Source organism: Stenotrophomonas sp. PS02289, assembly GCF_029960115.1.
Taxonomy (GTDB): Bacteria; Pseudomonadota; Gammaproteobacteria; order Xanthomonadales; family Xanthomonadaceae; genus Stenotrophomonas.
This window is the reverse complement of record NZ_JASCOZ010000010.1, coordinates 1-52,557: the sequence shown is the minus strand read 5'-3', so window position 1 is coordinate 52,557 and position 52,557 is coordinate 1. Positions and strand designations below refer to the sequence as shown.

The following is a 52,557-nucleotide window of genomic DNA, read 5'->3' as shown; positions in this document are numbered from 1 at the left end:
CGCAAAAAGGCCACCCAATGGGTGGCCTTTTTGCGTGTCTGGCGGAGAGGGGGGCTGCCATAGATCCGTCCAAGGAAATCCAAGGGAATCGATAAGTTCATATACTTGTCGTTTAATTTCAATGACTTGCATGAAACATATCCAGCACCGTCCAGCAACACCCATCACCACCCAACGCGAAATGGCATACTAGATGGCATACCAGATGGCATACCAGGCACGCATGGCACTGCTAACCGACATCAAAGCTCGAAGCATCACTCCCGGAAGCGCAGCACTGCCACACGGCGGAGTTACTGGCCTGAGTCTGCTTCCTTCACGCACAAAGAAGGGCCAAGGCAAGTGGGTCTTGCGCTACGTAAGCCCTGTCACTGGCAAGCGGCGCAACGCCGGCCTAGGCAGCTACCCGCACGTGGGCGTCGCTCTTGCCGGCAAGCTGGCTCGCGAGATGCGCGAAGAGATTGCATTGGGGCAAGACCCCCTGGAGATCAAGGAGACACCTGTAGCCGCGCCGGTGATGCCATCCTTCCAAGAGGCAGCAAAACAGGTACACGCCGAACTGAAGCCAGGCTGGAAGAACGCCAAGCACGCGCAGCAGTGGATCAACACACTTACCGAATACGTTTTCCCCAAGATCGGCTCCCTACCGATGGATCAACTTCAGCCTCGTCATATGGCCGATGTCTTGCGCCCGATCTGGCTGGAAAAAGCGGAGACCGCTTCCAGGGTAAAGCAGCGTTTGCATGCCGTGATGGCCTGGGGCTGGGCACACGGGTTCAACCAAGCCAACCCCGTGGATGTAGTCACACATCTGTTGCCGGTACAACCCAGCAAGACGGTCAGACAAGAGCATCAACCGGCCATGCCGTGGACCGACATCCCCGCATTTGTCAAAACCAGACTGGTGGATACAAACGAGCTAGATGTCACCAAACGTGCGCTGCTGTTTTTGATCTTGACCGCCGCGCGCTCTGGCGAAGTCAGGGGAATGACTTGGGATGAGGTCAATTTGCGCAACAAAGTCTGGATCATTCCTGCCGATCGCATGAAAGCCAGCCAGACCCATCGAGTCCCACTCTCTGAGCAAGCCATCACTTTGCTGCAGGTACAGGCAGGCAAGCACGATCATCTGGTCTTCCCATCGATCCAATCCCGAACAGTCCTCTCGGACATGACCCTAACTGCACTATTGCGCCGCTTGAAGGCCCACAGCGATAGCGATAAGCGGATAGCCACCGCGCACGGCTTCCGGTCAAGCTTTCGCGACTGGTGCAGCGAGGAAGGCTATGCCCGGGATCTTGCTGAACGCGCGCTGGCCCACACTGTCAAAAACAAGGTCGAAGCTGCCTATCACCGTACGGATCTGCTGGAGCAGCGACGCCCCATGATGCAGGCGTGGGCTGATTTCGTCCTTCCAGCGACAGCATGAGATAGGCAATGCTCTTCGCACTCCACATCGAAGTTGCTCACAAACTCGTTGGCATGGCCCCCGCAGCGTTCTTCGAATACGCGACGGGGCTGAGCCACATGAACTATCGACGAGGCCGCGGCTATACAGCTCTCATGGCCAAGCGTGAGCAAGTCGAAGCGCATTCGGATTCACTACTCCTGCGCATGCTCCAGAAACGAGGCATCCCAGACGCCGAATTTCGAGGATTCAAAGAGGATATCCCCCAAGGACATTCGGCGATCATGCTCTATGGGCTAGGTTTGCTCAACGAGCACACGTCCCCAGCAACCAGAGAACTGGTCGCCATGTTCGATGCGTCAGACAAACGACTTTGTAAGCTTTCAGACACTGACGTATACGGCTTTCTCGACGAGATCGGGCCACGGTCCCAACTGGGGCCAGCCTACTGCACCCCCCTGACGGTGGCAGACATTAGAGATCCCTCGCTGGAGCTGAAGCTGGAACTGACCGAACCGGAGCGCACCGCCATCAATCTTGCCCTAAACCGCCGTGCCCACATGGCGCTGTCATTCTTGGCAGCCCTGGACCACGAAATCGGGCATTGGATTGGACGGACCGAGGTGCCAGATGCCTGGGCGGGTCTCCCCAGATTTGCCGTGCTGCTGGCACCGCCTGGGCCAACTAATCGGCGCCGCCATTCCCCAGCTGATCCTGCTGCGCGTCTGGTAGATTTCATCGGCGCCGTTGGCTACTTCTTGCGTGAAGGCAGCTGGCCTGAGCGCCCACTCTCTATCGAAGAGATGGGCGCCCAGGTAGATCTATCAGGAATACGGCTTGGCGAGAGCGATCGGTTTTTACGTAGCTTGAGAAGTGGCAAAGCCCCGCTGACTCGAAAGTCATTCAGGACACTGGTCCACACCCAACTCTGGACCCCCAAAGCGAAGGCATCTGATCTCGATGACCAAGCGGACCTGCTTGAAACCTACCTGGTGGCCGCACTCTTGTTGAGCCTGCTCCTGCCAGACCACCCAACCGCCGCGGGCCACATGGACCGCACGGGCTGGCCGGAGGCCTATCTGGGATGGTGGGAGCGGCATAGACACCGCTACCCACCCACGCTCCAGACGACAGCCTCCCTGTACCCATCTTGGCTGATTGATCCGTAGTCAGCGCTTTGGAGGAGCGTTGTTACGGCCGCCACCAGACGGCATACCTTGCTTAGTCGACGGCCATCCGCCGGGCCCTTTTTTAGCGCCGCCGGCAGTCGAGCCGCCCTTAGAGCCACCGGCCTTCCCTGCCGATCCACCGTTACCTTTTGCCATGTTCGTTTCCTTGTTAGCCCCACACGGGGCAAGGAAATATTGAATGGTGGCGCGCCGCGATTAAGCCCTGAAATTTCACAGGTGGAAATTGCGCTGGTGAGGCTGGCCAGCTTCACCAGGCTCAGAGCTCGGCATGGGTGAAGCTGTGCTCAGTGGTCGCCAATTACTCGGACAGAGGCGCGAGTCGTGCATCAGGCATGTACTAGCTCCAAAGCATCTTCACCCATCTTCATGATGTAGTGTGGCTCTTGGCCGATGGCATCGAACATCGCGCGGAACTTACCCAACAGATAGGGCACGTCGTATTCGGTCCAGTCAATTGGCGGACCATTGATCGCGTCTCGGTGGGAACCTCGATCGACGAAACGATCCAGCGCTGCGTACTTGCTGGATGTATCTGCGTCGGCCAATTGCTGGACTGCCACGGGGAAGTCAGAAGACCCGGTGGTGAAGGTGAAGAATTGCTCCAGAATGTTACGCATGGCGTTGGGCACGATCTGGGTCGGGATATTCCCGTCCTTGGCATCCCTGAGGATCTGCCACCACACGTCGTAATCGTTTAATAGCTTGGTGGGATCCAGCGCTTCGACCTCCGAATACGCGTTCTTGACCACGCGCAGCAACCCGCAGTGATTGTGCGCCTTGGGCAGACTCGTCTTGTGCTGACGGATCAGCTCATGGAAGAAGTACAGGTTGTGGGTCAGGACGATCACCTGCTTCACGAGCTGGGGGCGACCATCTGGCTTGGCCAGCTCACGGTGGATCATCGTGGCGATGTCATACACGTAGTTCTGGGAGAGGCTGGAGATCGGATCGTCGATGACGGCAATCGTGCGGCGGGGGTCAACATTCTCGTGTTCGTCGTGCGACCCCTTGAGCGACTCCATGAAGTAGAGGAACGCGATCAGCGTTTTCTCACCTTCGCTCAATGACTTCGTCTCGCTAGTGGCTATCCCTGGGCGAACCAGGCAGTACACGCGATCCTCCTCTGTCTTGCGATCGATGCTAAATGCCGTGATCCCCAAGCTGCGGAGTCGATCGTTGATCGCATCGATTGAGGCATCGACGCCCTTTTGAAGCCGGCGCAGCTCACGCAATTCGATGTTGAGGCCTTCTCGCTCCTGCCCCTTCGCTTGCAGCCCTGCCTTTGCCTGCGTTTCGGCTTCCTGCAGCGGTCCGAGCAACGCATCATGATGCGCGTAGGCGTCCATACGATCGGCATGCATGACCTGGAAAAACATAGCCTTGATCCGCTCACGCTCGCCCCTACGATCCCGGATGCGCGCATTGAAGTCAGAGATCAACGCGTTGAGCTTGGCCAGTGCTTCGACCAATGCGTCCACATTGACGGGGGTGATAGACACCGCCTCCCCCGGCTGCGCTTCTTTCCGACGCAACGCCGTCAGTGCGTCGTGGAATGCCCCCCGAGCTTGGGTCCAGGCAAGCTCCACCCCTGCTTCTTTTGCGTCGGGGTCGCTCAAAATGGTCTGGGTTCGCTGCTCCAAGGCGTCGAGCTGGGCTGCGTAGCTCTGAACCAGCAGCGCGATCCTGTCGACCTTCGCCTTGCGCTCGCCTTCCAGGAGCCTCGCCAACTCTTCGCGGAAATCGTGGGGCAATCCCTGCTGGCAGAACGGACATTGATCCTTATGCGTGTACGCTTGTCCACGTGCGACCCAGTCCGCGTTGCCCAGTTCGGCTACGAATGGGGCTAGGCGACTCGAGGTCGACACCTCCACGACCTCACCCCATATGGGGTCATTCTCGATCCGACTCAGCGCACTGGTATCCAGGGACACCAATGCACGCTCATTTTCGGTGCCAGAGACATCGGCCCAGCGCCTTTCAAGGCGTTCGATCGTGTCCAGCTGCCCGTTCTCGGGTAACGCATGTGTGCGCAGGTCGGTGAAGAATTTTTCCTTGTTCCGACCATAGCCCTCAAGCAAGGAAGCCAGTGCCGTCTTCTTGCCCCAGTCGTGGGCCTTCCAGATCTCGTCCTTGGCCCGCACCAGCTCCTTGGCAAGGTTTCTTTCGGCTGCCTTGACACTTGTGGTGGCGTCGGCGATCAGAACGTCCAACTCGCCATTTCGGATCTCGATATCCTGGATGCGTTGCTGGCGGACAGTGTCGACTTCGCCGACAGTGAAGATGCCCTGGATGGGCTGGCCGATCAGGCGTTCAACGTAGTGGTGGTTGTAGACCAAGTATCGGTAGCGCGTATTGTCGGTTGTCTCGATCCTGCAGTGCGCAAAGGCGGGATCGTTGCGTGCCAGCCCATCGACCACTTCACCGATAGAAGACTTCCCTGCTCCGTTGAGACCGTAGACGTAAGTCGCAGGTTTGTTCGGGATCTGGACCGAATGCGCGTTGGTGGGATGAAAGCTCTTGTGACGATGGATTGTGATTGTTCGGATCATGCTCACTGCCCCCCCCCTATGTACTCTCTTTGTACCAGAGCGTCAGGTCCGCTGAGAAAGCAGAGCGGGCCATGGCCGTGCTAGACCAGATCAACGCGAAGTTCGGCAGAGGCACCGTGGGAGTAGGCAACGTGGGCTGGCGGGTTGGTGGAGCAAGGCCGGGGGAGCGGCTCCATGGTGCAAGCAACGCCCAATGGCGACCAACATTGCATTATTTGTCGCCGAGCTATACAACAAAGTGGAGCGACCTTTTGCAGGTACGCTGACAAAGATCGGTGAAATAGCAAACATCAAACACTATACACAACCAAAAGGATGGCGGTTGAAAATGGAAGAAAATAAAATCGAATCAGGGAAGTACAAGCCGCGCTTCGATTTCGATAAAGATCACAACAAAGACGCTCCCGAGACTGGAACCATCAATGAGCTTTTGCAAGAGCTCAATTACGAGATGGCGCGCACAGAGAATGGCAAAGAAGCCGAACACTCCAATGCCTCAGGAAATAAAATAACCCGCAAGGAATTGAATGGAGTCATTGACTTCATCAACTCCACATTGGGACAAAAGATTCCTGGCGGGAACTGCACACTTCCAATATCCACCCTAAAAACAATTAAGCTCCTTTACATCAAGAACGACTCCAGCGACACCCAGCTAATCAAAAGAATCTCGAAGCCAGGAACCATTAAAGCCACCTTCGAGCACTGGACAGAACGTAACACTCCAAGAAACGAAAAGACCATAAAAGCAGCGTCCTATCTCATATCCACACTTGAGCGTGAGATTGACGAAGAAAGACGCAGCCAGATCCACATCAACAGACTCACACCATCGAAACTCCTTGAATACTACGCCAGACACATCAAGGAGCTTATAGAACCAATCTACATGGCTTTCGAGGGCAATGATGAAGCCATAGCAAGCGCCTTTATGTTTGGCGCACATCAAATAGAAAACTATCAGCCCTCACCTATCTTGCTCAGCAAAGATCCTGCCCCTGTTCACGAAAGACTGTACATCTATTTGCTAACACTCCCATTCCTGCACTTCGTTGGAGAGTACCAGCAGGTTGTCGAATCAGAAAACGACGAGTTGAGCAAATACAAGATAGAGCCACTCTTCGCTCACTCCATCTCCTCACCGACGGAGTGCGATGCCCTATTGCGACCTGTCACATCACTCGCAGCTATTCACTCCTTCCTGCAAACCAATGCAAATGAGCTGGCACGCTTGGTTCACCAAGCCACTGGTTATGAGTTGAGATCCAGCGAGATCACAAACATAGCCGACGAAACGCAGAAGGTTCTGCATGCCTATGTCTTCCACGAATGGCACAGAACAGATCATGACGTCGTCAACATTTCAATGGCCGACTGCGTTGCAGCCCTTTTAGCCATTACGATACAAAAAAAGATCAAAACGAAGTACACGCCCAACTGGAAAGGACAGAGCTCAAGCGAGAAAACGGTATCTCGCCTACTGAGTCACCTGGACACCTCAAGAGACATCGAAGAGCTATATGAAGAGGACTACATCCCGCAAGGCGCGATGCTCACCCTCTATCATCGATATTGCATCGCCTACGCATTACTTTTCGGCCGCAGCAACCGAATGGAAGCGTTTATGAGATTCCAGATCGCATACCTGAAGCACATGACCATAGCTCACTCTCATTTCGATCTTGAAGCAGGCAACGAATACGAGACAAATATCGCCATGTTTTGCGAATACCTTATTCAATACATCGAAGATCAAGCCACTTCGCACGCAATGTAATTTTTAACTTACATCACCCTTATACATATGTAGAAACTCACTTACATCCTTCGAAGCAACAACACGAAGAATGAAAGGAATCCAAGGGAATAGAAATCAAATAGAACTGACGATAGATTACAGGCAGGGTGTGGTACGCGCACTTACCCTTTCTATCTAATCAAAACACTCTTCGATCATGAGTATCTACCTGTGGCCGACAAGAACCACTCTTGTCGGCTTTTTATTCTCCTTAGAGAAAGGGTGATACAGCAATGGCAAGCTTCCATTACAGCATCAAAAGCGGCAAGAAAGGTAGTGCACGCAGGCACGCCAACTATATCGATCGTAAAGGATCTCATAGTGACAAGGAGGACCTTATCCAAACAGGACATGGGAACATGCCCGAATGGGCAGGAGATGATCCGAAACGGTTCTGGAGCGTTGCTGACACGCATGAGCGTGCCAACGGAGCAGTGTACCGAGAACATGAAATCACTCTTCCGAGTGAGCTCAGTACTGAACAGCAGGTCGAACTTGCCGACCGGCTTACAAAGAATCTCGCAGGGATCAAACCCTACCAATACGCGCTTCATGCTCCTGAAGGAAAACTCGGTGGCGATCCGAACCCGCACATCCATCTGATGTGCTCGGACAGACTGCCTGATGGCATCCCACGTACACCTGAACAGACCTTCGCCCGCTACAACGCCAAGAATCCTTCCGCAGGCGGTTGCCGCAAGGATAGTGGCGGAAAGAGCCCAATGGAGTTGAAGCAGCAGGTGACGGCACAGCGAAAGCTTGTAGCGGACACCCAGAATCAGTTCCTTGCTGAGAACGGATACTCCGCCCGTGTAGACCACCGCAGCTTGCGCGACCAGGGCATTGCCAGGTCACCGGAGCGCCACCTCGGCCAACGCTTCGTCAAGGAGATGGCAGATGCAGAGAAGTCACAGTATGCTCAATGCCGTAAAGAAGCGCAGGTAGCTTCAGTCACTTAAAATCGGACAGAGGCCAGTACCTCACCCAGCGATTCTGCGACAAAGTCGCAGAATCGCAATGACACCTGCTGACCAAGTTAGAAAAGCCCCGGCCTATCGCCGGGGCTCACTTGGTATAAAGACCGCTTACAGCGCCCTCCGGTCAAAGTAGTGATTCATCAAGCGCAGATACGTCCTCTTGTCCCGGTACCCACTGCAGATCTGAATTGCTCCCTGGCCTTCAAGAACCGAGATGGCTGCATTCAGCCTTGCTCGGTTACGTACAGGTCCACAGCGCAAAACCTGGTTCTTGGGAACGCACGTATCCGAATAAATCCCTCTCCACCACTTTGCATGCAGATACCGATCCAGAGCTTGAGCATCGGCCTGATCCTGCGATACCACGAACGCAGGTGAGAACAGATGCTTGTACTCATCAACATGCCACCGAACGATCTCGAAGGCACGATTGATCGTATCGAGGGTGATGTCACCTCCCTCTCCACTGAAGTACTGCATCGATGCAGCGAGTCGTGCCACGATCTCCATGATCTTTGCCGCGAAGTCATTGATATCGCTCAAGTACTCCCCGTCGCGCAGCAAAGACTCAGTTTCTGATGCCAACTCTACCCAGCGTGCCCTGGCATCGATGGAGAAGGACACCACTTCACGAACAACGGGGCCCGAGGCTGAAAGCTCCTTGTACTTCAACAACAGCTCCGCGACCCGCTCATGGAATGCCGGCAAATGCTCCCACACCGGTTCCACGTCCTCGATTCGCCGATAGCCCATCATGGAGCGAGGCCACGCGACCAAATAGCGTGCCCAGTGCCCACTCCCCTTTGCGACAGAGCCTCGCCTATTGAGGAACTGCTTGAGCGGTTCGTACTGGGTCATGATGCTCACAGACACGCGCGGATTCATCGCAATCAGATGCTCGTTCTCCGCTCGATCCAACGGCATCATTCCTGGTGAATCCCAGAGACGATTGAGCAAGCCCACATTCGCCATTGCCTCGCTCTTGAACAGCATGTGACCTTCATCAGTCGTGATGGCGATGGACTCACCATCACCCTGAACGGCCTCCATAATGGCCTTGGCCGTGATGTCCTGCCGCAGGAAGCAGCGCAAGCGAGGCTGCAGAGGTTTCTTTTCTGCGTACTCCTTCAGCTGTGACTCGAGTGCTTCCGCAGACTTACCTGCTGCAACTGCTTTACTGATCGCGCTCCTCAACCCCTTCATCTTGGCCGTCCAGAGTCCGTACTCGATCTCATAAGCCTCAGTCTGCTGCTTGAACGCAGTCATCGCCTTCGTATCTGCATTGCGGAAAGGCGCCTGCAGCAGCTCGAACACCGTCGACTTGCGCTCACCAGACTCAGCAACAAGCATCAAATTCTGTGTTACAGGCCGGGTCTGCCCGGTTGGCAACTTGACATCAATCAGCCCCTGGCAAGCCATCGAGATGGCATTGATGAGACCCATGCCAACCATGGCATCAGGAACCTGCACGTTGCGGAAGAGCTCAAGACCAGCCTCACGCGCAATGTGATGGAAGCTTTCCAGGGGATATTTGGGGGCATAACGCTGCCAATGGGTAGTCATCATGCATCCTCCTCTGCCGCGCCAAACGCGGTCTGCTCTTCAGCCTCGACCAACAGATGGCCACAGCTCTGGCACCGAGCAGCATCGCCCTCCGCATGGCGACGAGCACGCTCCTCATTGAGCAGCTTTCGGAACTGAATCAGGTTCAGCTCATGCTTGTACGCAGCATTGAACTGATCTACCAGGATCTTCTTGCGCATCTTCTTTGCGATGTGCTGTTCCAGGATCGGATAGGCCTGCCTGAAGTCCTGCTCCAGCCTGCCCTTCCCCTTGGTCGACTGTTCACTCAAAGCGTGCGTGAGCGCGTCAAGCGGCGAAGAGTGGATTGCAAAATTAGCCATCATCACTTCTCCTCCTTCGCACGACGGAACTTCACTGCACGGCCTTCAGCCCATGCCATGGCTTCATGCGTCCAGTAGAACTTCGGAGACAGTTCACTGTCATAGAGCGGAATGCCCTTCGGGAAGTCCGGATCGGACTTCATCAGCTCGTATGCCTTGCTCCTGCTGACGCGGAGCAGCGTGATCAGCTCCTTCAAGCGGAGCGTCGGGCTATCCGGCCACCCTGCTTTCCAGCCAGTGTTGTTCTCCTCAGCCAAAGGCATGCTTTTGTCTACGCCCTGGCGCAGACTGGACGTCATGTGCTTCATTTGTTGATTCCTTCGTTGTGTTGGACGTTTCAGGAAGGAATCCGGCCGGTTTCCTATCGAAGGGGATTGGCCTCCGACGTGATCAGTGTCGATATGCTGCTGTTGCTGGTACAGGGAAAAAAAATCCAGGTTTTTTCCATGCACGCTCACAACCGAGAAAGTCAAATAAAAATCAATCGCTTACATGCCAGGGAGCTTTCGCTCCCTGGCATATCTCGTCATCTGCGCACACAAATTGGTCCGTTCCATCATCTGTCCGCGCAGGACCTGAACTGCCTCTTGCCCGTACCTGATACAAGTCCGAACAGGTACTGCTCACCTACGACGCTAACCGTGACGCTTGCGCTTCCAGTCTGTCCTTGAGACTTCCGTTCGCTGGAGCCTGTGCAACCTCGCCATGCCCTGTCGGATAGAACTCCTCGACCACAGCTGGCACGTCTTCGTCCAGGTCCTCGAAGGCCCCGTTAGCGAAGCCCTGTCTCGCTGCCTCATCCAGTGCAGCTTGGTCGATCCCCGCCGCAGCTCTTGCGGCGTGTCGGTCCACCGCCTCTGCGACAGTCTGCTCCAGTGTCAGACCACTCCGAACCACCAGATCGACGTAGTAGATCGCTGATCGGTAACTCATCGTGGTGGACTTACCTCGTAGCTTCAGCTCCAAGGGCAGGCAGGACAGCCGACCACCTGACACCGCACTGAGGTAGTGCAGTCGCGCTGCGAGTGTCCGGATGGTGTTGTAGGAGGTGGTACGCAGGACAAAGCTGCCCATCGCATCACCTTCCCCGTCCCCAATGACCACATTCAAGCGGGCATAGGCTTTGCAGCCCCCACTGGCAAACTGGCACGCATCCGGACCAGGACAAGGCAACGTCTCCATGCCTTCAGGGCCAGCTCGCCGGCAGGTGTCTCCATTGCCTACACACAGCGGTCTTCCGTTCTCGCGATTGAACAGCGAGTAGTCAGCCCGGAGGTTCAGGGTTGGATCGTCGAAGAGCAGGCGCACCGGGATGGATCGCAGCTTGTTACCCTCCGATGCCTTACGCAGCTCTTCATCCAGCGGGTGCAGCACCCAGCCCTCACGGTTCTGTACCTGGCTAGTGAGGGTGAACTGATCGTCCTTTTCTGGCAGCCGCTTGCCATTGCGCTCTACTACCCGGCCGATTGAAATACGCCCAATCACGGGCGGCGTTATGGCCAGTCCCTTCAGCATGATGTGACCTCTTTGATCGTGGTGTTGATTCGGAATCGCCGCGACCCCGGACGGACTACCGTGTAGGCCGCGGCGATCTCCGGGTGCTCGGCTGCGAGCCGCTTGGTATCCAGTGACGTGCCATCCTTGCTACGGCGGTAGATCACCTCTCCCAACGAGCCAAACCTGGCAACGGATGCATCGCCCATGGCTTGCTGCAGCGTTTGTTTCAGCAGCTCTGCCTGCTGTTCTTGCTCTGCTACTGCCTCGTTGAGAGACACCAGGTTAGAGAACGTCTCGACCAGCACCTCGTCCTGGCTGAAGTCGACAACCGTGTCTTTGCCCGGATACAGGCTCCGAAGCGCTCTGGCCGCCGACTCCGAACCATCAGCTGGTGGCTCGATGTCGTTGATAACGTGATCCCAGAACCGGGCTTCCAGTACCACCAAGCGACTGATGACCTCTTCGTCTCGTTGAATGCGGTGGATCTGCAGAGCCTGACCGCACAACAGCACCGCCACATCTGCTGCCTGCTTCCCCGTCACTGCCAACTGGTGCTGTACCTGCAGTTGTACGTACTCAGGCACCCCGTCCTTCCAGAGCCGGGAGCCGAATTCCCCTGCCGTCTTACACTCGAGAATCTGGACCTCTGGCGAACCGACCACCTCACGATCGAGATTGGCCAGCATGTGCGGGAAGGTCGGGTGCTGCAGAACGGCATTGACCCGGCGTACCCGGTTGCCCGTGCGCTCCTGGTAAGCCGTGGCCACCATGGGTTCGAGCAGGGTTCCCCAGTAGCGGGGATCGTCTTGCCCAGGCAGAACCTCTTCAATCGGCTTGCGTCCCGTCTTCTCCTGCCACAGCTCCAGCTGGCTCTTGTAGGGGTTCAACCCGACGGCAGTGGCAGCATCTGAGCTCCCGATGCCGCCATTGCGGACCTCCAGCCACTGCTGGCGATCCAGTGAACGCGTATCAACCAAACGCAACGCGGTGTGCTTGCTCATTGGCAACCTCCGGAATAAAAAAGGCCGCCCATATGGGCGGCCTAGGTCAGATCATTCATTTCAAGCTATTGATGTCGACAAGATGGAATAGGCGAACAAACAGTCCTGTTCGCTAGTAATCGGTCAGACCATGCCTTGAGAGGCCATCGAGACCACCTCACGACTGGTGACAACGAAATGGTCCAACAGCCTTATGTCGACCGTGTCCAAGGCAGCTTTCAGCTTGGCTGTAACCGCTCGGTCAGACGCGGATGGCTTTGCGCTACCGCTTGGGTGGTTGTGGGCCATGAGCACTGCCGTGGCGTTGTGTGCAAGTGCTCGCTGAACCACGATCCGTGGATGGACCTCCGCCGCATCGATCGTCCCTGAGAAGAGACGCTCAACTGCGATCACCTGGAACTGGGTGTTGAGGAATGCGATCTCGAAGTGTTCGCGCTGCTCACCAGCCAGACGCAGCTGAAAGAACAGCGCACTCTCAGTCACCCCACCGAGTACGTCTTTGGGACCGCCAGCCCGCCTTTCTAGGATCTTCAGCGCCCTGGCAATCGCCCTGTCCTCTCGTACTCGGATCCTGTTTTCCTCCTCGCAGGATCCGGCTCCACATGCCGACATGTTGTAAGCAAGTGCGTCCATCAGGCCACCAACTTCATAACTTCATCCCAAGCACGCCGCTTGAGCTGAGCACCGGCACCGAACCATGCCGCATCACGACGGTGATCATCACTACGAGCACGGCGATGGTGATCCACGTACTCCGTGACGCTATTGAGCACGCCCCAAGCCGTCCCACGGCTTGATGCCAACAGTGCGCCTCGACCGCCCCCCTCATAAAGCGCACGGACACTGGCCAGGGCTTGTTCGTTGACGACCTCAGCTGAAGCGCCCTGCCCTTGATAGGTCAGCACTCGGCGCAGCAGACCATCGACCGTATCCGGATCTACTGGTCGCTCGCAGAGCACTTTCATCCGATCTACAAAGCTGTCCCAGGTCGAAACGGTGATCCCCAGCTGCCGCTTCACTGCATCCGGGTCAAACTGACTGCGGTGAGGAACCTTGATGGCCCCACTGCTGTCTCCCAGGGCGATCTGCAGGGTGTTGTTGCACACCACACGTACCGAGGTGAACTGCGCCGTGGTGGCCAGCGTGCCGTCGCAGGCTGTGGCCAGCAACAGGTAGCCCTCCACCCTGTCACGCCCCTTGAGCAATGTGCTCTGCCCCGTTCGAGCCATGGCCCAGAACTTCTTGCCACCCTTGAGCACCCCCGCCGTCTCCAGCTCAAAGCCACTGTGCTGCGTCAGGTCACGGTAGAACTCCAGGATCTCTCCCGGCTGGACCACCTTGAACCGCTTGGAGACGACTGCCAGCGGCTGCCTGGTATCGGAGCGATAAAGCACTTTCTGCTCCGGGAAGGAGTGGATGGCACCGATGGCATTGCTACCTGTGATGAAACGGACCCCGGAGTCCTCGATCTGCCAATCCATGCCTGCCTGACGCTTCCAGACCTCAATAGGCTGATGCTGTTCAAGCTTATTGCCCAGACCATGCCACGGCCTAGCGCCCGCATAGGCCATTGTTTCAACCAGATGCATCGTATTTTCCTCGCTTATTACGGCACAAACGCACAAGGCCCGGACGATGCCGGGCCTTGTGCGTATGCCAATGCAGTATCAATTAAAAGGGTCGATGTCTTCACTGCCCGAAGACAGAGCACATCGAGCAACCGCAGCGATGATGGATGCTGCGACGACCAAAACACAGTACAGACAATCGGATCTTTCTTTCATACAGCCATATCCAAAGCAGATGCATCATCGCGGAGCATCTACACGCGAAGCCAGCAACCGCCAGCCTCATCAAAATGATATGTGCTTGAAATTTCTTACAATCATATTAATAAAATTAAACTGAATTTCTTTTATTGAAAATTAGGTCAAATATTTATTCCAACCCTGAATATATCAACCTTGGTCTCAAGACATTTACGCAAACTGAGATCATTTACGCCTACCTCGAACCACCCTCCGGGCTTTTGGAAGAAGTCCAACCCCCGGCCAATCTTGATCACCCAGCCGTTGTCGATACGAATCTCTCGGTCGTGCATGTTCGGGTTCAACTTCACTTCCAGCTCGACATCCAATTCCAGCAGGCTCTGCTTCAACTCATCGAGCTTCTCAGCGATGTCGGCCAACTGGGTCTTGTCGTCGTAGCCGGTGATCAGGCTGATCTTCTTCACGGTTCCAGCCTTCAGCACCGTTTCGCAGAAGCGCACGAAATTCTGAATCTGGTGTTGCAGCCGGATGTACGGATCTTCAATCACGACAGACTTCGCGCCCTGGAGATAGGGGCCTAGGATCGACTCATAGCTGTGCCCGGTATCGCCATAGAGGATGGTGAAGTGCTGTTCCTTGAGATCAACAGGGGAAGGCCCAACCGTAGCCGATGCCGGGACCGGTGATATCGACGTCGGCACTACAGGAGATTCCGCAGCAGCAGGCGCCGGTTGCGCAGCGGGCTGTACCTCGACTGCCTCAATAGGCTGGCCATCCGCCTGATTCAAACGACGGCGCGCAGGCTCTTGCGTTGCCGACGCATCTTTCGACTCAGGGCAGAAAACCACCACTTCCTCGCCACTGGCCTTGAAGTAGGACAGGTTGATGCGCGCAAACTCGTCGTCCGGCTTGCGCTTGTTCATCTGCTCCTTGACGCGGCGGCGGCACTCGGTGGCATAGGCCACGTATTCCTCGAACTCCTCGTCCGTCGGTGGCCCGTTCGGATGCAAGACCTTCAAGAAAGCGCAGACGGTTTTCTTGATGCTTTTCTCATCACGCCCCTCAATCGACTTACCGAGCCGGATGCGCTTGCTCACTTCCTCATACCGATTCGTGTGCTTGAACTGGTAGTGGAAGGCTTCTGCCAAGTAATCGGTGATGAATCCGTAATTGCTGGTCAAAAACTCGCTACTGTTCTTCGGCATTTCCCAGCCAGGAATGTACGCAGCGAAGCGGTCCATCACCGCCAAGTCCAGCTCCGGAGGCAACGGCTGAAACAGGTCGTGTTCGTTGGAGTTGACCACCTGCTGCACTGACACGTCGATGTTTCCAACAAAACTCAGGCTGGCATCGGCGATGACTTCGGCCCCGCGCGAGAAGCGCCCGTTGGCCATGAAGTCCTTCATGATCTGGATGGTGTCCGGGTCGCGCACTTTGATCCCGCCAACCTCGTCAAAGGCGACCGTATCCCAAAACCCAACAAGGCCCACCTTGCGGCGCGCGTTGTTGTAGAACAGCGTGGCCTTGGTAGCCTGGCCGCCCGAGATTAAAGTGGCGTAGGGTGAGAACTCGCTGAAGAAATAGGACTTGCCCGTGCCGCGCGGACCCAGCTCGATATAGTTGTAGTTGGGCTCCACCAGTGCAGCCAACCTGGCGATAAAGTGCATCTGTACACGCTTCGAGAGCTTGCTCGGTTCCAAACCGACGGAGCGCAGAACCGCCGCTATCCACTCATCGCGCGTGAACGCCCCGCGCCCCTCTGCATAGCGGTCGAAGTCGAAACGGGTCAGCTGGATCGGCCGCAGGTCCTCGATAGAAAACGCATAGTCGTCTTCGTCGATGTCGTTGTGCGCCAGGGTGACTTCGGCCCAAATGCCGCCTTCCAGCAGCCTGTCGTTGTCACGGTAGAACTTCTCGCCAATCGCGATGCGTTGCGAGTTGAAGTTTTCCAGCGATGCCCAGTGCCGCTTTTCCTTTTCAACGTAGCGAACGTGGACCTTGTCGATGAACCGATGCTTGCCCTTGGTGGCCACCTTGGACTGCGCGGCATTGGCCTCGTCTGGGCGCACGTAGTTTTCCTGCAGCGACGACAGCACGGCCTCCATGCCGGCATCCATCTCTGCCTGGTCGTTGCTAGCGCAATATTTGGCTAGCAGGAACTCCAGGACGAACGTCGGGACGTTGGTGCCTTTTTTTATTCGATGCAGCAGGTCCTTACGTAGTACCTTGCCGTCGAATGTGGCGTTTAGTTTTTGGTCGAGTTCGTCCATAGGGCTCATTCCGTATAGTCGGTTTCAAGCGCTAGATTGCTGTAGGCCGCCAGGGTTGTGGGGTTCAGCGCCACGACCTTGAACTTGCCTCTAAACTCATCATCCATGCGCAACGCAATCTGCTTGCGCTGACCTGGCATCAGGGTCACGGTTCTGGTGGCGGGGTTCACATCGCCGCCTGGGCGCGGCTCTCCTACCACATTGCCATTGCTGTCCTGCGCTTCCAGCAAGATCTCCACGCTCATGTCCTGCGAGAACATATCGTCGGCCACCAGTATCACTTCGATGACCGGCAATCGCGTAGTTATTCGTTTGGCGCCGTTCTTGTAGCTCAGCTCCACTACCACCTTGCGCAGTTCCGCATGGGCAGCGGTGTCCAGCCGCGCTACCAGCACCGGCACCACCGCCTCAGCCAGGGATGCGCCGCCGTGGAAATACAGGTGCCCTGAGCGATAGGGCGCCATACTGCGCGGCAGCGCCACTTGGGAGAAGTCACCGCGAATGCCGACCTTCTCTGCGCTGACAACCAAGCTATGACCATCCGCCGTGCCATCGCCGAGCATCATGCGGTCATGGGCATTCACCGGCCATTTCCCTTGTGGTTTCACGCACACATCGCCAGCTTCTGCTTGCGCGTTCAGGAAAAAGCCGTGGTCGGTGACGATGACCGCCTCTTTGAAGCCCATGCCACGCAGCTTATGCAGTGCCACGCGGATCAGCTTCAGCGTGCCAGGGATCAGGCCCAGCGTCGTTTCCGGGTTGCTTTCCAGTTGGCTGTCGATTTCCGTGGAGCGCAGCACCAGCAGGTCGACGGTTTCGGCAATCTTTGGCTTACCGCGAACAAAGTCGTTCAGCGGCATTTCCGCGAAGCGATCTCCATACCGCTTGGCCAGCACATTCATGCGCTGCGGGACGTTGCCCACCGGCGCCCCCGCCAGCTTGGGCAGGAGTGAGTCGTTCTCCAGCGCCAGGGTCAAACCCGTGCGAGCGCCCGGCAGCAAGCTCGCCATGCCCACTAGGGTGATGGTCGGCAGCTGTGCGTAGGCCGCTTGCAACTCGACGGGACCGTCTTCCGCCAGCAGCTTTTCGAGGGCCACGCCCAACTCGTAACGCAGGGCGTCCACCATCAGGTAGGCCACTTTGCGTCCGCTTTCCTTGAGTCGATCAGCTACCAGCCAATCAAAGGCATCGGCATTGGCCAGGCGCCCAGTGGGTGGCCAACCGGCGGACTCAACGTGCTTCACAAACACGCCCTGAACCTTCTCTGCCAACCGGCGATAGCGCGCCCGTGCTTGGCTGATCACTTCATGCATCAAGCCATGTGGGTCAAGGAAGTCACCCGCCGCTTGCTCAAACTCGCGCTGCAGACGATCTACTTCACGCAGGCTACTCAAGTAGAAGTCAATCAGCTCCGCTTGCGAGCGGGCGTGTTCCGGTAGCTGGCGCTCAAAATCGTCGCAGGCCTCAACCAGGCTCAAACCAGACCGCACCAACTCCCACTGGGCCTGGCTTTCGCCCTTGCCGAGCCATACCGAGCTCTTATGGCGAGTCAGCACGCGGCGCGTGGCATCGGTGTCGCCGCTGACAATGCCCTTGATCGCGGTGCGTAGGAAGGTCCGCTCTTCGAAGGGGAACGTGTCGCGCTCGCCCAGGTCTTCAATCGCACCGCACAGATCGGTCAGGTTGAGCTCCGCCTCGGTGGTCTCGGCGCGCTCGATGTATATCGCGCGTGACTTCGGGTCGCTGCGCAGACGGTCGCACACATCCTCGACGATGGGTCTGGCTTCCATCGGTGCGTGCGGCACACCTTTCAGTGTGTCTGGCAGTGCCACTGGCAAATCGAACACGAATTCACTGAACAGCACATAGCGCCACAGTTCGTCCGCCAGGGCAGACCAGGTCTTGCCGCGGGTCTTCACGCTCAAGCCCAAGGTAGCGCGGAGGAAATCCCGCGCCTCTTGCACCCAACCTTCCTGCCCCTTGAGCGCTTCGGCTTGGCTGGTACTCGGGGCCAGCAATGCGGCCAGAATCTCGCGGCCGGACTCCACCCGCAGAGTGGCTCGCAACTGGGGCCAACTCACACCGCCGCCAATGGCGTCAATCACCGCATACTGCGGTCGTGGTTCGCGCACAAATAGGCTTCGAATTTCTGTCGCGTAATCTGGCTTAGCACGCAGGCACAGGCTCAGGTACTCGTCGCCATCGTCTTGCGGGAACACCGCGCCGCATTCTGCGTACAGCGCGAATGGATCAGCTTGCTTTTGCTCGTCTGTCTCTGGCCGCTTGGAGGGAACATAGATCAACACACCTTCCAAGGGCGCCTTGGGCTGTCCTACATCGCGCAGCGCCAGCAGCGCAGCCTCGCGGCTTTCGATGCTGCTTTCAGACGCATCTACCACCCGCACCTTGTCAGCCGCCAAGTCGAAACACAGCTCGCGGTAGCGCTTATCGGCGTCATACACCACCAAGGCGCCAGCTTGCTTCAGACGCGGCCGCAGTACGCTTTCTCGAATGAATTCTGCAATCGTCATTTGTCACCCCGCAGGCTCAGGATGGACATCACCTCCTTGAGCATCTTGTCTGTTCGCGCCGTAATGGCGGCCTCGTTCCAATCATCTCGGCTGGCCAAGTCGGCATTCAGGTACAAGCCGTTGCGATAGCCAATGAAGTCGCCTTGGTCGTTCTTGCGATCGCGCTTCTTCAAGAATTCCATCGTACCGAGCTTGGAGTTGTAGCCACTCAGGGTCAGGTTGCCGATCTGGTGCGCACAGCGCTCGCGAATGGCAGCCGCAGTGCCTTTCTGGTTCCCTTCGAGCATCGTCACCCAGCCCGGCCCCAAGTTTTCGGTCTTCGGCAGGATGTGTTCGACGGTAAAAACGGGGCGTTCATTGGCGTCATGCACCCACAGGTCGCGTTTGTTTTCACGGGTTTGGTGTGTCTCTTCCAGCTTGCAGAGCATGAACCGCGTGGCGTCGTAATTCTCCAGGTACACATCGCCCTTGAGGCGCGACTCGCAAACATCTTGTGGGGCTGCCCGTCCCAGCAACCAATTACTGCTCTGCTGGATGAAGCCGTCCAGCGCCGTGATCTCGCCACTGCGAATCTGCGTCAGCAGGTGGCCAACCAGATCCATGAACATCGGGTCGAGTTCACGGGTCGGCGGCATATCGGTGAGGTTGCGCCAGAAGAACCACTTGGTGAGCAAAGCGGCCAAGCGGCTCAATGCGTCGCCCTCATTCCACTTCTGGCTCTGCGCGACCTGGCTGGCCCACAACAAGAATGCGTAAGCCGGCGCGGCTCCTAGGCGCTGCAGGTCTTGCAAGGCCGCTGCGGCAGCGTCGCCCCATTCCGCGCGTGCAACCATGGGATTGAGCAGCGCCGAGTAGGTTTTGCCCTTGGCCTGAAGCGCACCGAACAGCCAGACCGGTCGCTTGCGCAGCAGGGTGTCGTAGATGGTGATCAGGTTCGAGCGCGTGGCGCGAGTGCAGCCTTTGACCTCGACCCGCTTGAGGTACTTGAACATGTTGTAAAGCTGGCGCAGGAAGCGCTCCTGAACCGCCGGGTCGGGCAACAGGTCGATCAGGTCTTTCCACTCGTCAAACGCCCGGTCAATGCCATAGTCCGGGCGCTTGTCCAACTCGGCCAACAGGTTGTTCTTGATGATGTCGATGGCCGAGAGCGGGATGCCCCGGTTATTGATCGACTCGAACAACATGAAGGCATCGGAATGGCTGCGCACCTCGATCTTGACCAGCATGGCCGCTTTGAGCTTTTCCAGCAGGGCCAATACGCTGTCCTGGCTCAGCCCTTCCAGTCGCTCGCAGAAATAGCGGTAGGCGCGTGCAATGCGGCGGTTGCCGAAATTGCTCAAGCCCTTCGGCGCTTTCACCTGCTTGGGGAACAGATCGCTCAGCACCTTTTGGAAATCGGTCTTGTTCTGTGCTTGCTCGCTGGGTTCCAGACGCCACTGGCCAGAGGCGCGGACGAAGATGCGGCTTTCCAGATTGTCCAGCTCCACCAGCAAACGGCGATCCGGATTCGGAATGGCATTCAGCTTGTCGTAGAACGCACAGAACAACAGGCTGATGGTGGTGAACCGCTGCTGACCGTCGATCAGCTCCAGACGGCCACCGGCCATCCCATCTTGCTGGGTGTTCACACAGATGATGGAGCCCAGAAAGTGCCCACTGGGCGACTCCTCCAGGTCATTGAACAGCGCGTCCCAGTTCTTGCCGCCCCATACATACTCGCGCTGGTACTTGGGAATGAAGAACGACGTTGTCCCATCGGGGCTGAAGTAGAAGCTGACCGGAAGTGCTTTGACGTCCTGGATCATTCATCGCCTCCGGCCTTCTTTCTGCCGCGCGTCTTCTTCGGCGCTGCCTCGGGCCCGATGTATAAATCCTCCAGAGCATGGGCGATGGCGAGCGACTTGTCGGTCTTGCACTTCTCGCGAACGCGCTCGGGCCAGTAGTTCATGGCCAGGTGCGCCCAGTCGTAATCGCCTTTTTCCAGCTTGGCCCAGGTGTCTTTCAATAGCTTTTGCCAGGGCTTATGGCGGAACAGTGGCCACAGCGGTGCGGCGCTGATCTGCACGCCATCGTCGTGGTTGGGCTTGTAGGTGGGCGCCAGCTTGAGCAGGGTGTCGCGCAGCTCGATCAGCTCCTTCTCGAAATCATGCAGAGTTTCGAATTGCTTATCGTCGTCACGCGTGCGGGCCGAACCCTTGTTACGCAGCGCCGTCACATCGTCGCCGACTTGCTTGAGCTTGGGCTCAACGAAGTCATTGATCGCCGTGTACAGCGTCTGGCTGGTAAGACTGGGGTAATAGACCCACAGCGTGTAGTGGCCGGAGGTCGTGCTCATCGGCCAGTAGATGGGCGCTTTGCGGCGGCTCTTGGAATAGCGTTGCAGGTGAAAAGCGAAGAAGTCCCGCTGCTGCCAGCGGCGCACATCCTCCGGGACGGGCGCATCGACACGAGCAAGAACCTCCTCAGTCAGGCGCGCGAGATCGTGGGGATGACCTTGGTCGTCCACCAGGATGCCCGCATGCGCGTGGAAGGGAGCGGCACCGTCCGGGAGCATGCCGGGGCTCTTGGCTGGTAACGGGTCGAAGGGGGCGGGCTCGGCAGGTGCTGCGCGTTCGTTGGTGGCAAGGCGCCAATCGAATCGACCGAAGGCCACGCCCACGGCCCAACTCAGCAGGCCTGCCGTTTGATCTATGGGTGGGGCATCGTCCTCATCATCACCTTCGTCGTCCGCGCTGACTTCTGCATCGCCCTCATTCACCGCACCCTGGTCGCCCTGCACGGCAGCGCGGTCGGCATCTGAAAAGCCGTAGAGGTCGAAGGCGATGGCGTCGATCTCAGCCTGGATGCGTACCAGCTCCACATTGATGGCGGGTGGATCGTAATCCCCCAGACAAGCACGCAGCGCAGCAGGCAGCGCGAAGGCGTGAGAGGTTTCTTCAATGCTATCCAGCGAGCGCTTGAGCGACCACGCGCGGTGGGCTAAGACAGCCAGATCGGCTTGCTGACTCGAATTTAATTCTGGAACTGGCGTCTGTTGAATCAAGCCAACTTCATAAGATTGAGCTAGCTCAGTTCGTGCCAATTGCAGAGAAACCAAGTAGCCAAACGGCTTTGAGTTCAGTACAGCAGACAACCCCAACAGAGACAATTCATCATCAGAGCTTGAGAATCCCACAGGCCCCTTATGACCGAAAATGCATTGGGACGGTATTACCCTGAAACTCAATCCATTGGTTCGAAGTGGCCACGTTAACCCAGGACGGAAGAAAAATTTAGGCGCGGTGTCTTTCAACATCCAAACATTCGAGCGAATTCCGCCCTTTTCATTCAGGTTGTTCTTGATCTCTGCGCCATCGCTGGTCCAGTTGACCATCAGATATACGTCAGCATAGTGCTGAGAATGTGCGCCTCCCTTGGCGAAGCAATACCAATCGGTGGCACTCGGCATTACCTCCCACCAAACACGGAGGAATCGATTGTCGTCAGCAGTCGCCAGCCCCTGTTTTGCTGTTCGCCCCTCCGACTCAAACCGAGTGTGTTTTATAAACGCCGAACGTATCGATTGATTAACCCAATAAGAAAATGGAGCACCTGGAATAATCTTGAAATCAATAGGATCGGCGTGAAAAACACGATCATCGGATAAACCAGCACGACTTGCGCTAATGGCCGAAACCATTGCACTTTGCTTGTCGCTCTCCTTCATCAAGCGCAAAAATATCGTCATGCCGTTTTCTCCAAGACATAGGCTGCCGCCTCAACGGCCGCATCATCCATGACGCCAACACCGAGATCAGCAAAGGCATCGGGAGTGGATAGACCCAGCACTACATTTTCTCGCCACTTTTTGAAATCGGAGAGAAAGAAGCATGTCCGAGAAGTAATCGCACCAACCCGCCCACATGGGCGGAGCAGCTCTAGACCACGCTCAACGAAAATCGCTAGCAAGTCGTTTTTTGAGTTTGGATAACTTTTCGATAGACCATCTTTCACGCCAAGACTAAGCGCGCCAAAGGGCGGATTCATCACCACCACATCGAACACTTCACGGCACAGATCGATGAGCCGCAATCCTTGCAGGGCATCCTGAGCAAACAGGCGCCCCTGATACGTCGACTTGGCTGCCTGGGCGAATTCAGTGAGCGCCGTACGCAGACGAGCCTCCGCCTGCTGCCAGCTCTCTTGCTCCTGTTGGGCAAACAGGCCGGTGCCTTTGCCCACATAGACCTGGCGAATCAAGTGCGGCAACTCGCGCTCGACTTGGAGTAGCACGCCCATCTCAGGCAGGCCCTTAAGCAAATGCAGGGTCTTCTCGAACAGCTCGGCATCGCGCTGATCGAGGTTGGCGGCAAACTGCTGGCGCAGCTCACGCTCTGCCGGCGGCGCAATGGCGGCAACTACATGGCCTCGCCCAATCGGCGGGCGGTCTTTGGCCTTCACACCGGCATCGTGCCAAGCACGCTGCGCTCGCAGCCACAGTGCCAGAGATGCGATCTGCGCAGCGCGCGGATCGATGTCCACGCCATAGATGTTGTGTTCGATGATCAGACGCGGCACGTCGCGCAGAAAGGCCGCCTCGTCTTCGTAGGTCTGGCACAGTGGCTTGAGCGCTGCCTGTGGCTGAGTCAAGACATCGAGCGAGCCCGGGCCGTGCTGCTGTTCCCAGGACCATGCCTCGCGGTAAATCTCAGCGAATAGATCGAAGGCATACAGACCAAAGTGCATGGAGCCGCAGGCCGGGTCCAGCAGCTTGAGGGTGCGCGGGTCACGCAGCTTGGTGGCGGCTTGTGGCGTCTCGTCCGGTTTCACCAGCAAGTATTGGCAGCGATCGCGCAGGCCGGTGGCCCCGCCCGTGGCGTTGAACCAAAGGCGCCCGAGCGTGTTGTCCACCAGAAACTCCACCACGTAGCGCGGAGTAAAGAACTGGTTGCGCACGGCCAATTCGCGGCTGTTGCGCGGCGCCTGGCTGGCATCGCGCATGGCTTTGCGCTCTTCTTTGGAGTTGAAGTACTGGTAGATCCAGCCGATGGTTTCGTCCTCGCTCCACAGTGGGGCGATGTCGGCATCGTTGATCAGGTTCAGCACTTGCAGCAGTGCCGCCTCGCGCGGGAACAGGCGGCCCTGCGGTGAGTAGCGGTCGAACAGGCCCGGCAGGTCTTGCGCGAGTTCATCAAACACACTGAACAGGTACACACGGTAGGCATCGCCGGTTTCACCCAGGCCGGTGCCGGCCAGTCGCGCATAGAGCTGAAAGCCCTTGGCCTGGAAGCCGTTGCCGGCCGATTCGACCAGCAGGCCGCGTGCTTCGGCCATGCGTAGGGCGGCCAGGCGGTTGAGCACGGTGAAGGCCTGCTCGCGCACGATGCGATCCAGACCCTGGGTGGCATTCATGTCGCCGCTGGCGGTGTAGTGCGCCAGGGTATCTCGCAGGATACGAGCGGTTTCTCGCTGGGCGTCGTTGATGTGGCGCAGGCTGGCCAGCTCCGCCACAGTGCCCGCGTCGGGGTCCATGCCATAGTCGTTCTGGAGCTGGCGAGTGAACTCCTCCTCCAGCACCCGGCGCGCGTCGTTGACGAAGCGCTGCAGGCGGTTTCTTGTTGTTTGGTCGAAAGCCATGTATGCCTATCTCTTAGAAGTCAGCGGAGAGCTGCTGGTCTTCTTGTTCAATAAATTTCACGGCACGCCAGCCGGTCTTGCCTTGCTTGTTGGTGCGCCGAATGGCCTGGCAGGTGACGTCGTATTGCGTTCCAGGAGTGAAGGCTTCGGCCATCTCTGGGGCGACGAAGATGTCATCTCGACTGGTACGGATGAATGCAAATGTTTTACCCTCTTGCCTATCCAAGGTGCCGCTAAACATTTCGCACAGGCCAGGAATGGTTTGAACTTCTGACATTCGCCAATCCAGAGGGTGGCCATCAGACTCGGCGCGGCCAATCTCCACCACGGTACCGGGCAACAAGCCTGCCACCGTGGGAAATTTTTTATGCAATAGCCCGATGCCGGTAGTGGCGCCGGTCGCTATATAGCTGAGTCCCTTTCCTGAATTGATGTGGTCAATGACGCCGCGAGTGTAGGTAAGGTTTTGTCGCTCCAGTTGTTGAAGCAATGCACGTGCACTGGACTCAGCTTTCGGCAGCGGCTGTAGAGAGTTATTGGCGAGTGCGTCTTGATACCAGTCACTGGCAAGCAGTTGATGTAGTTCCTGCGGCACTTTGTAGGCGTGCTGCTCCCTGTACTGCAGTGCCAGGTTCGCCTGGTGTGCTGCCTCGTTGAAACGGCCCACAAGCGCGAGGCACTGTGCCAAATGGATACGCACCTTTGCGACTTCCTGCTCCTCCCGAGCCAGCTGAGTTGCATGGGTATAACAGGTCAACGCATCCTGTGGATGCTCAATTTCCAGGATTTCACCTAGTAGCACCCATGGCCAAGCCGCGCGCGACTGGCGGCGCAACACTGGCGTCAATCGCTTGATCGCAAGGTCTGGTTCGCCGTTGGCCAGGTGCAGTTTGCTCTGGTAGTAGTTGAGCCATTGGTCGTTTGGCTCGTCCCTTAGCGCTTGCTCCAAAACGCCAAGGCCCCACTCGTTTAGCGCCTGATCCGACTGTGGATCGACGGCTTTAGCCGCTGTCTCACGACAGACGGCACGTATGAAGCGTTTATTTAAACTATCTACAGTCTTTCCTGCCTCATTGACGAAAGGCTTCTTGTCCTCTTCTGAAAAACTATCTTTTCCCACCCAGCGGGCAAAAATAAGAAATTCAGACCAGTCCTTGGATGCCTTCCCGGCAAGGCGAAGAAATTGTGAAAAGGCACTATCGCCACGCAGCGCGTCAGCCATCTGCGAAAACTCGCGCATGTACGGTGACAGTTGACCAGATAACGCTACAGGAGACAGTTGCTTTGCCTCGTAACGATCGACAATTTCTTTTACATGGTCATACAGCGCCCAGGCGTAGGCCCGAAGGAACCATACGTCAGCAGTGTTTCCGGGATACTCTGACCTGGCCAAATCCAGGGCTTCTGCATGCCGCCTTTGCTTGCGAAGTGCAAATATCTCACCGGAACTCACTGGATTTCCTCTTTTTTCGCAATCATCAAACTCTGTACTTCCTCATAGAGGCCGTGGCTGCTGCCTGGGCCGCCGACTTCCTGAGCAGCCGTCCAAGTAAAGGTGCCGTCGTAAGTGAAATCAATCTCACCTTTGCGACAAGCATCAGCAAAGCTCACTCGCAGCCGATACGGCATGGGCTTTTGACCGATACGTTGAATCCCCGAGTCGGCAATAGCTTCATCCAGACCATCCAGAAACTCTTGTATAAACTGGCTAGGCTGCTCCGTGCTGGATTTGGCAGCCAGCACACCAAGCGATGTCAACGCGTCCTCTGCCAATTGACTATCGGATAATGCGCCAGGAACAGATCCAGAGCGACCGACCTGCAATTTGCCGTTGTAGTAATACTGAACTATGGCGCGTTTGCCATTGCGCGATAGGGTGTAGCGCTCGCAATACTGCAAGTGCTGCAGCTGTTCAATTTCGATGCCTTGAGCCCCCCATACTAGGCGTAACTGCTGATGGGTTTTCATCAAGGGGGCGATAGCGGGTGTGAACGAAAGCCTCTGCCAGTCTGGATCAGCAGTGAGCTCCTGAAGGCCTGCCTTATCAGGCTTTGCAGATGCGCCTGATGAACCACCCCAAGCGATGTCACCTGCTGGCGTGAAGCCAGGGGGATTCACGATGATCAGTTTCTTGGCTGCTCGTGTGATGGCCGTATAAGCCCAACGGAAGAACGATGCATTGCGCGAGCCCCTGCTGGACTCGAAATCAACAAGGACCGTATTCCATTCCCCGCCCTGCGCCTTGTGACAGGTCATGGCATAGCCGTACTTGACCTGAAGCGCGTTGAAGTACGGGTCGTCACGGATAGCTTTCCGGAATTCATCCGACTTTGGAGGCAGGTCAGGGTGGCGCTTTCGAAAATCTACCAACAGCGCCCGCTGCTCCAACGGGATCAATTCGCGGTTAGGTGAATCTAGCAAGTTCTCTAGTACAAGACAGTTTGTCTGGATGACGCTGCCATCCGCGTCACGAAAAGCCACGGTGATATTGCGGAACCACAACTCAACATGGTGGCCTCCTTTGAGACTCACTGGCACGCGTTGCGCGTCTGCCCCCACCTCTATGACCTTGACCAGATCGCCATTGCTGAGTTCGTGCGTTGTTGAGTTTTTGTTGATCAACAGCGTTTCGCCTACCTGGATAGGCAGACTGGCATCACCCCAACGACGATCTCTGATGTTACGGTTGTAGTCCAGCGCAGTGGAGTTGGAGTGCACGACTGCGACGTTAGAAGTTTTTGCCTGCAACCCTTGAACGATCAGATCGACAGCTTTTCGGGCATCTACCTGTTCAATATCCTGCCCATTGGGCTGCAGTGAAAATTTATTGAACCGCTCGGCCAGCATTGCGTCGCGCAACTCCGTCGCGCGGTCGAGAATGGCACTGTCCTGCGCCTGACGCATGACATTTTTCAAATCAAACGAGCCCACCTTCAACTTGAATTGCTCACTCAGATACGCATCTGACAAGGCAGGTGACGAATTTTCTCCAACCGGAGGTAGCTGCGCAGGATCGCCGACGAAAAGCAGCTTGGTAAGGTGGTCCTTTGTGCGACCTGATCTGTTCATTCGAGCAAAGGTCACGATATCCAGTAGCAATCTGCCGGAACCGAACTGCATGAAATCACCGTGATTCTCCTTATCTCCGACCATTGACGATTCGTCGATCACAAACAAGGAAACAACCGACTCATCCTCCTTCAATGGAAAGATCATCCGCATTCCGGGGTCGTTGGCCGTCTCGGCCCCTTCATTCACCTCTAAATGGGTAAGCCTGTAAATCGCCCGATGGATAGTCGAACCTTCGTATCCAGGGCTTCCAGTGATTTGCTTGATCTTGTTGCCCAGAATGCGGGCGGCCCGGCCTGTTGGTGCCAGGAGACAGCAGGAAAGGTTCATCTCCTCTAGCGTTTTGACCAGTTTGGCAATAAGTGTGGTCTTACCAGTGCCTGCACTGCCACGCAAGATAAAAGCATCTCGAGAGTCATCAAGAAGAAAAGTTTTAATGGCGTCAAGCGCGGTGGATTGCTCTCCGGTCAGTTGTATTTCCATTCCGTTCAGTCTCCCCCGCCATTCATCACAAACTTGATTTCCGCCTCTGTATAGAGGCCAAGCTGCACCTTGATTTCCTGTAGCTGTAGGATCAACGCCTCAATGTCTGCAGCCGACGTCATCTTCACTGGAATCGCGATCGACTTGATCAGCTTGGCTGGGCCTTCTTCTCCGTTCTTGGAGCGCTCTTCCTCCATGCGCTGGCGAAGCCGCTCCTGGCCTTGGCGCTGGATGGAGCGCTTCAGGTCTTCGAGGGTGCTGTTGATGTCGTAATCGCGGGCAAGCAGCTTCTTCAGTCCGGCCAGATCCTGCGTGGCGGCCAGGGCGAGCCCGTCCAGCCGGTTCACGGCGTTGCCGCGCTCCTCCTGGGTGAGCTCTTCCCACTCGGGGATGCGCTGCAGATCTTCGACACCTTCCTTCAAACGGAGCTTCTGCTGATCGGAGAGCGTGATGACCGCATCGCGCACGCGGCCCTTCAGATGGGTGAGCTGCGAATTGAAGTCGGCGGTGTGTTTGTAGAAGTCTTCCTTGCCCAGGCGCTCTGACAGGGTTCCCAGGTCTTCGGCGAGTTCGCGGCGCAGCTCCCCTGGCACGCCGGTGTCCGGCAAGGCTTCGATGTCGCGGCGATGGGCTTGCAAGTCACGCAGGGTGGCGTCGAGCCCGTTGTCGAGGGCCCGCTTCACTTCGAGGGCCCACTTAAGGTTGTCGTAAATGGCGGAGGTTTCGGCACCCAAGCGCTGCGGGGCATCGGAGGCATCGGTGAACAGGACATCGGCAATGTCCTGGTTCAAGGTACGGATGCGGTCACTGCCCGCCAGCCCAAGGCCGCTGAGCTTTTCGGCCAAGGAGCCGTAGTCGTGCTGGAAGCGCGGGAAGTGCTTCGCCGCCGCCTTGCTGATCTCTTGTTCCAGCGGGATCACCATGTCGCCCACCAGTTCGGTGAGCCTTTCAGCGGCACGTCCGAGCGTTTCGATGGACGGGCGCTCGTCGCGCAGTGCGACGCCGATCTGTTTGAAGGAGTTGTTGGTCTTCAGCGCGTCGATCGCCTGTTGCCCAGCTGCTGTGACTTCACGGCCCGAGACCTTGAGCTTGATTTCGCCCGCCATAAGCATGGCGGCCACGATGTAGCGCGTGGTATCGGGTGACCAGCCAAACGGATCGCTGCTGAAGTCATCGAGCAGGCGCTTGCCATCGACCGTGCCGCGCTTGTCGATGTAGTCGCGGATGCTGATCATCGCCTTGTGGTCAGTCTTGAACGAGGCGCGACCGGCCACGGTTTGCACCAGGCTGAGCGGGTCCAGCGCACTGCTGATGGCGGCGGGGTTGGCGACCTTGAGGAATTTCTCGGCGGTGTCGGTTCCAGCGCGTACCGGAGCTTCTACGTACCGGTCGAACACCTGGTCGGCCACGTCGGAGAGCAGCTTCTTGGCGGCCTCCAGCAAATCAGCATCCAGTGCCGACACCGCCGTGGCCTGGCCGCGGAACACAAACGAGCCGGCTTGCAGAGTTTGTTTGATCTTGCTCTGGAGCTGGGTCGCCAGCTTGGCAGCACGGTCGAGCTGGCCGGTGCAGTAGTCCTTTACCTCTTGGTCGGGCTCGTTGCGGTGCAGCTCGGCAATGCGCTGACAGCGATAGATTTCGTTCGCCAGATCGTCGAGTTCGGAATTGGCGCGAGCCAAGAGCCCGATGACGTTCCGACCGGCCCGACTACGGGAGTCATCCAGCATCCGGTTCTTGGCGGTGTCGTAGTCACTGGCAGGCACCAACTCAACAACGGTTTGTATGGTGCTCTGATCACCGGCTAGGCTGGTGATGGCGCTGCCGGCCTGGACTTTCAGACCCGTTGCGACGGCCATCGTGCCGTGGAGGCTGACACGGGGCAGCGGATCGAAGGATTCGCGCAACGCATCGTTGAAAATGCGCTTCACATCCACGGTGCGCAACGCAATGGCGCCACGCTCCTGCTCGATATCCCGCAGCTTCTCGCTGAGGAACACGAGGTTGCCATCCTTCTCGCCCAGCGGCACATGCACGTCGTTCAGCATCTCTTCGACGGCTTTCTTTACCGTATCAAGCTGCGATGCTGCAGTGATCGACGGGTGCATCAAACTGGCGACGTTCTGCACCGACACCGGCAGGTTGCCGAGGATCTGCAGTACGGCGACGGACTTGGCGATGTCCTGATGCAGTTGCGAATCCGGGAAGCGAATCTGGACCTTGCCAACCGCCTGGTGGATGGACGTGAAAGCGCGACGAATGTCCTTCTCCAGTTCGTCGTAAAGCGTGACCGTGGTGGCGAGCCAGCCGACCGGCTGATCGGCCATCGCCTTCGAGCCGCCTTCGCCTTTCAAGACATCCTGGATCACCTTGATCGCAGAGCGCAGGCCGATGCCGCCAGTGGACTTGGCCAGGGCGCCCAGCAAGTGCAGCAGGATGTCGAAGTGAGCTGGCAGGAACGGGTAGAGATTAGTGAAACTCTCTTTGCTGAAGTCCGCGTCGTAGTACTTGGCGTCTTGCAACTTGGTGTTGTGTCGCAGCGCCTGACCATGGGCATCGAACAGCTTGCCCAGTTCGGTCTCGCCAGCCGGTGACTTGCCGAGCAGGCGGCGATAGCAGATCTCTTTGATGTCGCTCGATTCAAGGCCAATCTGGATCGGAAAGCGGTCCTTCAGCTTGTAGAGCTTGTCGGAGTTCAGCGCGGCGCGCGGGTCGTCTTCCGTCAGCGTCTGCTGCGCGGTAGAGATGATCCAGGCCTTGCCGTCGCCCAGCCGCTTGAGGTTCTTGGCCAGGCCATCAAGGTTGAGGATCAGGTTGTCGCGTGAGGCCACGTACTGGCCGACTTCGTCGACGATGAAGATGATGTTCTGCTTACCACTCTTCTCGCGGACGATGTCGATCATCTCCTGCACGCGCTGGTCTTCGAACTGGAAGAAGCCCTCGGTGCTGGACGAGAAGGACTTGGCCTCCGGGAAGAGTGCCGGGTACATCTCGTGGGCTATCTTGGGGATCAGCCCGTCGATAGCGAGCGGGTTGTTTTGTACGCGGGCCCAGGTCGCACCCGGCAGCGCTTGGGCAATACGATCGTGCAACTCGGGGGTGCGACCGTCCTTCTCGACCATGCGCTCAAAAGCGGCAACCTTGAGGTTGCGCGAGTAGCCGGCCCATTGCAGCACCTTGAAGTAGAGGACCGTGGAGACGTCTTCCATCGTGGCGCCGGCGAGCATTTCACTGGCGAGGTCGAGCATGACCACAGCGGCAGGCAAGCGCTTCGCCACAGTGCTGAGGAGGGCCTTGGTTTGTGGCTTGTGCAGGCGGTCCTGCAGGTAATTGATGAACGGCGTGCCGTCGATGGTGCGCTGATCGTCAAACGCCAGGCCGAGGTACTTGGTGAACGAGCTCTTACCGGAGCCGTAGAAGCCTGAAACCCAGACGCCCACCTCGTTTTCACCACCGGACTCCATCGCGAGCTGCATGCGATCGAGGAGCTTGCGAAACTGCTCCTCAATGCTTTCGGTGACCACGTATTCGGAGATCTCAGCCTTGAGGCGGCCTTCTTGCGAGGCGCCATAGGTGATGACCTTCTCAATGGTCCGGTAGATGTCCTTGCTTGGGTCGAAGAGTGAGCGAATGGTCATAGGTTTATCCCAGGGTTCTTTTGTCTGTTCAGCCGCCGACGTGGACAGAGCGGTAATTGCCGTCTTCCGGGTAGAAGCCGAGAAACTTCAGGCGCGTCTTGCCGGTTCGCACGCCGGGGTACAGAAAAATCGTCGGCACATGAAACTTGCCCTGGAGCTGGCTTTCGATGGCGCCGATGCGCATAAACGGATGCAGTGCCTCAAGGTCCGTTACCAAGAGCAGCGCGTTCTGCTGGCCTTCGAGCGGCTGCAGGGCATCCTCAAGTCGCTTCAACAGGCCGTTATCCGCCGTCAGAATGTCCGCCAGCGCCTTGTTGGTACGCGGCCAATCCAGCGGAGCGGACTTGTCCTCCATCACGCACAGCGACCAAAACGGGTCGTCTTTGAGCAGGGCCCAGATCTGTTCAGCGATGGAGAATGTGTGCACGTCCCAGCCTTCCTGATGCAGCTTGGCCACCCAAGCGGGCGTTTGCCGCTTCACCTCGAGGATCTGCTCTGGTGGGAATACGAGGTAGTAAATCGGCTCGAAGCTCGCATGACCGAGCTCACGCCCGTGGCGGATGCGCTCGCGCAACTCGTCGAAATCAGCTTTGAGTGAGGACATCGCAGAGCGCCTCCATGTCTTGTTGTTTCCAGCTGATGCGGATCACGTCGCCAGCAGCCTGGACGATGAGCAACCCCTTCAGCGAGAGTCGTTTGATTTCCTCCAGCACGTCTTCGCGCGCCAGGCCAAAAAGCTGCCAGTCTTCGTGGGTCAGCAGCGCGTTATCACCCACGCCGGAAAAGTGCAGCTCATAGGCTAGATATGCAGCCGCAGACGGCGAGATGCGGAACGGCAGGATGCGGCGGCTTGAACGCAAACCGCGCTCGAGCATTCCGTAGTCGGCGCAGCACCCGGTCAGGTAGGCGGAAACGCGCCGCACTGTCGTCTCAGACCAGCGTTTAACTGTCTTGCCGTCATCGATGCCTCTCTCGACAAAGGCACGGGCGTCTTCATTGGTGATCTGTGTGTATCCACCGGCGTATCGAGCCCAGTAAACGTGGCGCACGAAGTCACCAAGAATGGGATTGGCGCGGCTCGTGAAAACCAGCATGAGCTGCGTCAGATCAACAGTGGAAATTGTTGCCGACAGGCGCTTGAGGTGAGCAGCCGGTGTACCGCCATTGACCAGATAGCGCGGGGCAAAGCATTCGACGACGATGTTGCGGAGTCGGCGCGCGGTAACTGTGGGGAATCGGCCAGACTCCAGCGCGACTTGATGCAACTGATTCGCCGACATGCCTGGCGACCACAGCTCGAGCAGCGTCTTGGTCTCATTGACCAGCCCGAGGCCTGCTTGTAACTGTGTCGTGTAGGGCTTGTTATCGGCCACGATCAACCCACCAGATACGGATATGTTTTGGCGTCCTGCGTGAACGCCGATAGATAGGCTGCCGCGATGGCCTTCAGGGTGTCGGTGGAATCAATATCCTTGATGCTTCCGACCGCCGTTGGACCCACGCTGGACGTGCCGCTCGTCGCGGCCAAGCGCTTCAACGCATCCAGGGCAGCCTCTTTGCTCTGCGGTGTGTGACTGGCGAGTTCTTCTCCCGCGCTGCTTTGTACGATCGCATGCAGGTCTTGTTCGACTTCTTCAGGCAGCCGGAACAGGTGGTAGCTACCCACGCTCAAATGCTCGTCGTGCAATCGTCTGGCTGCTTCCAGCACACCGTGATACTGAGCAAGGCGAGACGTTTTCGAGAAGACGGGTTCCAGGAAGAGCTTGCTTGATGCCTCATAGAACGCCGTGGGCCACCAGGCGCACTGAGCACGCTCGCCGAGGAAGCCCACAAGGAGCCTCATTTGCAGCAACGTGGGTAGGTAGGATTCTTTCATCTCAACTCTCGTCATTCGTTTGTTCTGCCGACGCAGCCGGCGCAGGCAGTGGTATCCATTGCTCAGTCACATTCCGCTCCCGAGCGAGTCGCATCCAAAGGCGCATATCCTGGTGCCAGCACGGCGTTCTTGACGCCATACAAGGCCAAGTGGTCCTTGAGCCAAAGTCTGTACTCCGGCCCGCGAAGGCTATGGTCTGCGGAGCAGTCGACGCTCCATTTGCGCAGGATGTAGCCGGCAGTCGCTGCCCGGAGCTTCATCTTCACCATGCCACCGGTCATGCCGTAATCCATCTCCGCGATCTCGGGGCGTGGTTGGTCCGGGTGCGGCACCAGCTCCAGCTCGACGATCCGGGTCCATTGAATATCCTGATCGCTCATTTCGTGGGGCGCCACTGGCTGCCCCTTAAGCGCCGCCGGGCGCTTGATCCGAGTGATGACGAAATCCCTGAACTCCTGCGATTTCCGGTCAAAGGCACGAACGTGCCAGCGCAGACCGTTATCGATCAGTGCGAACGGGACGATCTCCCGCTCGGTGCGACCACTGGAGATGGAGTAGTACTCAATGCCGAGCGGACACTCCTGGTGGATCGCCCGGGTCACGCTCGCTAGCACGTCCAGATCCGGATGCGCGAGCCGTGACGGGCTCTCGCTCATCACCCATGCCTTGAGCCGCATAGGCTCACCGTCGCCAAAGCCCTGGGTCAACCACGACAGCACCCGCTCCGGAGGGAAGTCGAAGATGGGCTGGAAGTCCGGCCCCAATACGTAGGACTTAACCTTGGAGTCGTAGTCGATGTTGCCCGAGGCCAACTCCTTGTACAGCGCCAAGTCCCTGGATGCGGCGGCGGACTGGATGCCAAACCGCGTGACCAAGTCCTGACGGCGTATCTCCCCGATGAAGCGCACGCGCAATTCCACGAACGCGAGACGATCGCGCTGTGGCTGGGTCAAATCTGCGAAGCGTTCGTTCATCATCCGTGTGCACCCGGAAAGATCGCACATCCGGGTCAGCAATTCCTTGTAGGAGCCATCGGGGAAAGCCTGCTATCCATCAGCAACTACCCGGACACTAGCATGATGATCGCACAAGGGTTGCATTTTGATAACCATCTTCCTTCGAAGCCCATCTCTACCTGAATAAGCTCGACTAGCGGCCATCAGGCCACAACAGGTATCAGGATTAGCTGCCATAAGCACTGGCATGCGAACGCTTTGACCAGCAAAGCCGATGCGCGCCGCTTATAGGCGCCACGATGTCCAGAATGGTCCAGCAGCAACCAGCTTCCCATGGCATACCAGATGGCATACTAGCCAAGCCAGAAATGAAAAAATCCCTTGAAACTCAAGGGCTTAGTTCAATTATCTGGCGGAGAGGGGGGGATTCGAACCCCCGAGGCGCTATAAACGCCTGCCTGATTTCGAGTCAGGTACATTCAACCGCTCTGCCACCTCTCCAGATGGTCCCGGCGAACCGGGACGCGAATAATACGGGGAGCGGGCGCGAACGGCAAGCGATTGCCGCGCCTTCAGGTGAATTTCGTATGACCCGATCGCTTGCCGGATGTCCGCAGGGCCGCGATCATGCCGTTATTCCCCGCAATACCTTCGCCGCAAGCCACCGACCATGATCGAATTTGGACACCTGACCCACCCCGGCCTGCGCCGTGACCTCAACGAGGACACCTATTACGGCGACGGCGAACTGGCGCTGTGGCTGGTGGCCGATGGCATGGGCGGCCATGCCTGTGGCGAGGTCGCCAGCGCGCTGGCACGCGAAACCATCGTGCGCGAGATCCGCCAGGGCGCTTCGCTGGCCCAGGCCATCCGCATTGCCGACGAGGAAATCATCCGCACCTCACGCCGGCGCAATGACAGCCTGCCGATGGGCACGACCGTGGTGGCCGCGCGGGTCCAGGGCAACCGCTATGAGGTGGCCTGGGTGGGCGACAGCCGCGCCTACCTGTGGCGCGACGGCCAGCTGGCGCAGCTGAGCCAGGACCACAGCGTGGTCCAGGAAATGGTGGCGCAGGGCAACCTGACCGCCGAACAGGCACGCGCGCATCCGCACCGCAACGTGGTGACCCAGGCCCTGGGGGTGACCGACCCGGCGCACCTGAACGTGGCGACCACCACCGGCGAGCTGCGCCCAGGCATGCAGCTGCTGCTGTGCAGCGACGGCCTGACCGAGGAAGTCGAAGACCACGGCATCGCCCGCACCCTGGCCTACGACGATGCCAGCGCGCAGGAATGCGTGGATACCCTGGTGGCGGCCGCGCTGGATGGCGGCGGGTCGGACAACATCACCGTGATTCTGGTGCGTTGCCACTAGGGACTACGCCACGGCCTCTTCGGCCTTCGGGCCATCCCAGATCGCATGACCGGCCTTCTTGCGCAGTTTGGCCAGACGCGCCTCATGCGCTTCGCTTTCTGACGCGGTGGCGACCACGCGCGGGCGCGGCAGCAGACGCGAGGTGTCGATGGTCATCGCCTGGACGCCGCCACTGACCGCGTCGTCCGCGCTGCCAAAGCCGATCTCTTCCTGCCCGGAAGTCAGGGCGATGTAGACGTCGCCCAGAATCTGGGCGTCGAGCAGGCCGCCGTGCAGCTGGCGGTGGGCGTTGTCCACCCCCAGGCGTTTACACAGCGCGTCCAGCGAGTTGCGCTGGCCGGGATAGCGCTCACGCGCCATCTTCAGCGTATCGATGACCGTGCAGCGGTCGGCGATGTTGCCGTAGTGGTCACCCAGCAGCGACAGCTCGTAATCCAGGAAGCCCAGGTCGAACGCGGCGTTGTGGATGATCAGCTCGGCGCCGTCGATGTAGGCCAGGAACTCCTCGGCGATCTGCGCGAAGTCCGGCTTGTCGGCGAGGAAGTCCAGGGTCAGGCCGGTGACTTCCTGTGCGCCCTGTTCGAACTCGCAGTCTGGCTTGATGTACTGGTGGTAGTTGTTGCCGCTGGGACGGCGCTCGAGCAGTTCCACGCAGCCGATTTCGACGATGCGGTTGCCTTTGCGCCACTCCAGGCCAGTGGTTTCGGTATCAAGAATGATCTGACGCATGGCCTTAGTTTACCGCCGCGCCGTTGCGGATCCGGATCGCGGCATCGCGTGCCAGCTGGTCCACCCGTTCGTTGTCAGGATCGCCGTTATGTCCCTTCACCCAGCGCCAGTCGATGGTGTGGCGCAGGGTGGCGGCATGCAGGCGCTCCCACAGTTCGCGATTCTTGACCGGGTCGCCGCCAGCAGTCTTCCAGTTCTTGCGGATCCAGCCGGGCATCCACTGAGTCAGGCCCTGGCGCACGTACTGGGAGTCGGTGTAGAGCACGATGTTGCAGGGCTCGGTCAGCGCCTCCAGGCCGGAAATGGCCGCCATCAGCTCCATGCGGTTGTTGGTGGTATGCGCTTCGCCGCCGGTCAGCTCGCGCTCGTGCGCGTTGTAGCGCAGCAGCGCGGCCCAGCCGCCCGGGCCGGGATTGCCCAGGCAGGAACCGTCGGTGTGTATCTCAATGGTCTTCATTCAATTCCAGATCAGGTCGCCACGGTGCCATGCCAACGGCGAACCGGCAGTGGCGTGGGGCCCGGCAGGGCCAGGGTACGTTTTTCAGCGGTGAACAGGCAGGCCGCGCGCAACGGAGCCAGGCTGCTGCGATCCGGCGAGCGGTTGTGCCACATCGGCCCCAGCCAGGTCAGCTCCTGGCAGCTCAATCCCGCCTGTTCCAGGGTGTGGCGCAGGCGCTGCGGCGTGCGTACCACCAGCCCGTGCCGGCGCCATTGGCGACGGAACGGGCTGAACGGATTGAGCGTGGACAGCCACAGGCGGCCACCGGGCATCAGCACGCGCTCACATTCGGCGATCAACGCCTCGGCATCGCGCGCGGTGACATGCTGCAGCACGATGGCGTTGACGCTCTCGCTGGGCAGCGGCAGCGGCAGCGCGCAGCGGGCATCCCCGCTGTAGCCCAGCGCCTGCCGGTGCAGGGTGATGCCGCGGCCGGGGAGCAGCGGATCCTGGGTCCAGGCCGGCGTCGGCGCGATCCACAGCCACGGCGTGACCGGGCGGGTCGCCAGCACCGGCGCGAGCCGTTGCCGCTCCAGCTCGCGCAGCGACAGCCCCGGTTCAGTATCAAACCAGGATGCGACTGACGCTTGACGGGAGCGCGACACGGCGGGCATGGTCCAATTCTATGCGACTGATTGCCCTACCCGCATTCGCGGACAACTACATCTGGGCGCTGGTCGCCGAAGACGGCAACGCCATCGTGGTCGACCCCGGTCAAGCCGCGCCGGTATTGGCTGCGGCAGCGCAGCAGGACTGGCGTCCGCACACCGTGCTGCTCACCCACCACCACAACGATCACATTGGCGGGGTGGCCGAGCTGCAGGCCCACTATCCCGGGCTGGCGGTACTGGCACCGGACGATCCGCGCATTCCCCAGGCCACCCGCCGGGTCGGCGATGGTGAACACGTTCAGGCATTGGGCGTCGGGATCGACGTAGTATCCGTGCCCGGACACACCCGAACCCACATCGCGTTTCACACGGCTGAACATCTTTTCAGTGGCGATGCGTTGTTCAGCCTGGGCTGTGGCCGGATGTTCGAAGGTACGCCGCCCCAGTTGCTGGCTTCACTGCAGCGACTGGCGTCCCTGCCCGCAACACTCCTTGTGTGCTGCGGGCATGAGTACACCGTGTCAAATGCCGTCTTCGCGCGGCATGTCGACCCCACCAACGCTGCGCTTGCGCGGCGCCATGAGGAGGCCCTGGCCATGCGCCGCGATGAACGCCCCACACTGCCGGTTGCCCTGGCCAGCGAGCTGGAATGCAATCCATTCCTGCGAACCCATACTCCGGCCATCCAGGCCGCGGTCAGCGCCCATCTGGGCCGTGAGCTGACTTCGGAAGTGGATGTGCTGGCCGGCCTGCGTGGCTGGAAAGACGGATTTAGGACATGAGTCGGCGATTGCTGCCGCTCGCGCTGGGTCTGGCCATGGCCATGTCCGGCAGCGCGGGCGCCCAGTCGTTGAACACCGGCCTCACCCAGAACCTGGCAGGGATCACCCAGCTGCCTCTGGATGCGGCTGCCCTGCCCTCGCCGTCGGTACGCAATGGCCAGGACATCTTCGCCAGCTTCCGCGAGGGCCTGGCCGAACCGACCTGCGACGTCGAGGCCACCAGCCCGCGCTGGCAGAAGCAGTTTGCCCACGCGCCTTCGCGCCTGGCCAACCAGGACGACGATGCGCTGGTGCTGTTCGGCTACGTGGTGGAAGAGCTGCGTGCGGCCAACCTGCCGACCGAATTTGCACTGATTCCCTTCGTGGAAAGTGGCTACCGCCCCAGCGCGCGCAATGGCGCGGGCCCGGCGGGGCTGTGGCAGTTCATCGCCACCACCGCCAAGAACCACCGCGTACAGGTCAGCAATGGCTATGACGGTCGCCTCTCGGCAGTGGATTCCACCCAGGCCGCGGTGCGCTACCTGAAAACCCTGCACGGCATGTTTGCCGGTGACTGGCGGCTGGCCACCATGGCCTACAACGCCGGCGAGTACCGCGTGCTGCAGTCGTTGCGCAAGGCCGGCATGAACGCGCAGAACGCGCGCCCTGCCGAGCTGCCGGGGCTGTCGCCGATCACTTATGCGTATGTCGAGAAGCTGCACGCGCTGGCCTGCGTGCTGGAAAACGCGGAAACCACGCCGGCGGTGATGGCCTCGCTGGACCGCACCGTGCCAGTGCTGAAGGGCCATACCCTGCCCGCCGGCACCAGCGTGCAGCAGTGGGCCGCACAGCGGCAACTGGATCCGGCACGCATCGCACGTCTGAATCCGGCGCTGGCCAGCGGCAAGGGCCGTCCCAGCGGCGTGGCGACGGTGCTGGCACCGGCCTCGCATGCGCCGGTGGACACCACCGTGGCGGTGGCCCAGGTGGACGCCCCGGCAACCGACATCGCAACCGCGCGGCCGGGCACCCCGGCGGCCAAGCGCACGGTCGCCAGTGCCGCTGACCGCCCGCGTGCGCGCCGGCACACGGTGCGCAACGGCGAGTCGGCCTGGACCATTGCCAAGCGCTATGGGATGCCGCTGAAGGCGCTGCTGTCGCTAAACAATCTGACCGGCAGCAGCGTGCTGAAGCCGGGTGCGGTGCTGCGCGTCGAGGATTGATCGCCGCGCCATCTGAAATGCAGAAGGCCCGGCAATGCCGGGCCTTTTTGTTTCTGCGCCAGCCGGGCAGAGCCCGGCTCTACGAGATGGCGAACCCTTACAGATTTGCCTCTTCGGTCTGGATCTTGAAGCGCTTGCGGGCGGCCTTGACGAAGTCCTGGCCGGCCGACAGGCCGTCAATCTGCTCGAGCTGCTGCTTGAACTGCTGCTTCTGCTCGGCGGGCACTTCTTCCAGGTTGGCCGGCGTGACCTTGTTGACCGCAAAGATCAGGTAACGGCCCTGGACCTCTACCTTGCCGTAAGTCGGCTTGCCTTCGGCCGGATGCGCAGCGGCGAAGATCGCACGGTTGATTTCCGGGGTCGGCACCGGCTGGGTGCGCGGCAGGCCCGGCAGCGGGCTGACCTGCAGCTTGTCCTCAGCGGCGACGGCCTGCAGGGTCTGACCGGCCTTGAGCTTGGCCAGCACCGCGTCAGCGACCTTCTCCGAGGCCTGGCGGGTACGGTCGGCGCGGACGGCCGCAATGACCTGGTCACGGGCCTTGTCGAGCGGCAGGGCCTGTTCCGGGCTGTGCTCGGTAACGCGGATCATCACGGTGTGATTCGGCGCGATCTCGATCGGGTCGCTGACCGTGCCGTCCTGGGTCAGCACTTCCGAGAACGCCGCGCGCAGCACGGCCGGGTTGGCCGCAATGCCACTGGCGGTTTCGCGGGTGAACGGACCGATGGTCTGCACCGGCAGCTTCACGGTTTCGGCGGCAGCGGTGAGCGAGGACGGATTCTTGTAGACCTCGTCGACCAGACGACCGCTGAGCTGGCTGAACTTGCCTTCGGTGTCGGCCTTGAGCTGCTCGGCCGCCAGCTGGTCACGCACTTCGTCGAACGGACGTTCCTGGCCGCCCTTGACCTCACGCAGCTGCAGCACGTGGTAGCCGTACTGGGTCTTCACCGGCCCGCTGATCTCGCCGGCCTTCATGGCGAACAGCGCATCTTCGAACGGCTTGACCATGACGTCGCGTTCGACCCAGCCCAGATCGCCACCGCCCTGCTTGGAGCCGGTGTCGTCGGAATTGGCCTTGGCCAGTGCGGCGAAGTCGGCACCGGGTGCCTTGGCCTGGGCAGCCAGCGCCGTGGCCTTCTGTTCGGCGGCCTTCACAGCAGCGGCATCGTTGGCATCGGCGGCAATCAGGATGTGCGACGCCAGACGGGTTTCCGGGGTGGAGAAGCGCGCCTTTTCATCGGCATAGCGCTTGCGCAGCGTCGCATCGTCGGCCGGGGTGGCGGCCGGCAGATTGGCGGCATTGATCTCCACGTATTCCAGGCTGACGGTTTCCGGCTGGCGGAAATCCTTGGTGTGGCTGTCGTACCACTGCTTGATCTGCGCGTCGGTGACTTCAGCCGGTTCAGCGGCTTCTTCCGGCGGCAGCGCCGCCAGTTCGACGTCGCGGGTTTCACCCAGCAGCTTCATCAGACGATCGGCATCGGCGGCGGTGACAAAGCCCGACCCCTGCAGCGCGGACGGCAGAATCGCGGTCTGCAGGTTCTCACGCACCTGCGCCTCGAACTGCGCCGGCGTGCGCGGCGGGTTGCCGGCAGCCAACAGCGTACGGTACTGGTTACCGTCGAACTTGCCGTCCTTGTCGAGGAAGGCAGGAATGGAGGCGATGGTTTCGCGCACGGCGGCATCGCTGATGACCAGGCCGGCCTGCTCGCCGGACAGGCGCATGACCTGCTCGTCGATCATCTGATCGAGCACTTCCAGCTTGGTCTCGGTGCTTTCAAACTTGCGCGGGTCGAAGTCCTCACCCTGCTGGGTACGCGCCTGCATGCGCGCCTGCTCGAAGCGGGTGCGGAAGTCGTTGGCACTGATCTCGTGGTGTTCCCACAGCAGCGACGCCGGCCACCAGCTGGGAGCCGAGCGCCACCAGGTCGGCGGAGCGGACACCTTGGCCACGTTCTGCGCGCCAACGCCACCGAGGTAGCTGTTGTCGATCACGAACAGGAAGGGAATCATCAGCAGCCCCAGGATCACGGTGACGATCCAGCCCGAGGTCTTGTCGCGGAGTTTCTGCAGCATGAGTGAAATCAAGGCCTGATTGGCGAGCCCGGCAGTGTAACCCGCTTCGCGCCACGCCCCAACTGCCCTGCCCTGCAGGCAAAAGAAAAGCCCCTGGCTTTCACCAGGGGCCTTCAAAAGTTGGCGGAGCGGACGGGACTCGAACCCGCGACCTCCGGCGTGACAGGCCAGCATTCTAACCAGCTGAACTACCGCTCCGCGCTGAAACTTTGCAGGCGCTCATCATATCCGAAGATGTGAAGAAAACCTACCCCGAATTAACACTTTTCGAGGATTTTTTTGAAACTGGCGGAGCGGACGGGACTCGAACCCGCGACCTCCGGCGTGACAGGCCAGCATTCTAACCAGCTGAACTACCGCTCCGCGTTTTACTTTTCTGTTTTCTCCAATGACGTGATGTCGTTGGAGAAAACAAGGCCCCCGATTGCTCGAGGGCCCTGATGAGTGGCGGAGCGGACGGGACTCGAACCCGCGACCTCCGGCGTGACAGGCCAGCATTCTAACCAGCTGAACTACCGCTCCACACTTTCAAAAACCACTACTGGCAGTGCCTGGTGGGTGCTGAGGGTTTCGAACCCCCGACCCTCTCCGTGTAAAGGAGACGCTCTACCGCTGAGCTAAGCACCCCAGCAAGCCGCTTAGTTTACGGCATCCTTCAGGGCTTTGCCAGCCTTGAACGACGGATTCTTCGAAGCAGCGATCTTGATGGTGTCGCCGGTCTTCGGGTTGCGGCCGGTACGGGCAGCGCGGTCGCGCACCTGGAACGTACCGAAGCCCACCAGGGTCACGGCGTCGCCGCTCTTCAGTGCCTTGGTGACGGCAGCAACGACTGCATCGACGGCGCGGTTGGCTTCGGCCTTGGTCAGGTCGGCGGTTTCAGCCACGGCGTCGATCAATTCGGTCTTGTTCATTCTGTACAGCTCCTTTGGCGGGGATTTCCGCGTGTTCGACAATGAAGCATCCGATCCAGTTGTGCTGCCCGGATGCCAGTGATGGGTTCGCCCTAGTCAGCAATGTGCTCACTTGCGAGTGGTGCTTTTATACCAGTGCCCCCTACCCCACGCAAGCTGAAAAGCCAGCAATGACGCGGGTTTCAGAGGTTTTTACAGCGCGCGTCAGTGCTTGACGCGCGCGTTGGAAGCTGTCTTGCTGCGACCACGCACCGCCACCGGTGCCTTGGCCTTCTTTGCCTTCTTCGGGGTCAGCGGCGTCTCCAGGGCGATGTCGAGCACCTCCTCGATCCACTTCACCGGCACGATCTCCAGGTCGCGGGTGACGTTGGCCGGAATGTCAGCCAGGTCCTTGCGGTTCTCCTCGGGGATGATGACGGTGCGGACGCCGCCACGCAGCGCGGCGAGCAGCTTCTCCTTCAGCCCGCCGATGGCGGTGACGCGACCGCGCAGGGTGATTTCACCGGTCATGGCGACATCGGCACGGATCGGCACCTTGGTCAGCATCGACACCAGCGAGGTGACCATGGCGATACCGGCACTGGGGCCGTCCTTCGGGGTGGCACCGTCGGGAACGTGCACGTGCACGTCATGCTTCTGCAGGAACTCCGGGTCGATGCCGAAGGCCACAGCGCGCGAGCGCACGACCGACAGCGCCGCCGAGGCCGATTCCTTCATGACGTTGCCGAGCTGGCCGGTCAGGATCAGCGCGCCCTTGCCCGGGACCAGGGTGGACTCGATCTGCAGCAGGTCGCCGCCGACCTCGGTCCAGGCCAGGCCGGTGACCAGGCCGATCTCGTTCTGTTCTTCGGCGCGACCAAAGTCGAAGCGACGCACGCCCAGGTACTTGTCCAGGTTCTTGCTGTTGACCGTGACCAGCGCCTTGGCCTTGCGTGCGCCCTTCTTGGCCTTGGCGGCCGGCTGCGGACCGGCCAGCGCGATTTCCTTCACCACCTTGCGGCAGATCTTGGCGATTTCGCGCTCGAGGTTACGCACACCGGATTCGCGCGTGTAGTAACGCACCACGTCCTGGATGGCGTCGCTGGCGATTTCCAGTTCCTCCGGCTTCAGGCCATTGGCCTTGAGCTGCTTGGGCACCAGGTAACGCATGGCGATGTTGAGCTTTTCATCCTCGGTGTAGCCGGGGATGCGGATCACTTCCATGCGGTCCAGCAGCGGGCCGGGAATGTTGAGCGAATTGGAGGTCGCCACGAACATCACTTCGGACAGGTCCAGGTCCACTTCCAGGTAGTGGTCGTTGAACGCGTTGTTCTGCTCGGGGTCGAGCACTTCCAACAGCGCCGAGGACGGGTCGCCGCGGAAGTCCATCGACATCTTGTCGATTTCATCGAGCACGAACAGCGCGTTCTTGCTGCCGACCTTGTTGAGGTTCTGCACGATGCGACCCGGCATGGAGCCGACGTAGGTACGACGGTGACCGCGGATTTCGGCTTCGTCGCGCACGCCGCCGAGCGACATGCGCACGAACTTGCGGTTTGTGGCCTTGGCAATCGACTGACCCAGCGAGGTCTTGCCCACGCCCGGCGGACCGACCAGGCACAGGATCGGGCCCTTCATCTGCTTCACCCGCGACTGCACCGCGAGGTACTCCAGGATGCGGTCCTTGACCTTGTCCAGGCCGAAGTGATCGGCATCCAGGGTGTCCTGGGCGACCTTGAGGTCCTTGCGGACCTTGGTGCGCTTCTTCCACGGCACGCCCAGCAGCCAGTCCAGATAGTTGCGCACGACGGCCGCTTCAGCCGACATCGGCGACATCTGCTTGAGCTTGGTGAGTTCGGCCTTGGCCTTGGTTTCCACCGGCTTGGGCATACCCGCCTCGGCGATCTTGCGGGCCAGTTCGTCCATCTCGCCGGGCGCGTCGTCGAGGTCACCCAGTTCTTTCTGGATGGCCTTCATCTGCTCGTTGAGGTAGTACTCGCGCTGGCTCTTTTCCATCTGCGACTTCACGCGGCCGCGGATGCGCTTTTCCATCTGCTGCACGTCGATCTCGCCGTCGACCAGACCGACCAGCATTTCCAGCCGCTCGCTGGTCTGCAGGGTTTCCAGCAGGCGCTGCTTGTCGGCCAGGCGCACGCTGATGTGCGCGGCAATCGTGTCGGCCAGACGCGCCGGTTCGTCGATGCCGGAGAGCGTCTGCAGCAGTTCCGGCGGCAGCTTGCGGTTGGTCTTGACGTACTGCTCGAACAGCGACATCAGCGAACGCGCGATGGCCTCGACTTCGCGCGGTTCGCGGGCGTCGTCGGACTCGATTTCCTGGCCCACGCCGTGCAGCGCGCCGTCGCGCTCGGTCACCTGGGTGACGTTGACGCGCGCCAGGCCTTCGACCAGCACCTTGATGGTGCCGTCGGGCAGCTTCAGCAGCTGCAGCACCTGGGCCAGCGTACCGACCTGGTAGAGGTCCGCCGCGGCCGGGTCGTCGGTTTCAGCCGACTTCTGCGCCAGCAGCAGGATGCGCTTGTCGGCGACCATGGCCTGCTCCAGGGCATGCATGGACTTGTCGCGACCGACGAACAGCGGGATGACCATGTGCGGGAACACCACCACGTCACGCAGCGGCAGAACCGGCAGGTCGAGAGTCTCACTTGGGGAACGGGCCATAGGGGCTCCAATGGAACAGTGGGGATGGCCTCCGGGCAGCCTCACCCGGATACAAAAAAGCCGATGGCCCCGTTATGGGGCCATCGGCATCAGGATGCAAGCTGCACTGGAAAAATTCATTCAATTCAAACGGTTGAATGATTATTCAGCGCCGGCCGCCTTCTGTTCAGGAGCCGGCGGGGTCTGGTAGATCAGGTAAGGCTCGGACTTGTGCTCGATCACCGATTCATCCACCACCACCTTGCTGACGTTTTCGGCCGAAGGCAGGTCGTACATGGTGTCCAGCAGGACCGATTCGACGATCGTGCGCAGGCCACGGGCACCGGTCTTGCGCTTGAGCGCCTTGCGGGCAATGGCCGACAGGGCGTCCGGGCGGAACTCCAGCTCCACGTGCTCCATCTCGAACAGCTTCTTGAACTGCTTGGTGATGGCGTTCTTGGGCTCGGTCAGGATCCGGACCAGGGCGGCCTCGTCCAGCTCTTCCAGGGTCGCCACGACCGGCAGGCGGCCGACGAACTCCGGGATGAGGCCGAACTTGATCAGGTCTTCCGGCTCGACTTCAGCCAGCACCTTGCCCACTTCCTGCTTGCGCTCGGAGCTCTTCACCTTGGCCCCGAAGCCGATGCCGCCGGCGTCGTTGGAACGGGCCTGGATCACCTTGTCCAGCCCGGCGAACGCGCCGCCGCAGATGAACAGGATGTTCTTGGTGTCGACCTGCAGGAATTCCTGCTGCGGGTGCTTGCGACCGCCCTGCGGCGGCACGCTGGCCACGGTGCCTTCGATGAGCTTCAGCAGGGCCTGCTGGACGCCTTCGCCGGAGACATCGCGGGTGATCGACGGGTTCTCGCTCTTGCGCGAGATCTTGTCGATTTCATCGATGTAGACGATGCCCTGCTGCGCCTTCTCGACATCGTAGTCGCACTTCTGCAGCAGCTTCTGGATGATGTTTTCCACGTCCTCGCCCACGTAACCGGCTTCGGTCAGCGTGGTGGCGTCGGCCATGGTGAACGGCACATTGAGCAGGCGGGCCAGGGTTTCAGCCAGCAGGGTCTTGCCCGAACCGGTCGGACCGACCAGCAGGATGTTCGACTTGGCCAGTTCGACGTCGTCGTTCTTCTGGCGGCTCTCGATGCGCTTGTAGTGGTTGTACACGGCCACCGCCAGCGTGCGCTTGGCGCGGTTCTGGCCGATGACGTACTGGTCGAGAACCTCGAGGATCTCGCGCGGCTTGGGCAGCGAACTGCGCGCCGACTGCGCCTTTTCCTCAAGCTCCTCACGGATGATGTCGTTGCACAGCTCCACGCACTCATCGCAGATGAACACGCTCGGGCCCGCAATCAGCTTGCGCACCTCATGCTGGCTCTTCCCACAGAAGGAGCAGTAGAGGATCTTGCCGGTGTCCGTGGAACGACCTTGGCGGTCTTCGCTCATGCTTCGCTTACCCAGTTACCCCACCCGCTGAACGGGGGTTCGATTCGAGAATAGCACAGGGCCGGGTGGACGCCAGTCCAGCCCGACCCCGCGGAAACAGGCCGGTTGCCCGACCTGGCACTGCCGTTACGCCGGGGTGATCGACTCTTCCGGACGACGCTCCAGCACCTGGTCCACCAGGCCATAGGCCACGGCGTCGGCGGCGCTCTTGAAGTTGTCGCGCTCGGTGTCACGGGCGATGGTTTCCAGCGACTGGCCGGTGTGCTTGGCCAGCACCTCGTTCAGACGCGAACGCAGGGTCAGGATTTCACGGGCATGGATGTCGATGTCCGTGGCCTGGCCCTGGAAGCCGCCCAGCGGCTGGTGGATCATCACGCGCGAGTTCGGCAGCGCATAACGCTTGCCGGCCGCGCCGGATGCCAGCAGCAGCGCACCCATCGAGGCGGCCTGGCCGACGCAGATGGTGCTCACGTCCGGCTTGATGTACTGCATGGTGTCGTAAATGGCCATACCGGCGGTGACCACGCCACCCGGCGAGTTGATGTAGATGCTGATGTCCTTTTCCGGGTTGTCCGCTTCCAGGAACAGCAGCTGCGCCACCACCACGTTGGCCATGTGGTCGTCGATCGGACCGACCAGGAAGATCAGACGCTCCTTCAACAGGCGCGAATAGATGTCATAGGCGCGCTCGCCGCGGCTGGTCTGTTCGACCACCATCGGCACCATGTTCAGGGCTTTGGTTACGTTGTCCATTACTGGGGCACCTATTGATGAGGGGAATAACACCCCGCGCCGGAGCGCGGGGTCTGTGACGCCGACCGCTTACTGGCGGATGGCGTCCTGGAACGACAGGGCCTGCTCGGTGTGCTGGGCGCGCTCGGCGATCCAGTCGATCACCTGCTCTTCCATCACGCGGTTCTGCAGACCACTCATCAGCTGGGGGTCGTTGCGGTACATCTCAATGACCTGTTCCGGCTCTTCGTAGGTCGAGGCGATCAGGCGCATGGTTTCGTTCAGGCGCTTCGGGTCCAGGCGCAGGTCGTTCTTGCGGGCCACTTCGCCGACCAGCAGGCCGACCAGCACGCGCTTGGCAGCGGCGTCCTTGAAGCCTTCGTGGGCGTCGGCCGGGACGTCACCCGGGTTGCGGCCGCTGCGGCGGATCTGCTCGATCTGCTGGGCCAGCATGGCGCGGGCTTCGTTGTCGACCAGGCGCGGCGGCATTTCCACCGAGGCGTAGGCGGCGATCAGCTGCTCGCCCACTTCACGGCGCAGGCGGTTCATCAGCGCACCCTTGAGCTCGCGCTCCAGATTGGCGCGGATGTCCTTGCGGAACTGTTCCAGGTCGCCGCCCTTCACGCCGAAGCTCTTGATGAAGTCAGTGTCCACTTCCGGCAGCACCGGCTCGGACACGTCCACCACCTTCACGGTGACCTTGACCTGCTTGCCCGCCAGGGCCGGCACGCGCCAGTCAGCCGGGAATTCGACGTCCAGGGTCTTTTCTTCGCCCTTGGCCAGGCCAACCAGGCCCTTTTCGATCTGGTCGAACATCATGCCCTGACCGATGACCACGCTGCCCTTTTCGGTGCCTTCGGCCGGCAGGCGCTCATCGCCGGCCTGGGAGAAGGTTTCCAGTGCGACCAGGTCGCCGTCCTGCGCGCCACGGGTGACCGGGCTCCAGCTGCGGCGCTGTTCGCGCAGGTTGGTGATCATCTGGTCGATGTCGGCGTCGTTGATCTCGGCGGTGTGGCGCACGACGGTCAGCTTGCTGACGTCGACGTCGCCGAAGTCCGGCACCAGTTCCACGGTGGCCACGAAGGAGAATTCGCCTTCTTCGCCCTTGTCGATGCGCGGGGCACCGGCGATGCGCAGGTCGTGCTCGCGCACGGCGGCATCGAAGGTTTCACGCAGCAGGCCGTCCAGCGCTTCATTGCGCACCTGCGCGCCGAAGCGCTGTTCGATCACCTTGGCCGGCACCTTGCCCGGGCGGAAGCCCTTGATGCGCGCGGTGCGGGCGATTTCGCCCAGGCGGCCGCTGATGTGCGTCTGCAGGCGGTCTTCCGGCAGCGAGAAGGTCAGGCGGCGTTCCAGATTGCCGGTGGATTCGATCGAAGCTTGCATGTTGACTCCTGCCACCGGTGGCGCGGCCCCCGGCACTGATGTGAATGAAACGGGTTTTGGAGACGGGGCCGTGGACGCACAATCCCGCCGCAGCCCTGTAGTTTGGCCGATAACGGCCAGCGCCGCCAGCACAGGGCCGGAAGCGACAATCCGGTCCCCCGTTCAGGGTTGGCCAGCCGTCTCCCGTCAGGCGGGACGTGCCCTCGAACAGCCCGGCCCCCAGCCGGGTCTGTGGTGCGAAAGGGGGGACTCGAACCCCCACGCCTTGCGGCACTGGAACCTAAATCCAGGGCGTCTACCAATTCCGCCACTTTCGCGCAGGGCGGCATTATAGGGGAAGCGGGCGGCTCATTCGCGGGGCATCCGCAGCCAACGACGCGCCGGCCGCAATGCCCACCATACGCTCGCACCCCGAAACCCATCCAACCTTACTCAAATCGAATGATTACTGGCGCGCACTCGACGGCAATCTGGCGCAATTGACGCATGAACCGTCCATCGTCCAGCTTCTCGAGCACTGACGATCCGCAAAGACGGATGACACATTCGCCAGGCCATCCCGGGCCACCGCCGGTCAGTGCATCCCGAAACGCATGTATGTTCCTCCCAAACACCGAAGCACCTTCAGGGGTAGTGACCTGAAGATATGCCCGCCAGAACTCCCGTTGATCAGAGATGGTGCTGCAGTCGATGGAGAAGACGGTCATCCCCTGCGTGCTGTCTGCTTGACCAGCGTCATCGCCAGATCGGTCCATCGCATTGATTCCTTGGTCGTAGTACGGGAAGTTGGGGAAAAAACCGCCAATCTCGTGTCTAGTTCCACGCAAAAACTACCGCCTTCCCTTCCGCGGCGGCACTCTGATAGAACCGGCGCACGTCTTCGAAGGCAGTGAGCAGCATTTTTATAGTGCCCTCACGATCGTCCCCATCCCACGCTGCCCAGTCATTTGGATCAATCCCCGCGGAAGCCATCGCAACCGGATCGTAGCGCTTCCGCAGTTCGACAGGATCCAACGCAGACAGCAGCGCCGAGATCTTCTTGACCTCATCTGCGGAGTGGAACCGGGCCACGTCGCCGAAGCCGATATCCGGCCCAATGCTTTGGCCGCCAAGAATCACCTGAGAGGCGGGCGATGCATTCGCCTCGGCATCCTGCGCGAGCAGCCAATGGACACCGTGCCACGTCTTTTCAAGATAGAGATGGTCGGCCCCGGATTCTGGACCGTCGTAGGAGAACAGAAACGACTCCCAACGCTCCTGATCAGAGGCCATTTTTGGAAGCTCCGACTCAGGAGCCGATGCAAGGTAATACCACACACTGGCGTTCGCCGAGAAGGCCATCAGCGAGCAGATCAGGGCAACGAGCAGACCCGAGATGGCCGAATGCCGGAGGTGCATCGCCCCGGACAGGACAGAAATGCGGGCGACCATGGGGTGTTCGTTGAAGCGGACGGATTGCATGGGAAGGTGCCATTCTGCGTGTTGACGGATGCTTTTTCAGGCTCCTGGGTCTGGAATAGGCCACCGGATTCCTGGCTCGCGGAAGAGATCAGGAAGGAGGCTATCACTCCCGCCGACCGCCCACTTCGGTCGGGGTCATGCGTCAATGAGCCGGGAGAGGCTATCGGCGGTCGTCTTTCGACCGACCCCACCCGTCCGACAGCGCGTAGCGACGCGCCATGCGCAAGGCCTAGTCGCAGGCAAGAAAAAAGCCGCCTGGCGGACCAGGCGGCTTCTGTCTTGGTGGGCTGTCAAGGATTCGAACCTTGGACCTATTGATTAAGAGTCAACTGCTCTACCAACTGAGCTAACAGCCCGAAAATCGGGAGGCGAATTATGGCGCATTGCGACATAGAGTTGCAAGCGTTTTTTGTGAATCATTGGAGGCCTGCTCCGATCGGGGCCCCCTGCCCCAAAGAACGTGGAGGCGATATCGGCGGTCGTCTGTCGAGCGACCCTACCTGGCCAGCACGTGCATCGACCATCCGCGGCATCGCGTCACCCGTGGCGACACGCCATGCGCGTCGAGCCACCCATTGGTGCCGCCGCTGTATCGCAGACAAGAAAAAAGCCGCCGGACGTATCCGGCGGCTTCTGTCTTGGTGGGCTGTCAAGGATTCGAACCTTGGACCTATTGATTAAGAGTCAACTGCTCTACCAACTGAGCTAACAGCCCTGAAAACTCAGGCGATCATTGTAACGAATTCGCCTTTTTTTGCAACCCGGAAGCGCCTTCGGCGCACCTGGCTTTGAAACAGTGGGGTGGCTGAGGGGATTCGAACCCCCGACCACCGGAATCACAATCCGGTACTCTAACCAACTGAGCTACAGCCACCACTGAAACCTTTTTGGTTGGTCGTAGCCACGCAGGGCGTGGCTCTACCTACCTCTCCTGACGCATGCGCCAGATGGCGCGCCCGACAGGAATCGAACCTGTAACCGCCGGCTTAGAAGGCCGGTGCTCTATCCAGTTGAGCTACGGGCGCTCATGCCGGATTGTCGCATTCCAATCCCGTTTTGAGCAGATTGGTCGGGGTAGAGGGATTCGAACCCCCGACATCCTGCTCCCAAAGCAGGCGCGCTACCAGACTGCGCTATACCCCGGCGGTAAATCCCTCGAGGTTGTCCCCGAAAGAGTCGGCTATTTTGAGAACCGCGGAGGCATCTGTCAACGGTTTTCACATAAATTTTCACAAACATGGCCCGGATGTCGCGAACGCGGTAGCCGGCAGACGGCCCGCTCCTCTATGCTCGCCCCAGCGGCCGGACGGCCTCCATCCACACCTTTCAAGGAGATTGGCAATGCGCAGCGGCAACCCCGCCCTTTCCGAATCGACGTTCCTGGACCTGTCCAGCGGGGCCGTCGTCGCCCGGCCGGACCAGGCCATGACCCTCAACGGCACCGTCAACAAGACCGGCATCCTGCTGCTGTTGACCGTACTGACCGCGGCCTTCGCCTGGAGCCAGACTGTCGGCATTGACGGGCAGATCAACCCGGCCGCGAAGCTCTACGCCATTGGCGGTGCGGTGGGCGGACTGCTCCTGGCACTGGTGACGGTGTTCAAGAAGGAGTGGTCGCCGGTGACGGCTCCGGCCTACGCGCTGGTGGAAGGCTTCTTCCTGGGCGCGATCTCGGCCATCTTCGAAATGCGCTTCCCGGGCATCGTGTTCCAGGCGGTGCTGCTGACCTTCGGCACGCTGTTCGCACTGCTGTTCGCTTACCGCAGCGGCCTGATCAAGGCCACCGAGAACTTCAAGCTGGGCGTGGTCGCCGCCACCGGCGGCATCTTCCTGCTGTACCTGGCCTCGTTCGTGCTTGGCTTCTTCGACATCAACGTGCCGGTGATCCATGAAGCCAGCTGGCTGGGCATCGCCTTCAGCCTGTTCGTGGTGGTGGTGGCAGCGCTGAACCTGGTGCTGGACTTCGACTTCATCGAAAGCGGCGTGGAAGCCGGTGCACCGAAGTACATGGAGTGGTACGGCGCGTTCGGCCTGATGGTGACGCTGGTGTGGCTGTACGTGGAGTTCCTGCGCCTGCTGTCGAAGATCCAGCAGCGTTGATGTGACATCCGGGGGTGGGGGGGGGGCCCCCCCCGCGCCCCCGGCGCCCCCGCGGTGGGGGCCGGCCGCGGGGGGGC

General features: G+C 59.7%; 39 protein-coding genes and 11 tRNA genes. 9 read left to right on the top strand and 41 right to left on the bottom strand.

Annotated features, from left to right (window positions below):
• The first annotated feature begins 223 nt into the window (after positions 1–223).
• Together QMX83_RS02885 and QMX83_RS02880 are read left to right on the top strand one after the other, a co-directional pair.
• Positions 224–1,429, top strand: coding sequence for a site-specific integrase (locus tag QMX83_RS02885; RefSeq protein WP_070427542.1), 1,206 nt, complete (start codon positions 224–226; stop codon positions 1,427–1,429).
• Between the two features lie 8 nt (positions 1,430–1,437).
• On the top strand, positions 1,438–2,577 hold the full coding sequence (locus QMX83_RS02880; RefSeq protein ID WP_282295135.1) for a hypothetical protein: 1,140 nt from the start codon (positions 1,438–1,440) through the stop codon (positions 2,575–2,577).
• A 347-nt stretch (positions 2,578–2,924) separates the two neighbouring features.
• On the opposite strand, the gene QMX83_RS02875 is transcribed toward QMX83_RS02880, so the two are convergent.
• Positions 2,925–5,147, bottom strand: coding sequence for an AAA family ATPase (locus QMX83_RS02875; RefSeq protein WP_282295136.1), 2,223 nt, complete (start codon positions 5,145–5,147; stop codon positions 2,925–2,927).
• Positions 5,148–5,218: 71 nt separating this feature from the next.
• Here QMX83_RS02875 and QMX83_RS02870 point away from each other — a divergent pair, with 71 nt between their 5' ends.
• The 3 genes from QMX83_RS02870 to QMX83_RS02860 all read left to right on the top strand — a co-directional run bounded on the left by QMX83_RS02870 (position 5,219) and on the right by QMX83_RS02860 (position 7,904).
• Positions 5,219–5,413, top strand: a complete 195-nt coding sequence (locus tag QMX83_RS02870; RefSeq protein ID WP_282295134.1) for a DUF4113 domain-containing protein — start codon at positions 5,219–5,221, stop codon at positions 5,411–5,413.
• The gene (locus tag QMX83_RS02865; protein WP_282295133.1) at positions 5,341–6,924 is read left to right on the top strand and encodes a hypothetical protein; all 1,584 of its coding nucleotides are present in this window, start codon (positions 5,341–5,343) and stop codon (positions 6,922–6,924) included. The genes QMX83_RS02870 and QMX83_RS02865 overlap by 73 nt, the downstream gene beginning before the upstream one ends.
• A gap of 254 nt (positions 6,925–7,178) precedes the next feature.
• A complete protein-coding gene (locus tag QMX83_RS02860) occupies positions 7,179–7,904 on the top strand; it encodes a MobA/MobL family protein (RefSeq protein ID WP_282295132.1) in 726 nt (241 codons plus the stop codon).
• A 126-nt stretch (positions 7,905–8,030) separates the two neighbouring features.
• Here the strand turns inward: QMX83_RS02860 and QMX83_RS02855 are convergent, their stop codons facing one another.
• The 20 genes from QMX83_RS02855 to QMX83_RS02760 form a co-directional block, all read right to left on the bottom strand.
• On the bottom strand, positions 8,031–9,488 hold the full coding sequence (locus tag QMX83_RS02855) for a YfjI family protein (RefSeq protein ID WP_282295131.1): 1,458 nt from the start codon (positions 9,486–9,488) through the stop codon (positions 8,031–8,033).
• Entirely contained in the window at positions 9,485–9,826 is a 342-nt protein-coding gene (locus QMX83_RS02850) for a hypothetical protein (RefSeq protein WP_158229712.1), read from the bottom strand. Before QMX83_RS02850 ends, QMX83_RS02855 begins: the two co-directional genes overlap by 4 nt.
• Before the next feature lie 2 nt (positions 9,827–9,828).
• Complete coding sequence (locus QMX83_RS02845) at positions 9,829–10,134, bottom strand: AlpA family phage regulatory protein (protein WP_049440233.1); 306 nt, start codon at positions 10,132–10,134, stop codon at positions 9,829–9,831.
• A 319-nt stretch (positions 10,135–10,453) separates the two neighbouring features.
• Positions 10,454–11,341, bottom strand: a complete 888-nt coding sequence (locus QMX83_RS02840) for a hydrolase or metal-binding protein (protein ID WP_282295130.1) — start codon at positions 11,339–11,341, stop codon at positions 10,454–10,456.
• Complete coding sequence (locus QMX83_RS02835) at positions 11,335–12,324, bottom strand: lambda-exonuclease family protein (protein WP_282295129.1); 990 nt, start codon at positions 12,322–12,324, stop codon at positions 11,335–11,337. The genes QMX83_RS02840 and QMX83_RS02835 overlap by 7 nt, the downstream gene beginning before the upstream one ends.
• Positions 12,325–12,447: 123 nt before the next feature.
• Positions 12,448–12,957 carry a JAB domain-containing protein gene (locus QMX83_RS02830; protein ID WP_282295128.1) on the bottom strand — a complete coding sequence of 170 codons (510 nt, stop codon included), beginning with the start codon at positions 12,955–12,957 and terminating at the stop codon, positions 12,448–12,450.
• Positions 12,957–13,913 carry a DUF932 domain-containing protein gene (locus QMX83_RS02825; protein WP_282295127.1) on the bottom strand — a complete coding sequence of 319 codons (957 nt, stop codon included), beginning with the start codon at positions 13,911–13,913 and terminating at the stop codon, positions 12,957–12,959. Before QMX83_RS02825 ends, QMX83_RS02830 begins: the two co-directional genes overlap by 1 nt.
• Before the next feature lie 341 nt (positions 13,914–14,254).
• Entirely contained in the window at positions 14,255–16,363 is a 2,109-nt protein-coding gene (gene brxL, locus QMX83_RS02820; protein WP_282295126.1) for a BREX system Lon protease-like protein BrxL, read from the bottom strand.
• A gap of 5 nt (positions 16,364–16,368) precedes the next feature.
• Positions 16,369–18,894, bottom strand: coding sequence for a PglZ domain-containing protein (locus QMX83_RS02815; protein WP_282295125.1), 2,526 nt, complete (start codon positions 18,892–18,894; stop codon positions 16,369–16,371).
• Positions 18,891–20,699, bottom strand: coding sequence for a DUF262 domain-containing protein (locus tag QMX83_RS02810; protein WP_282295124.1), 1,809 nt, complete (start codon positions 20,697–20,699; stop codon positions 18,891–18,893). The genes QMX83_RS02815 and QMX83_RS02810 overlap by 4 nt, the downstream gene beginning before the upstream one ends.
• Positions 20,696–22,621, bottom strand: coding sequence for a type II restriction endonuclease subunit M (locus QMX83_RS02805; protein WP_282295123.1), 1,926 nt, complete (start codon positions 22,619–22,621; stop codon positions 20,696–20,698). Before QMX83_RS02805 ends, QMX83_RS02810 begins: the two co-directional genes overlap by 4 nt.
• Positions 22,618–24,510, bottom strand: a complete 1,893-nt coding sequence (locus QMX83_RS02800) for an SAM-dependent methyltransferase (protein ID WP_282295122.1) — start codon at positions 24,508–24,510, stop codon at positions 22,618–22,620. The genes QMX83_RS02805 and QMX83_RS02800 overlap by 4 nt, the downstream gene beginning before the upstream one ends.
• A 13-nt stretch (positions 24,511–24,523) precedes the next feature.
• Positions 24,524–25,963, bottom strand: a complete 1,440-nt coding sequence (locus QMX83_RS02795) for a hypothetical protein (protein ID WP_282295121.1) — start codon at positions 25,961–25,963, stop codon at positions 24,524–24,526.
• Complete coding sequence (locus QMX83_RS02790; protein WP_282295120.1) at positions 25,960–28,062, bottom strand: DEAD/DEAH box helicase; 2,103 nt, start codon at positions 28,060–28,062, stop codon at positions 25,960–25,962. The genes QMX83_RS02795 and QMX83_RS02790 overlap by 4 nt, the downstream gene beginning before the upstream one ends.
• A 5-nt stretch (positions 28,063–28,067) precedes the next feature.
• The gene (brxC, locus tag QMX83_RS02785; RefSeq protein WP_282295119.1) at positions 28,068–31,697 is read right to left on the bottom strand and encodes a BREX system P-loop protein BrxC; all 3,630 of its coding nucleotides are present in this window, start codon (positions 31,695–31,697) and stop codon (positions 28,068–28,070) included.
• A 28-nt stretch (positions 31,698–31,725) separates the two neighbouring features.
• Positions 31,726–32,301, bottom strand: coding sequence for a BREX protein BrxB domain-containing protein (locus QMX83_RS02780; protein WP_004146420.1), 576 nt, complete (start codon positions 32,299–32,301; stop codon positions 31,726–31,728).
• Positions 32,282–33,070 carry a DUF1819 family protein gene (locus tag QMX83_RS02775; RefSeq protein WP_282295118.1) on the bottom strand — a complete coding sequence of 263 codons (789 nt, stop codon included), beginning with the start codon at positions 33,068–33,070 and terminating at the stop codon, positions 32,282–32,284. The genes QMX83_RS02780 and QMX83_RS02775 overlap by 20 nt, the downstream gene beginning before the upstream one ends.
• Positions 33,071–33,072: 2 nt before the next feature.
• Positions 33,073–33,573 (bottom strand): BrxE family protein, encoded by a 501-nt coding sequence (locus QMX83_RS02770; protein WP_282295117.1) that lies wholly within the window; start codon positions 33,571–33,573, stop codon positions 33,073–33,075.
• A gap of 62 nt (positions 33,574–33,635) precedes the next feature.
• The gene (locus QMX83_RS02765) at positions 33,636–34,550 is read right to left on the bottom strand and encodes a WYL domain-containing protein (RefSeq protein ID WP_336618943.1); all 915 of its coding nucleotides are present in this window, start codon (positions 34,548–34,550) and stop codon (positions 33,636–33,638) included.
• Between the two features lie 389 nt (positions 34,551–34,939).
• Positions 34,940–35,030, bottom strand: a tRNA-Ser gene (locus QMX83_RS02760).
• Between the two features lie 169 nt (positions 35,031–35,199).
• Here QMX83_RS02760 and QMX83_RS02755 point away from each other — a divergent pair.
• Entirely contained in the window at positions 35,200–35,904 is a 705-nt protein-coding gene (locus QMX83_RS02755; protein ID WP_282295115.1) for a protein phosphatase 2C domain-containing protein, read from the top strand.
• A gap of 3 nt (positions 35,905–35,907) precedes the next feature.
• Here the strand turns inward: QMX83_RS02755 and dnaQ are convergent, their stop codons facing one another.
• Genes dnaQ through QMX83_RS02740 form a run of 3 tightly spaced genes read right to left on the bottom strand, consistent with a single transcriptional unit; the run spans position 35,908 to position 37,746 of the window.
• Positions 35,908–36,633 (bottom strand): DNA polymerase III subunit epsilon, encoded by a 726-nt coding sequence (gene dnaQ / locus QMX83_RS02750; RefSeq protein ID WP_282295114.1) that lies wholly within the window; start codon positions 36,631–36,633, stop codon positions 35,908–35,910.
• Between the two features lie 4 nt (positions 36,634–36,637).
• A complete protein-coding gene (rnhA, locus tag QMX83_RS02745; RefSeq protein ID WP_282295113.1) occupies positions 36,638–37,090 on the bottom strand; it encodes a ribonuclease HI in 453 nt (150 codons plus the stop codon).
• An 11-nt stretch (positions 37,091–37,101) separates the two neighbouring features.
• Positions 37,102–37,746 (bottom strand): methyltransferase domain-containing protein, encoded by a 645-nt coding sequence (locus QMX83_RS02740; protein ID WP_282295112.1) that lies wholly within the window; start codon positions 37,744–37,746, stop codon positions 37,102–37,104.
• Between the two features lie 11 nt (positions 37,747–37,757).
• Here QMX83_RS02740 and gloB point away from each other — a divergent pair, with 11 nt between their 5' ends.
• Complete coding sequence (gloB, locus tag QMX83_RS02735; RefSeq protein ID WP_282295111.1) at positions 37,758–38,525, top strand: hydroxyacylglutathione hydrolase; 768 nt, start codon at positions 37,758–37,760, stop codon at positions 38,523–38,525.
• Positions 38,522–39,727: a lytic transglycosylase domain-containing protein gene (locus tag QMX83_RS02730; RefSeq protein WP_282295110.1), complete on the top strand. Its 1,206-nt coding sequence runs from the start codon at positions 38,522–38,524 to the stop codon at positions 39,725–39,727. The genes gloB and QMX83_RS02730 overlap by 4 nt, the downstream gene beginning before the upstream one ends.
• Positions 39,728–39,824: 97 nt before the next feature.
• Here the strand turns inward: QMX83_RS02730 and QMX83_RS02725 are convergent, their stop codons facing one another.
• The 17 genes from QMX83_RS02725 to QMX83_RS02645 form a co-directional block, all read right to left on the bottom strand.
• Positions 39,825–41,801 carry a peptidyl-prolyl cis-trans isomerase gene (locus QMX83_RS02725; protein WP_282295109.1) on the bottom strand — a complete coding sequence of 659 codons (1,977 nt, stop codon included), beginning with the start codon at positions 41,799–41,801 and terminating at the stop codon, positions 39,825–39,827.
• A 121-nt stretch (positions 41,802–41,922) separates the two neighbouring features.
• Positions 41,923–41,999: transfer RNA gene (locus QMX83_RS02720), tRNA-Asp, on the bottom strand.
• 88 nt (positions 42,000–42,087) lie between these two features.
• A tRNA-Asp gene (locus QMX83_RS02715) sits at positions 42,088–42,164 on the bottom strand.
• Between the two features lie 82 nt (positions 42,165–42,246).
• Positions 42,247–42,323, bottom strand: a tRNA-Asp gene (locus QMX83_RS02710).
• Positions 42,324–42,353: 30 nt separating this feature from the next.
• Positions 42,354–42,428: transfer RNA gene (locus QMX83_RS02705), tRNA-Val, on the bottom strand.
• An 11-nt stretch (positions 42,429–42,439) separates the two neighbouring features.
• Positions 42,440–42,712: an HU family DNA-binding protein gene (locus tag QMX83_RS02700; protein ID WP_125361475.1), complete on the bottom strand. Its 273-nt coding sequence runs from the start codon at positions 42,710–42,712 to the stop codon at positions 42,440–42,442.
• Positions 42,713–42,916: 204 nt separating this feature from the next.
• Positions 42,917–45,370 (bottom strand): endopeptidase La, encoded by a 2,454-nt coding sequence (gene lon / locus QMX83_RS02695; RefSeq protein ID WP_282295108.1) that lies wholly within the window; start codon positions 45,368–45,370, stop codon positions 42,917–42,919.
• A gap of 141 nt (positions 45,371–45,511) precedes the next feature.
• Complete coding sequence (clpX, locus tag QMX83_RS02690; protein WP_282295107.1) at positions 45,512–46,801, bottom strand: ATP-dependent Clp protease ATP-binding subunit ClpX; 1,290 nt, start codon at positions 46,799–46,801, stop codon at positions 45,512–45,514.
• Positions 46,802–46,927: 126 nt separating this feature from the next.
• A complete protein-coding gene (gene clpP, locus QMX83_RS02685; protein WP_282295106.1) occupies positions 46,928–47,554 on the bottom strand; it encodes an ATP-dependent Clp endopeptidase proteolytic subunit ClpP in 627 nt (208 codons plus the stop codon).
• Positions 47,555–47,623: 69 nt separating this feature from the next.
• The gene (gene tig / locus QMX83_RS02680; RefSeq protein ID WP_282295105.1) at positions 47,624–48,919 is read right to left on the bottom strand and encodes a trigger factor; all 1,296 of its coding nucleotides are present in this window, start codon (positions 48,917–48,919) and stop codon (positions 47,624–47,626) included.
• 232 nt (positions 48,920–49,151) lie between these two features.
• Positions 49,152–49,236 (bottom strand) — tRNA-Leu (locus tag QMX83_RS02675).
• Between the two features lie 496 nt (positions 49,237–49,732).
• On the bottom strand, positions 49,733–50,380 hold the full coding sequence (locus tag QMX83_RS02670) for a YfbM family protein (protein WP_282295104.1): 648 nt from the start codon (positions 50,378–50,380) through the stop codon (positions 49,733–49,735).
• 280 nt (positions 50,381–50,660) lie between these two features.
• Positions 50,661–50,736: transfer RNA gene (locus QMX83_RS02665), tRNA-Lys, on the bottom strand.
• Positions 50,737–51,019: 283 nt separating this feature from the next.
• A tRNA-Lys gene (locus QMX83_RS02660) sits at positions 51,020–51,095 on the bottom strand.
• A gap of 82 nt (positions 51,096–51,177) precedes the next feature.
• Positions 51,178–51,254, bottom strand: a tRNA-His gene (locus QMX83_RS02655).
• A 74-nt stretch (positions 51,255–51,328) separates the two neighbouring features.
• Positions 51,329–51,405, bottom strand: a tRNA-Arg gene (locus QMX83_RS02650).
• Between the two features lie 41 nt (positions 51,406–51,446).
• A tRNA-Pro gene (locus tag QMX83_RS02645) sits at positions 51,447–51,523 on the bottom strand.
• Between the two features lie 198 nt (positions 51,524–51,721).
• On the opposite strand from QMX83_RS02645, the gene QMX83_RS02640 reads away from it, so the two are divergent.
• Positions 51,722–52,480, top strand: coding sequence for a Bax inhibitor-1/YccA family protein (locus tag QMX83_RS02640; protein WP_282295103.1), 759 nt, complete (start codon positions 51,722–51,724; stop codon positions 52,478–52,480).
• Positions 52,481–52,557: the final 77 nt, after the last annotated feature.

Coding starts and splice junctions, on each gene's coding strand:
- brxL (WP_282295126.1), bottom strand. CDS start 16,363: ATGGACGAACTCGACCAAAAACTAAACGCCACATTCGACGGCAAGGTA.
- QMX83_RS02770 (WP_282295117.1), bottom strand. CDS start 33,573: ATGAAAGAATCCTACCTACCCACGTTGCTGCAAATGAGGCTCCTTGTG.
- QMX83_RS02880 (WP_282295135.1), top strand. CDS start 1,438: ATGCTCTTCGCACTCCACATCGAAGTTGCTCACAAACTCGTTGGCATG.
- QMX83_RS02885 (WP_070427542.1), top strand. CDS start 224: ATGGCACTGCTAACCGACATCAAAGCTCGAAGCATCACTCCCGGAAGC.
- clpX (WP_282295107.1), bottom strand. CDS start 46,801: ATGAGCGAAGACCGCCAAGGTCGTTCCACGGACACCGGCAAGATCCTC.
- QMX83_RS02740 (WP_282295112.1), bottom strand. CDS start 37,746: ATGCCCGCCGTGTCGCGCTCCCGTCAAGCGTCAGTCGCATCCTGGTTT.
- QMX83_RS02865 (WP_282295133.1), top strand. CDS start 5,341: ATGGCGACCAACATTGCATTATTTGTCGCCGAGCTATACAACAAAGTG.
- dnaQ (WP_282295114.1), bottom strand. CDS start 36,633: ATGCGTCAGATCATTCTTGATACCGAAACCACTGGCCTGGAGTGGCGC.
- brxC (WP_282295119.1), bottom strand. CDS start 31,697: ATGACCATTCGCTCACTCTTCGACCCAAGCAAGGACATCTACCGGACC.
- QMX83_RS02700 (WP_125361475.1), bottom strand. CDS start 42,712: ATGAACAAGACCGAATTGATCGACGCCGTGGCTGAAACCGCCGACCTG.
- QMX83_RS02875 (WP_282295136.1), bottom strand. CDS start 5,147: ATGATCCGAACAATCACAATCCATCGTCACAAGAGCTTTCATCCCACC.
- gloB (WP_282295111.1), top strand. CDS start 37,758: ATGCGACTGATTGCCCTACCCGCATTCGCGGACAACTACATCTGGGCG.
- clpP (WP_282295106.1), bottom strand. CDS start 47,554: ATGGACAACGTAACCAAAGCCCTGAACATGGTGCCGATGGTGGTCGAA.
- QMX83_RS02670 (WP_282295104.1), bottom strand. CDS start 50,380: ATGCAATCCGTCCGCTTCAACGAACACCCCATGGTCGCCCGCATTTCT.
- QMX83_RS02805 (WP_282295123.1), bottom strand. CDS start 22,621: ATGACGATATTTTTGCGCTTGATGAAGGAGAGCGACAAGCAAAGTGCA.
- QMX83_RS02850 (WP_158229712.1), bottom strand. CDS start 9,826: ATGGCTAATTTTGCAATCCACTCTTCGCCGCTTGACGCGCTCACGCAC.
- QMX83_RS02640 (WP_282295103.1), top strand. CDS start 51,722: ATGCGCAGCGGCAACCCCGCCCTTTCCGAATCGACGTTCCTGGACCTG.
- QMX83_RS02860 (WP_282295132.1), top strand. CDS start 7,179: ATGGCAAGCTTCCATTACAGCATCAAAAGCGGCAAGAAAGGTAGTGCA.
- QMX83_RS02765 (WP_336618943.1), bottom strand. CDS start 34,550: ATGATGAACGAACGCTTCGCAGATTTGACCCAGCCACAGCGCGATCGT.
- QMX83_RS02815 (WP_282295125.1), bottom strand. CDS start 18,894: ATGACGATTGCAGAATTCATTCGAGAAAGCGTACTGCGGCCGCGTCTG.
- QMX83_RS02755 (WP_282295115.1), top strand. CDS start 35,200: ATGATCGAATTTGGACACCTGACCCACCCCGGCCTGCGCCGTGACCTC.
- rnhA (WP_282295113.1), bottom strand. CDS start 37,090: ATGAAGACCATTGAGATACACACCGACGGTTCCTGCCTGGGCAATCCC.
- QMX83_RS02870 (WP_282295134.1), top strand. CDS start 5,219: ATGGCCGTGCTAGACCAGATCAACGCGAAGTTCGGCAGAGGCACCGTG.
- QMX83_RS02810 (WP_282295124.1), bottom strand. CDS start 20,699: ATGATCCAGGACGTCAAAGCACTTCCGGTCAGCTTCTACTTCAGCCCC.
- tig (WP_282295105.1), bottom strand. CDS start 48,919: ATGCAAGCTTCGATCGAATCCACCGGCAATCTGGAACGCCGCCTGACC.
- QMX83_RS02845 (WP_049440233.1), bottom strand. CDS start 10,134: ATGAAGCACATGACGTCCAGTCTGCGCCAGGGCGTAGACAAAAGCATG.
- QMX83_RS02730 (WP_282295110.1), top strand. CDS start 38,522: ATGAGTCGGCGATTGCTGCCGCTCGCGCTGGGTCTGGCCATGGCCATG.
- QMX83_RS02830 (WP_282295128.1), bottom strand. CDS start 12,957: ATGGACGCACTTGCTTACAACATGTCGGCATGTGGAGCCGGATCCTGC.
- QMX83_RS02800 (WP_282295122.1), bottom strand. CDS start 24,510: ATGGCTTTCGACCAAACAACAAGAAACCGCCTGCAGCGCTTCGTCAAC.
- QMX83_RS02825 (WP_282295127.1), bottom strand. CDS start 13,913: ATGCATCTGGTTGAAACAATGGCCTATGCGGGCGCTAGGCCGTGGCAT.
- QMX83_RS02725 (WP_282295109.1), bottom strand. CDS start 41,801: ATGCTGCAGAAACTCCGCGACAAGACCTCGGGCTGGATCGTCACCGTG.
- QMX83_RS02840 (WP_282295130.1), bottom strand. CDS start 11,341: ATGCTGAAGGGACTGGCCATAACGCCGCCCGTGATTGGGCGTATTTCA.
- lon (WP_282295108.1), bottom strand. CDS start 45,370: ATGGCCCGTTCCCCAAGTGAGACTCTCGACCTGCCGGTTCTGCCGCTG.
- QMX83_RS02780 (WP_004146420.1), bottom strand. CDS start 32,301: ATGTCCTCACTCAAAGCTGATTTCGACGAGTTGCGCGAGCGCATCCGC.
- QMX83_RS02790 (WP_282295120.1), bottom strand. CDS start 28,062: ATGGAAATACAACTGACCGGAGAGCAATCCACCGCGCTTGACGCCATT.
- QMX83_RS02855 (WP_282295131.1), bottom strand. CDS start 9,488: ATGATGACTACCCATTGGCAGCGTTATGCCCCCAAATATCCCCTGGAA.
- QMX83_RS02835 (WP_282295129.1), bottom strand. CDS start 12,324: ATGAGCAAGCACACCGCGTTGCGTTTGGTTGATACGCGTTCACTGGAT.